The organism is Pseudomonas corrugata, assembly GCF_001269905.1.
Classification (GTDB): Bacteria; Pseudomonadota; Gammaproteobacteria; order Pseudomonadales; family Pseudomonadaceae; genus Aquipseudomonas; species Aquipseudomonas corrugata.
Genome location: NZ_LHVK01000008.1, coordinates 346,030 through 402,212 on the forward strand (window position 1 = coordinate 346,030; position 56,183 = coordinate 402,212).

Genomic DNA, 56,183 nt, shown 5'->3' on the forward strand with positions numbered 1-56,183 from the left:
CGAAGCCTTGCCGCAGGACAACAACACCCAAGTCCTGACCATTTCGATCAAGGCTGACAAGACCTACTACTGGAACCTTGGCAGCGAAGTCGACACCGAAAAGCAGCAGGACCGGGCCATGACCCTGCCCCAGATGACCGATGCGGTGACCAAGATCATTCGTGTCGGCAATGACGCCGGCAAACGTACCCAGGTCTTCATTCGCGGTGACAAGACCGTCGACTACGGTGCCGTGATGGGCGCGATGGGCGGTCTGCAGAAAGCCGGGGTCGGTAATGTTGGCTTGATCACCGAGGCGCCCTGATGCAGCAACAGCGAGAGCCGTCCGCCTCGGAAAGCTACTTCTGGCCCAGCGTCCTGGCAATCGGCCTGCACGTGCTGGTGTTCGGCATGCTGTTCGTCAGTTTTGCCATGACGCCGGAACTGCCGCCGGCCAAGCCGATCGTGCAGGCGACCCTTTACCAGCTCAAGTCGAAGAGCCAAGCCACTACGCAGACCAACCAGAAGCTGGCCGGCGAGGCGAAGAAGTCCGCTGCTCGGCAGACTGAGGTCGAGCAGATGGAGCAGAAGAAGGTTGAGCAGGAAGCGATAAAGGCGGCGGAACAAAAGAAAGAGGAAGCTGCTCAAAAGGCCGAAGAAGCCAAGAAGGCCGACGAGGCGAAAAAAGCTGACGAGGCCAAGAAAGCCGATGAGGCGAAAAAAGCCGAGGCCAAGAAGGCAGAAGAGAAACAATTGGCTGATATAGCCAAGAAGAAAGCCGAAGAGGAAGCCAAGAAAGCCGCTGAGGAAGAGGCCAAGAAAGCGGCCGCCGAAGAGGCCAAGAAGAAGATTGTCGAGGACGCGAAGAAGAAAGCGGCCGAAGACGCCAAGAAGAAAGCTGAAGCTGACGAGGCGAAGAAGAAAGTCGCTGAAGATGCGAAGAAGAAAGCCGCCGCCGATGCCGCCAAGAAAAAGGCCCAGGATGCAGCGCGCAAGTCTGCCGAAGAGAAAAAGGCTCAGGCCTTGGCAGATCTGCTTTCCGACACGCCGCAGCGCCAGCAGGCCTTGGCCGATGAGCAAGGCGATGAAGTCGCCGGTAGCTTCGATGATCTGATTCGTGCCCGGGCGGCAGAGGGCTGGGCTCGTCCGCCATCGGCGCGCCAGGGTATGACGGTTGTATTGCAGATCGGTATGTTGCCTGACGGTACGGTGACCTCGGTCACGGTGTCCAAGTCCAGCGGCGATGGTCCGTTCGACGCTTCGGCAGTCGCGGCGGTCAAGAACATCGGACGATTGACGGAAATGCAAGGAATGAAACCGAGCGATTTTGCTCCCTATCGTTCATTCAAGATGACATTCACACCTGAGGATCTAGCCTTGTGAGAAACCTTCTTCGAGGAATGCTTGTCGTTATCTGCTGCCTGGCAGGGATAGCGGTGGCAGAGGAAAAGAACATTCTGGTCACCAGCGGCAGCGATCGGGCGACTCCGATCGCCGTCGTACCGTTCGGCTGGCAGGGCGGAACCGTACTGCCGGACGACATGGCGGAAATCATCGGCAATGACTTGCGCAACTCGGGTTATTACGCGCCGATTCCGAAGCAGAACATGATCAGCCTGCCCACCCAGGCCAGCGAAGTCATCTACCGTGACTGGAAGGCACTGGGCGCGCAGTACATCATGGTCGGCAGCATCGTTCCGGCCGGCGGCCGCCTGCAGGTGCAATACGCGCTGTTCAACGTCGCCACCGAGCAGCAGGTACTGACCGGCAGTGTGTCGGGCAGCACTGACCAACTGCGTGACATGGCGCACTACATCTCTGACCAGTCGTTCGAGAAACTCACCGGCATCAAGGGTGCATTCTCCACTCGCATGCTCTACGTGACGGCCGAGCGGTTCTCCGAGAAAAACACTCGCTACACCCTGCAGCGCTCCGACTACGATGGCGCCCGGGCGGTCACCCTGCTGCAATCGCGCGAGCCGATCCTGTCGCCGCGTTTCGCTCCCGACGGCAAGCGCATCGCCTACGTGTCGTTCGAGCAGAAGCGTCCGCGCATTTTCGTGCAGCACATCGATACCGGTCGCCGCGAGCAGATCACCAACTTCGAAGGCCTGAACGGCGCGCCAGCCTGGTCGCCGGACGGTAACCGCCTGGCGTTCGTACTGTCCAAGGACGGTAATCCGGACATCTATGTGATGAACCTGGCCTCGCGTTCGATCTCCCGTGTCACCAACGGTCCGGGCATTAACACCGAACCGTTCTGGGGCAAGGATGGCTCGACCATCTACTTCACCTCCGACCGTGGCGGCAAGCCGCAGATCTACAAGACCAGTGCCAGTGGCGGCGGTGCCGAGCGCGTGACCTTCATCGGTAACTACAACGCCAACCCTAAACTGTCGGCGGACGAGAAGACCCTGGTGATGATCCATCGCCAGGACGGTTTCACCAATTTCAAGGTGGCAGCCCAGGATATTCAGCGCGGCAGCGTAAAAATCCTCACTGATAGCACTCTGGACGAGTCACCCACTGTTGCGCCCAACGGCACCATGGTAATCTACGCCACCCGCCAGCAGGGCCGGGGAGTCTTGATGCTCGTGTCCATTAATGGACGCGTGAGGCTCCCGCTTCCTACCGCTCAAGGCGAAGTCAGAGAACCGTCCTGGTCCCCTTACCTGAACTGACGCGGCGCAATACGCTTTACTTAACACACTGGGGTTCATTAGGAGTTTCACGATGGAAATGCTGAAGTTTGGTAAATTTGCTGCGCTGGCTCTCGCCATGGCTGTAGCTGTAGGTTGCTCGTCCAAAGGCGGCGACAACGCCGGTGAAGGCGCTGTTGATCCGAACGCTGGTTACGGCGCCAACACTGGTGCAGTTGACGGCTCCATGAGCGAAGAAGCTGCTCTGCGCGCAATCACCACCTTCTACTTCGAATACGACAGCTCGGACCTGAAGCCAGAAGCCATGCGCGCTCTGGACGTTCACGCCAAAGACCTGAAAGCAAACGGCGCTCGCGTTGTTCTGGAAGGCAACACCGACGAACGTGGTACTCGTGAGTACAACATGGCACTGGGCGAGCGTCGTGCGAAAGCCGTTCAACGCTACCTGGTACTGCAAGGTGTTTCCCCAGCTCAGCTGGAACTGGTTTCCTACGGCGAAGAGCGTCCAGTTGCTACCGGCAACGACGAGCAGTCCTGGGCTCAAAACCGTCGCGTCGAACTGCGTAAGAACTGATTCGTCATGCGAACGTGCCGTCGTGCTGTAACTGTTCTGGCTCTCAGTCTCGCACCGCTTGCGGTGTGGGCTGCGGTTCCTGTGGTCGATAACGACACCGGCTATAACAATAGCGGGAGCAGCTATCCGCCTGCAGGTTACGGTACGAACGGCGCCTATGCCGGGGGAGGGGTTTCGGCCCCTGTCTCGGCACAGGGCGAGCTGTTCAACCAACTGCAGCAAATGCAGGATCAACTGTCACGCCAACAAGGCGCGATTGAAGTTCTGCAAAACGAAGTATCGCGCATGAAGCAGGAAAACCTGGAGCGTTACCAGGATCTTGATCGGCGCATAGGAAGCGGTGCAGCACCTGCCGCGACTCCTGAGAATTCTCCTGCCGGTGGCGACTTGAACGCCCCCGGTGCCGCTGCAGGCGCGGGTGCTCCAGCCCCTGCCGCCGGTGGCGAACCGGCTGATCCGGCGAAGGAAAAGCTCTATTACGATGCTGCCTTCGACCTGATCAAGGCCAAGGATTTCGACAAGGCCAGCCAGGCTTTTGCCGCTTTCCTGCGCAAATACCCCAACAGCCAGTACGCGGGCAATGCCCAATACTGGTTGGGTGAAGTGAACCTGGCCAAGGGTGACCTGCAGGGCGCCGGCCAGGCATTCGCCAAGGTTTCCCAGTTGTATCCCAAGCATGCCAAGGTGCCGGATTCATTGTATAAACTGGCTGACGTGGAGCGCCGCCTTGGTCATACCGACAAGGTCAAGGGCATCCTGCAGCAGGTGGTCTCCCAATATCCGGGCACGTCTGCCGCCCAGTTGGCCCAGCGTGATCTGCAGCGCATGTAAGGCGGTTTGACCCCGTAACGAAGAAACCCGCGCCTGTCGCGGGTTTTTTCGTTAGAATTCACGCCCTTTTTCTGAAATACGCTTTTTGGAGCCTGTGCGATGGCGGGGTTCCTTGAAGTGCCTGACGGAGGCGGACGGCCTGTTTAGCTGTTACGCCCGTGGCGACTATGCAAGACACATTGAGAATCACCGAAGTTTTTTACTCGTTGCAGGGTGAAACGCGAACGGCCGGGCTGCCCACAGTATTTGTGCGCCTCACCGGTTGCCCGTTGCGTTGCCAATACTGCGACAGTGCCTACGCCTTCAGCGGCGGCACCCTGCGAACCCTCGACGACATCCTTGAGCAAGTGGCCAGCTATCGCCCACGCTACGTCTGTGTCACGGGCGGCGAACCGCTGGCACAACCCAACGCCATTCCCTTGCTCAAACAGCTGTGTGATGCCGGTTACGAGGTCTCGCTGGAGACCAGCGGCGCCCTGGATATCTCGGCCGTCGACCCGCGTGTCAGTCGCGTCGTGGACCTGAAAACCCCGGGATCCAAGGAAGCGCATCGTAACCGCTACGAGAACATTGAACTGCTCACGCCCAATGATCAGGTCAAGTTCGTTATTTGTTCACGGGAAGATTATGACTGGGCCGTGTCCAAGCTGATCCAGTATGGACTCGACCAGCGGGCCGGTGAGGTACTGGTGTCGCCAAGTCATCACGACTTGAACGCGCGGGATCTGGCGGACTGGGTAGTGGCGGATAACCTGCCGGTGCGCCTGCAATTGCAGCTGCACAAATATCTTTGGAATGACGAGCCGGGGCGCTGATATGACTGAACAGACGAACACTGCAGAAAAACGAGCGGTCATCCTGTTGTCCGGCGGCCTGGATTCGGCCACGGTCGTGGCCATGGCCCGTGCCGAAGGTTATCGCTGCTACACCATGAGTTTCGATTACGGCCAGCGCCATCGTGCTGAACTGTACGCGGCAGAGCGGGTGGCTCGGGACTTGGGCGTGGTGGAGCACAAGGTGATTGGCCTGAACCTCAATGGCATCGGTGGTTCGGCCCTGACCGACAGCTCTATCGCTGTGCCCGAAGCTCCGAGTGAAGGCATACCGGTGACCTATGTGCCGGCGCGTAACACAGTATTCCTGTCCCTGGCACTGGGTTGGGCCGAAGTGCTGGAAGCCCGTGACATTTTCATCGGCGTCAATGCGGTGGATTATTCCGGCTACCCGGACTGCCGCCCTGAGTTCGTCGAGGCCTTCGAACGCATGGCCAACCTGGCGACCAAGGCCGGCGTGGAAGGGCAAGGTTTCCGCATCCAGGCGCCGCTGCAGAATCTCAGCAAGGCCGATATCGTCAGAGCTGGTGTGAAGCTTGGCGTGAACTATGGACTGACCGTTTCCTGCTATCAGGCTGATGATCAGGGCCGTGCCTGTGGCAAATGCGACAGCTGCCGCCTGCGTGCCGAAGGCTTTGCGGCGGCGGGCGTAAGCGATCCAACCCCTTATTTTTGATTTTTTTCAAATTAGGTGTTGAATAGTCCTTAGAAATCAGTATTATACGCGCCACCACACAGCGGGTCGTTAGCTCAGTTGGTAGAGCAGTTGGCTTTTAACCAATTGGTCGTAGGTTCGAATCCCACACGACCCACCATTTTTGCTGTTTTAAAAGTCTGGAAGGCCCACGAAAGTGAGGATTTCCGGATTTTTTTTTGCCTGTAGAAAACTTCCAGGCCGGCAAGTCCGGGAACCACGCGAGGATGCGAGTGGTCCCCGGGTGACTCAGAGCAAGCCGTCCTCGGCGCAGACCTTCACGATCTGCTCGCGAAACCAGACGTTGGCGTTGTCCTGGCCCGGTTTCTCGCACCACATCATATCCAGCGTAAAGTTCGGCAACCCGGCCGGTGGCTTGCGATGGCTGAACCTGGTCTCGTCACAGGTCAGCGCCTGAATGCGTCGGGGCAGGGTCAGCACGAAGTCGGTCCCGGTGACCATATTGAGCGCTGCCACGTAGCTGTTGGCCCGGGCGACGATCTGCCGGCTATAGCCCTGTCGGGCCAACCAACCGTCGATCATGTTGGTATCGGATGTCCAAGGGGTCGGGAAAACATGCTGGCACGCTACAAATGTCTCTAGGCTGAGTGCCTCGTCCGGCAAGTCGACGTTTCTATCGACTACGCAGACCAATTCATCTTCCAGTAATACTTGCGAGCGCAAGCCTTTGGCGCTGCGATGAAAGTTGGGGCCAAAACAAATTGCCAGATCGAAACGACCATCCGTCAGTTCGTCAACGGGAATATCTTTATGGAATTTGGTTATGTTGATGATGACTGGGAATTGGCTGCCAATAAAACGCTTTACCAATGTTGGCAAAATCAATAATTCAAAATATTCCGGTGCGCAAATATTGAATGTTATTTCTTTCTGTGTGGGGTCGAAGGTTTGAATGCCGGAATGACAGATATTGATGCTTTGAAGAATCTTTACAATATGACTGTACATCGCAGTGGCCTTGTTAGTAGGGCGCATGCCACTGCGGGTGTTAATGAATAATTCATCTTCGAAGCTGGTGCGCAGCTTCTTCAGGCAATAGCTCACGGTGGACTGGCTGACGCAGAGGGCCTCGGAGACCTCGGTGACACTGCTCTGCTCGTACACTGCGACGAACACCATCAAGTCTTGCATGTCCAGCTTTCTAAGCAAATTACTATTGAGCATAAGATCCTTCTTGGCGCAATCCATGGGCTAGCGTCTCTGATTTTTATGACAAAGACGTTTATTTATATATTAGCGGAAGCAATTTATTTTTTAAATGGCTTGTAGGATTTTTCTTAAATATGCTCGCCTCGCTTTTATAGACATCCTGCACAGGGACGGAGGAGGACGAAATGCAAATACGTGTCGCGGAAACTAAATCGCCATTATGGGTACAGGCTACTGAGGTAGTAAAAGACAAGTTTCGCAGTTCTTATGCGGCTTCGGTAGAACCGAATCCACAATACTTTGCGGTCACTCAGGATCAGCAAGATCGCATACTCGCGTGTGCCGGGATTACTTTTGGGGATCACCGCATTCTCTTTTCCGAGCAATACCTGACACAACCGATTGAAGAGATCCTGTCCCAACGTTTCGAGAAAACCATCGAGCGTTCGAACATTGTCGAGATCGGCAATCTGATTTCCCATCACCTAACGGCGGGAATGATTCTCGTTAATATGATTCCGCTGTTGTCCTGGTGCATGGGCGGGCATTACTTGTTGTGCACTGTTACTCCTCGGGTCCGGCAAATGATGGAAAGTTGCCAGATAGATTTCGAGCCGCTGTTGACCGCAGACCCCACTCGTCTGGCTGATGAAGGCGGCAAGAATTGGGGCACCTATTACGCCAAGAAGCCTGTTACCGGTTTCATTCGGGTCGATCCGAAGCGCTCGCGTTTCGCCGCCACGACTCTCAACACCTCGTTCACACAGTTGCCCGGTGAGTCGTTGGCGAGGGCGCAGCCATGAGCGGTAGTTTTATCAACCAGTTGAAACAGGCATTGCAGGTCAATCGCCAGGCGGTCTGCGCGGTTGACTGGGCGTCGGGTACCGAGCCTGTGGCGCTGACCTACGGCGAACTGGAGCACCGGGTGTTTAATCTGGCTGCTGAGCTGCAACAACGTTTTGCCACTCCAGCCCACGGCGATCAAGTGGTGTTGGGGATCGCGACGCGCAACAGCAGCGACTGGCTGGTGGCCGATCTGGCCTGCCTGTTTGCAGGGATTACCGCGCTCCCGTTGCCGCTGGCGTTCAGTCAATCCCAGGCCGAGCATCTGGCCGAGCGTTGCGACGGATTCCTGGTGGATGCCGCAGGGCAGCGAACACTGGCGCAACGCTGGAAGCTGAACTTTCCCGACAGTCGCCTGCGCCGCCTTGGCGAGCCGGTGGTCGAGCAACCCCTGTTGCACACTCCGGACGATGCGGGTGACTGGATCTGCAAGATCATTCACACCTCAGGCACCACCAGCCGGCCGAAAGGCGTGCGCTTGAGCAATCAGGCGGTTGGCGCGGTGCTGACGTCGCTGCGCGAACGCATGCCGGCCAATGCCCATCGTCGGTATCTGTCGCTGGTACCGTTGAGCCTGCTGCTCGAGCAGGTGACCGCCGCGTACCTGCCGCTCCTGGCCGGCGGGACCGTGCATTTCCTGCCACCGAGCGAAGCATTGCTCGGCGAACCCGGGGCTTCGCCGCAACGTCTGGTCGACTGGATCCTGCACGTTCAGCCAACGGCGCTGACGGTACCGCCAGTCATGATCAATCGCTTTCTGGAGCAGTTGAATGAAGGCGGCGAGGCGGGGGAGCGGCTGGCGAGTTACCTGAAGTCCGGCGCTCACATCACCTGCGGCGGCGCGGCGGTGAGTATTGATGCCCTGCATGATCTGGCAGAGCAAGGCATCGAGGTGTACCAGGGCTACGGGCTGTCGGAAAACGCGTCGGTGGTCAGCATGAACACCTTCGAAGAGCAGCGCCTGGGCAGTGTCGGCAAGCCGCTTCCCCATGTGCAGGTGCGGATCGGCGCTGATCAGACCATCGAGGTCAAGAGCAGCTCGCTGTTCAGCGGCTATTCGGGGACGGACCCCAGCGCGTGTTCCATGTCCGGCGACGGCTGGATGGACACCGGCGACCTGGGGATGCTCGACGAGGACGGCTACCTCTACGTGCACGGCCGCAAGAAGAACGTGATCTGCCTGCCCAACGGCCGCAATGTCAGCCCCGAGCAGGTCGAGCTGGAATATCGCAAATACCCGGGCGTGAACGACGCCGCGGTGTTCTTCGATGAGCAGCACGGTCTCGTGGCGTTGCTGTGCGTCGAATCGGCACCGGCCAGCGATGAACTGGTGAGCTGGTCGACCGGCCGCTTCTCCGATATCGAACGACCGAACCGGCTCTGGTTGTTGAGCAAGGATGATCCGTTGATCGAGCAGCTCTACACCGTCACCGGCCGACCGAAACGTGCCGATATCGCCACTGTTTTTTCCACTCTGCAAGGGAACGCATCCAATGAGCACACCTGCCTTTCACTTTGAAAACCCTGACGTCTCCATCGTCGAGTCGCACCACTTCGCCAGTCTGGGCAAGGCCGAGTTGTACGAGCTGCTGGGACACTACGGTGTCGTGCTGTTTCGCAACTGCATCCACAACGCCGAGATGTTCAGCACCTACGTCAAGCAGAACAGTTCCAGGCTGAGCCTGGATCCGGCGCGGGTCATGGTCGGTGGTGCCGCACAGCTGGTAGATGCCGGGCATCAGGCGGTTGGCCTGCATTGCGAGAATGGCAACTCGCCGTTCTGGCCGGACATGACTTGGTTCTATTGCCAGGAAGCGCCGCGCAAGGGTTCGCAAACCACGATCTGCGACGGCGAGAAGGTACTGGCGAGACTGTCCCCGGGCTGCCGCAGCTTTTTCGAAAACAACCCTATTCGCTACAGCCGTACCGTGGCGGGGGAAAAGTGGCGCCGGTTGGTTTGCCATTATTCGCCGACTTTGTCGGATCCGGCGGCCGTGGTCATTGAGGATCTGTTGCAGATCATCGGTGATGACCCGCAGACGCAGATTTCCTTCAACCCGGCTGATGACTCGATGCACTACGCCTTCAGCACGTCGGCGATCCTCACCTCCGCGTTCAGCCAGCGCCCGGCGTTTGCCAACAGCATCCTGGGGCCTTCGTTCAACTACGAGGCGCCAGTGATCGATACGGTGGACGGTCAGGTGATTCCCGCCGAGTTCCTCGCCGAAATCGCCGAAATCTCCGCCCAGTACACCGTTCCGGTGGGTTGGCGTGACCACGATGTGGTGATGATTGATAACCGTAGGGTCATGCACGGTCGTGAAACCATCGTCGATGAGCGTCGACGCATTTTCAATGCCCTGAGCTACCGTTGAGAGGGTTCCATGAAAAGCGATAAATACATTATTGGCGGGCAGTACGAGACCTACCTCGATGGCGATGGCCGGCAGATCATCGACCTGACCGGCGGGTTCGGCTTCCAGGTGCCAGCGGTGATCGACGCGGTCACCCGTCAGGCGCAGATCATGGGGCTGTCCAACCGGGTATTGATGTCCGAGCCGCTGATTGCCTTGTGCCGCCGTCTGGCCGAGCTGTTGCCAGAGCCATTGGTCAGTTCCTATGTGTGCAGTTCCGGCGACGAAGCATTCGAAGGCGCCTTGAAGTTATGCAAGGGGCTCAAGCCGAAGGGCAACACCATCGTGTTTATCCAGGGTGGTGAGTATGGCTCGCTGACCTACGGGCGTTGCCTCAATGCCACGCAAGGCGACCCGGACGTGCAACATTTCTTGGGCTTCAAGCGCGTGGCAGTTCGTCATCTCGCAGACCTGGATTTGGTGGAGTGGAGTGATTGCTTCGCGGTCTGCCATAGCAGTACCCGCGTCGATGCGAACGGTCGATTGCAATTGCTTGAACCGGCCCTGGTCGAGCGCTTGCATGCCCATGCGGCGCAAGCCTCGGTACCGGTGATCGCGGTAGACACCCAGACCTGCCTGGGCAGCCTGGGCTCGCTGTTTGGTTTCCAGCGTTATCGTTGTGTCCCGGACATTGTCGTGCTTGGTGGCGCGCTGGGGGGCAGTGCGATTCCCATCGGCACCTATACCTGCAGCGAGCGCATGGCCTGGCAGGTCTATGGACGCAGCAGCCCGGCCAAGCATGGCAGCACCACGGCCGGTAATCCGATGGCCTGCGTGGCGGCCTTGGCCGCGCTGGATTATGTGCAGGCCAACGACTCGCCCCGCCAATGCCTGGAGAACGGTCAGCGACTGGCGCAGACCCTGGCGTCGTTCGGCGCCGTGGCCGAGGGCGGCTGGGTCGGCCTGCCACTGGCCGATGATCTGCAGCCGAGCGTGCTGTGCGAGGCCCTTTACCGGCAAGGTGTCTACGTCAGTGCGCCCCGTGGTCGCGAACTGCTCCTGCGCTGCCCCATTACCGCCCGCCCCGAACATATCCAACGTGCTGCCAACATCATCAAGGAGACCTTAAGCCATGTCCTTACTCAGGCCGCATGAACAACTGCTGGATGATTGCCAGCGGTACTGGAGCGCCTCGGCGGCCAAGCTCTACCGCTTGGGCAAGACCAGCGTCGAGCAACAGGCCGATGGCATTCACGTTACTGACCACACTGGCAAGCGCTTTATCGACTGTGCGTGCAGCTACGGCGTGTTCATCGTCGGCCACCGCAACCCTATGGTCCGCGAGCAGGTACAGGCGCAACTGAACCAGATGGCCTGGGTACCGGAGGGGCGGCGTCATCCGCTCCAGGACAAATTGACCGAACGTCTGTGCCAACTGGTGCCGGGGGAGTGGGGGGACGTGCAGTACATGGTCTCGGGGGCCGAGGCCATCGAGCAGAGCCTGCGCTATGCGTTGCGCATCCAGCCGCGCCGTCGCGGGATCGTGGTGATGAGCGGTTCCTACCACGGCAAGACTCTGGCGGCGATGAGCATACTGGGGCAACGACAGAATCACCGCAGCTATGGCATTGCCGCACCCGATGTGACCCATGTGCCCTACGGTGATTTTGCTGCCCTGCAACAGGCTGTGGGCGAAGGGGTGTGTGCGGTATATGTCGAACCGATCCTCGGCGGCGCACACTTGCAGGTGCCCCCGGTGGGCTACATGGCCAATTTGCGGGCCTTGTGCGATGCCACCGGCACCCTGTTGGTGGCGGATGAAATCCAGACCGGTTTCGGTCGGTGTGGCAAATGGTTCGCGGTGCAATATGACGACGTAGTGCCCGACATCATGATCCTCTCCAAGGGCCTGACCGGCGGCTACACCTCGTTCGCCTGCGCCATGTACAGCAAGCGCCTGGCGACCCAGTACCCGCTCAGTGACATCGAGCCTGACACGCGGACCAACGGCGGGCACCCGGTGGCGTGCGCCTCCGCGCTTGCGGCCATCGATTACATCGAGCAGAACAACCTGGTGGAGCAGTCACGGATCAATGGCGGTTTGCTGCGCCATGGTCTTCAACGCCTGGCGCTGCGCTATCCGCACATTGTGGAGGACGTCCCCGGGGTGGGTCTGATGACGGGGCTGCGCTTGCGTGGCTCGGTCTATGAAGCCCTGATGAGTATGGAACTGAGCAAGCGCGGCATTCATGCCGGGCACTCGATGAATGAGAAGGCCGAGCGCCCGGTGCTGCGCTTCTATCCGCCGCTGAACATCTCGCCCGATGCGTTGCGCCATATCCTGACGATGATCGAAGAGGCCCTCGAAGCTATCAACCGGCGCCCGGCGCTGGCGGTCAAGGCGTTCTCCCTGGTGGTACGCAACATGTATCAGTTGCCCAATAAATGGTTGCGCAGCAAGGAGGCGTCGTGAGCATGTTCAACCCTGATTCGCTGACCCTGCGGGAAATGGCCGGTCTGTTGCGACGTGGCGTGCTGACCAGCGTCACGTTGCTGGAGTTTTATCTGCAGCGGATCGCCGAGCGTAACCGGCAGATCAATGCACTGATCCAACTGGCGCCTGTGGAGGAGTTGCGGCGCCAGGCCCGCGAAGCTGACGAGATGGCGCGCATCGGTCAGATCAGTGGTCCGCTGCATGGTATTCCCATCACCATCAAGGACGTCCTCCACGTGCAGGGATTCAGGATGTCCCGGGGACTGGAGGAATTGCTGGGCGACGTCAGCCAGCAGGACGCGACGGCCGTCGCCCGGCTTCGCCAGGCCGGGGCGATCATCCTGGGTATCAGCAATGTGCCTGAACTGTGCATGGCCTTCGAGACCGAGAACCTGATCTACGGCCGCACTCTCAACCCCCATGATTTGCAACGCTCCGCCGGCGGCAGCAGTGGCGGTGAAGCGGCCGCGATCGCCGCCGGCTGTTCGCCCGCCGGGCTGGCCTCCGATGCTTGTGGCAGTGTGCGGATACCCGCGCACTTCAATGGCATTTGCGGCTTGAAACTGACCCAGGGCCGGGTGCCGTTGACTGGCCAGTATCCCAACGACCGCTCCGGGCTATTCCATCTGACCTCGGCTTTTGGCGTGATGGGGCGCTATGTCGATGACCTGGCGCTGCTCGGACCGCTGATCAGCGGTGCCGACGAACAGGATCCGGACACCGTCGACGTGCCGTTTGTCGAAAGTGAGCCGTTGGCCAGCCTGCGGGTCGCACTGTTTTCGGAGTCGGACCGCACGCCCGTCAGCGCGGCGGTGAACGAGGTCTTGCAGCAGGTTGAACGATGCCTGAGTCAGGTGGTGGCGCAGGTGAGTCCGGTGGCACCGCCAATGCTTGAGGAGGCCTGTGATGTGCTGTGGCGGGTGTTCATTACCGGGGGCGACGCCGGGCGTGGCTGGCGACAGCTATTCGAGTCAATGAACAAGCGCCGTTTTACCCCGGCCATCGCGAAGTTGCTGGACATGAGCGAAGCCACGGAGTTGACCGTGGATGAAGTCAAGCGTGACTGGATCGCGATCGACACCTTCCGCTATCAGTTGGCGAAGTTCTTCAAGCAACACGACCTGTTCATCTGCCCGGTGTTTCCAGACGTAGCGTTCCATCATGGAGAATCCCTGGAGGATCGCAATCGCTATGCCTTCGTATTCCCGTTCAGTCTCAGCGGGTCACCGGCGGTGGTGATCCGCGCCGGCACCGATGCAGCCACTGGAATGCCCATCGGCATCCAGATTGTCGGGCCACATTGGCAGGAGGAACGATTGCTGGCGGTAGCGGCTTTCCTTGAGCGGGAGCTGGAGCGCTGGAGCCCTGTTTCACCTCGTTCGGCGTCGCACTAGAGGTTGTATACGTGTAGCGCACCGCTTCGTACAAAGCCTGGGATGATTTCAAGCTGTAACAGTTCTGGCGTTACGGCTTGAAATCACCAGCGCCAGCATCCCCACGCCTACCAGTCCGGCACCGATGATTTCGAGCACCATCGGTTGTTGCCTGAGCCAGAACCAGTTGAGCAGCGTCACGAACAGCGTGTTGAGGTATACGTAGGAAATGACCGTGGACGGTGCGATTACCCCGATGGCCCGGTGCAACAGCCAGAACGTTGCGAGGGTACCGAACAGGGCCAGGTACACCAGCCAGCCGATGTCCAGCATCGACAATTGCAGGCCGCTGCGCCAGCCGCCGCTGAACAGGCAGAACACCAAGAGAAACAGCGAACCGAACAGCATGTTCCAGAACGTCATCGCCACCGGATCTCGCCCCTTGAGCGCCTTGGCCTTGAACCGTTGACTAAGGGGTGAGTACAAGGCCATCGCCACGCAACCGGCACCGAAGACCATCACCGGATAGAGCGCAGGCATCTGCCCCGGAGTTGTACCCTTGAGCGTCAGCAACACGGCGCCGGCCGCCGCGATCAGCATGGGCAGCAAGCGGGTCTTGAGGTTTGGACTGGGCAGCAGGAACACCTCGAAGAACAAGGTCATCAATGGCACCAGTGTGTACAGCGTTGCGGTATTGACCGCCGAGGTGTAGCGCAACGCCTCGAACAGCGAACCAAAGTAGGTCGCCAGCAACAGGCCAAGCACTGCGTGGGCCAGCAACCCTTTGGCGGTGATGGGCGAGGTGTTTTTCAGCAGTAACAGCGGCAAGAACAACAAGGCCGAAAACAGCAGCCGCAAGCCCGTGAGCAGAATCGGATCGATCGATTGGCTGACCTGAGCCGCTGCGAAGAACGACGAGGTGATCAGCATTGCCCAGATAAGCATGCCCCAGTGAGCGGCTGCAAAACCGACGTGTTTCATCAAGGTCTTATTCCTGTGTTCGAGAACTGGAACGTCATGATGGGCAAATCCGTCGGCCGTCATGGATGGGGGGATAAAGACAGGGCCGCTTTCATTGCGGCCCTTTTTTCAGCGACGCGACTGGTTCCGCTAGCTGATGTGCCGCGCGTACTGCTTGGGATTGAAGCGCAACACCATCAGGATCATCAGTGCCATGACCGCAGTGAGCGACCACCAGGCCCATTCGAAGCTGCCCAATTGATCGCGGATCATCCCGGCGATCAAGGGTGAAAGCCCAGCGATCAGATAGCCGATGCCTTGCACGAACGCCGTCAGGCCACCGGCCCGGCGTGGGTTGTCCAGGTGGTCGAGGGATACGATCAGGCTCATCGGGAACAGGCCGCCGATACCCAGCCCCAGCAGGCAGGGCCACAGCAGGCTGAAGCGGTCCGGGCTCAAGATCAGGCCGCAGAAACCCGCTATGATCAGGGCCAGCAGGACAGCCAGCACCAGGCGCTTGTCCTGGCTGCGGTTGGCAATGGCCGGGGTGACGAGCCCGGACAGTACTTCCATCGCCGTCAGGAACCCCAGCAACAGGCCCGCGTGCTGCTCGCTCCAGCCTTTTTCCACGTAGTACGGCGCCAGCCAGGCCAACACACAGGTGTAAGACGCCGTGCCAAGGCCGAAGAAAATCGCCAGTAGCCAGGCCCGGCCATTGGCGAAGAACGATTCCTTGTTCCGGCTCGGGGCGTCGGGCAACGGTGTAACGGCCGCGCGCTGGGCATACCAGCAACCGAGGGCAACCAACGCCAGCACCGCCCAGATCGCCAGGCCGATACGCCAGCTGCCGGTCTGTGTCAGGACGAAGGGTGAAAATGACGCCGCCAGTGCTGCTCCACCCATGATCGAGGTGACATACAGCCCCATGAATAGCGAAACGTTGTCGCTGAACCGCGATTTGATCAGCGCCGGCATCACCGCCTGAATCAGCGCGATCCCGACCCCGGCCACCACGGCACTGATAATCAGCTCGGCGGCGCTGTCCAGATACAGGCGCGACGCCGTGGCGATGCCGATGATCAACAGCGAGAGCACGATGGTGCGGTGTTCACCGATGCGCAGGGCAATGCGCATGCCCAGGAACATCGCCAGCCCCATCGCCATGACCGGCAGCATGGTCAACAATGACGCGGTGCTGAAACTCAACGGCACCTCGCCACGGATGGCTGACAACAGCGGTCCGACCGCCGCCATCGAAGGTCGCAGGTTCAGCGCCACCAACACCACACTGACCATCAGCCAGACGGCGTGGGTGCTTGAAGTTCGAACGTTTTCCATAACGAAGCCTTGGCTTATAAAAATGCCATTTAGGCCGGGAAGCGAGGGTAGAGGCAAACTGAAAACTGGGCAGCGATATTGAAAGATTAAATGCCCATCAACCTTGTGGGAGCGAGCCTGCTCGCGATGGCGGCGGTAAAGCCAAGATTGCCGCAAGCTGACCCACCGCTATCGCGAGCAGGCTCGCTCCCACATTGGATTCGGGGCGTACGCAGCATTTGCAGCGCCACCTGCTCCTGTGGGAGCCGGGCTTGCCCGCGAAGACGGCGGCACAGTCAACATCGCCGCAAGCTGACCCACCGCTATCGCGAGCAGGCTCGCTCCCACATGGATTCCGGGTGTATGCAGCATTTGCCTACGCCAGCAGACCCCGTGGGAGCCGGGCTTGTCCGCGAAGACGGCGGCACAGTCAACATCGCCGCAAGCTGACCCACCGCTATCGCGAGCAGGCTTGCTCCCACATCGGATTCGGGGCGTACGCAGAATTCGCATACTCCCACACCTGCTATTCCATGGCCGGACTCAACGTACCCAACCAGGCCACCAAAGCCAGGATGACCGCCGCTACAGAGAACTCAAGGATCATGCTGCGCCGCAACGCTCTCACGGCCACACTGTGTTCGCCGGTTCGCCTGGCCTGTTCCAGCTGCGGGCTCAGGTGAAAACGGTTCAGTGCGGCAAACACCAGCATGGCTCCAAACAGGACGAGTTTAAGTGTCAGCAACTGACCGTAGGTGCTGTCGAACAGCCCGTCGATGCTCGGACCGACAATGAACAGGTAGTTCATCACGCCGGTCACGCTGATGATCAGCACGATCACGGCCCCGGCGTTTTCAAAGCCGATCAGGGTCCGGGACAGCACCGACAATCGGTGTTCGGCCTTGCCAAGCAGCAGTACAAACGCCGCCAGGGCGCCGACCCAGGCACCCGCTGCCCACAGGTGCAAAAAGTCAGCAATGAAGTGCCAGTTCCGCCGTTCGCCTTCGTCCATTGCCCCATGGCCAGCCCAGGCCAGTGTCGCAAGGGCCACGCCTGCGGCCAGCGTACCCAGCCACAGGCTGGCGCTCGGCCAGCGCCTGCTTTGCGTCGCGGTGACAATGATCAGCATCAATGCCAGGATCCGCAGGCTCCAGCTCGAGCCCATGTCAGTCTCCAACACCATCATTTCAACGTGTGGCTGTAACTCGGCCCAGTCCGTAACGCCGCTCATGGCCCAGACCATGCACAGCATGCCGGCGATGGACAGCAGCACGCCGATGATGGCCGTGCTCGCCAGGAGTCTTGCGAAAGGCAGCACCTCACCCGATTTTCGTTCCTCGTCTCTCAGACCATAAAGGCCGAAAGCCGCGAGTCCGAACAACAGCATCAGGTCCAGATACAGGGCCAGGCGTAGAGCAATATTGATCAGATCCATGTCGACCGAGTCGCTCAACTCACTTCACCTTGAACGTGACGTTGCCGGTGATCGGGTGAGTATCGGACGACACCGCGCGCCATTGGACCTGATAGGTGCCCGGCGTGAGCGGGGTACTCGGAATGATGACCATGGTCTTGGGATCTTCGCTGCCCGACACCTTGGCCGGCATGGCCATTGGCGAATGGGCTGACATGCCGGGCATTTCGGTCATCAGCAGCTTGGCGCCGGAGAACTTGGTCATCAGGCTCTCGGAAAAGTGCAGCTCGATTTTCGCCGGTGCCGGTCCCTGCATACCCTCGGCCGGGGTGGAGGACAGCAGCTTGGGGTGTGCCTGGACCAGGCTGCTGCTCAGCAGCCCGGTGGATAACGCGACGGTGATCACGGCGTTTTTGATGAATGACATGCAAGGACTCCTACAACGGTTTTCTAGTTTTTAGAGGGATGGAAAGGGGGACGCAATCGTCAGAACCACATACGAACACCCAGGACCAGGCGTGCTTCGCTAAGGTCATCGCCTTCTTCACGGGCGTAGTCTGCGGTATTGCCATAGACGCGGTTCCAGGTGACACCGATGTAGGGGGCGAATTCGCGACGGATTTCATAACGCAGCCGCAAGCCCAACTCGGTGTTCGTTAACCCTGAACCTACCGCGCGGGCCGGATCGTTCTTGCCATGGAAGTTGGCTTCGGCGGTGGGCTGCAGGACCAGGCGGTTGGTCAACAGGATGTCGTAGTCGCCTTCCAGGCGTACAGCGCTCTGGCCGTTCTCACCGAGGTAGGCTGTGGCCTGGGTTTCGAAGTTGTACAGCGCCATGCCTTGGATGCCCAAGGCAGCCCAGGTTTGCGGTTCGTCCGGCTTGAAGTCCTGGCGCACGCCGGCCACCACGTCCCACCAAGGGCTGATGGCATGGCCCCAAAGGGCCTGGAACTCGGCTTCTTCGGTCTTGCCGTTGGTACGTTCGCCTTCGGTGCGCAGCCACAACCGGTCGATGTCGCCGCCGATCCAGCCGGAGGCGTCCCAACTCAGGGCGCTGCCATCATCGGCGTCCTGCCACTCCAACTGATTGATCAGAAAGAATGAATTGAGAGCGCTGTCCTGCATCATATGACCGCCGTGGTCCTCATAGACCGCCGCGCGATCGGCGGCGGTCAGTTCGGGGATCGGCGTGCGGCTGGTGGTCGTGGGTGGCTCCATCGACTGCATGTCCTGCATCGAATCCATTCCTTGCATCTGGCCCTGCTCCATGCCCTGCATCTGGCTGTGATCCATGCCTGGCATAGCGTTGCCGGCTGCCCAGGCAGGCGTGGCCATGCCTTGTGCCAGGCCGGCCATGATCATCATCGACAGGAGGGGAGAGTGAATGTAGCGGGTCATGGTCGGGCTCCTCATTCCTGTACCCGGATTTCACGAAACATGCCCATTTCCATGTGGAAGAGCAGGTGACAGTGATACGCCCAGCGTCCGAGGGCATCGGCGGTGACCCGGTAGCTGCGCCTGGAGCCGGGCGGCACGTCGAGGGTGTGCTTGCGAACCATGAACTGACCGTTTTCGTCCTCCAGATCGCTCCACATGCCATGCAGATGGATGGGGTGAGACATCATGGTGTCGTTGATCAGCACGATGCGCAGCCGTTCGCCGTACTTGAACAGCAGCGGCTCGGCGTCGGAGAACTTCACGCCATTGAATGACCAGACGAATTTCTCCATGTGTCCGGTCAGGTGCAATTCAATGGTGCGACCCGGTTCGCGGCCGTCCGGGTCGGGGAAGGTGCTGCGCAGGTCCGAGTAGGTCAGCACCTTGCGACCATTGTTGCGCAGGCCCATGCCGGGGTCGTCGAGCTTGGGCTTGACGCTCATGGCTTGCATGTCCACCAGTGGGTTGTCTTGCTCCGACGGCGGATGGGACGGCATGTTGCCCATACCTGGCATGGCGCCGTGGTCCATCATCGGCATGTCACCCTGATCCATGGTCGACATTTCGCTTTGATCCATGTCTTGCATCGATCCATGGTCCATGCCGCCCATGCCCATATCGTCCATGGTCACCAGCGGTCGCGGATCAAGCGGTGGGACCGGGGCCGAGAGTCCGGCTCGGGTCGCCAGGGTGCCGCGGGCATACCCGGTGCGGTCCATCGACTGGGCAAACAGGGTATAGGCCTGCTCGGTCGGCTCGATGATGACGTCATAGGTTTCGGCCACTGCGATACGGAACTCATCCACTGACACCGGATTGACGTACTGGCCATCGGAGGCGACGACCGTCATTTTCAGGCCGGGGATGCGCACATCGAAGTAGGTCATGGACGAGCCGTTGATGAAGCGCAGGCGAATCCGCTCGCCGGGCTTGAACAGGCCGGTCCAGTTCATGTCTGGCGCCTGGCCGTTCATCAGGTAGGTGTAGGTCGCGCCGCTGACGTCCGCCAGGTCGGTGGGGTTCATTTTCATCTCGGCCCACATCTTGCGATCGGCCACGGTGGCTCCCCAGCCCTTGCTGGCGACATCGTCGATGAAGTCGCCGACGGTGCGTTTGTTGTAGTTGTAGTAATCCGACTGTTTCTTGAGTTTGCGGATGACGTCGGCGGGGTCTTCGTCGGTCCAATCGGTGAGCATCACCACGTAGTCCCGTTCGTACTGGAAGGGTTCGGGTTCCCGGGCGTCGATGACCAGCGGGCCATACACCCCGGATTGCTCCTGGAGCCCGGAATGGCTGTGGTACCAGTACGTGCCATTCTGGCGGACCTTGAATTGGTAGACGTACTGGCCGTCGGGTTCGATGCCTTTGAAGCTCAACCCTGGCACGCCGTCCATGTTGGCCGGCAGGAGGATGCCGTGCCAGTGGATGGACGTGGTGTCCTTCAAGCGATTGCGTACCCGCAGGGTCACGGTGTCGCCTTCACGCCAGCGCAGCAGCGGGCCGGGAATGCCGCCGTTGATGGTCTGGGCGATACGGGGATGACCGGTGAAGTTGACCGGGCTTTCGCCAATGAACAGGTCGAAATCGGTGCCGCTCAACACGGTGGGCTGGCCTGGGCCGGTCAGCGCCCAGACGGGGGCGCGCCACAGGCCCAGACCTCCCAGGATGCCGCCAGCGGTGAGGCCCTTTACGAAGGTGCGTCGGGAAGTTTTTGTTTGCATCGATAAAAGTCCATCCGTCGAATCACGACATGCACAGGGGCGGTCCCCTTGCAGGTGTGAAGCAAAGATGACACAGGCAAGCGGGGCAGGTGATTACATTTCAGTCAGCTTGGTTTGGGTATCCGCTTCCCCGCGACGCTGTGTTTGAATGGCACTGGAGCGTACCGGACAGGCACCGATCAGAATGATCTTTTGCATCGGCGGGATATTCTGTAGCCTTGCCGGCTTCACACTATCCCGTGCCTGATTGATACCCACTTTCCCGGCGGTACCCGAGTGGTCCGGAGCCGGGGTGTATACTCGACTTTCGCGCTAAACGCGCCTGCAGGTCTTGCGAACATGACGCAAATTTCCGAACGTCTCCTGGTCCAGGCTCACCTCGACGCCAAGCAGCCCAAGCCGCTGAGTGCCGAGCAAGAGGCCTGGTACTGCGCCGCCATCGCCGCCGAGCTCAAGGCTCAGGACGCGGTACTGGTCGCGCACTTCTACTGCGACCCGATCATCCAGGCACTGGCCGAAGAGACCGGGGGCTGTGTGTCCGACTCCCTGGAAATGGCCCGCTTCGGCAACGCTCATCCGGCCAAGACCGTGGTGGTGGCCGGGGTCCGGTTCATGGGCGAAACTGCCAAGATCCTCAATCCTGAAAAACGCGTGCTGATGCCGACCCTGGAAGCCACCTGCTCCCTGGACCTCGGTTGCCCGGTGGACGAGTTCTCGGCGTTCTGCGATCAGCACCCGGAGCGCACCGTGGTGGTGTATGCCAACACATCGGCGGCGGTCAAGGCCCGGGCCGACTGGGTGGTAACGTCCAGCTGTGCGCTGGAAATCGTCGAGAGTCTGATGGACAACGGCGAGACGATCATATGGGGTCCGGACAAGCACCTGGGCACTTATATCCAGCGCAAGACCGGCGCCGACATGCTGCTCTGGGACGGCGCCTGCATCGTCCACGAGGAGTTCAAGTCCAAGCAACTGGAGGACATGAAGGCCCTGTACCCGGACGCCGCGATCCTGGTGCACCCGGAGTCACCGACCTCGGTGATTGAACTGGCGGACGCCGTGGGCTCCACCAGCCAACTGATCGCTGCGGCCCAGAGCCTGCCGAACAAGACGCTGATCGTTGCCACCGACCGCGGTATTTTCTACAAAATGCAGCAGCTGTGCCCGGACAAAGTCTTCATCGAAGCTCCTACCGCCGGCAACGGCGCAGCTTGCCGCAGCTGCGCCCACTGCCCGTGGATGGCGATGAATACCCTGGAACGCACCCTCAAGAGCTTGCAGGAGGGCACCAATGAGATCTTCGTCGACCCGGCGTTGATCCCTCAGGCCATTCGCCCGCTCAAGCGCATGCTGGACTTCACCCAGGCGGCGCGGATGAAGCTGGCGGGTAACGCCTGAGTCCTGATGTTCGCTCCCACGCTCCGCGTGGGAATGTCTCTACGGACGTTCCGCGTTCGGCTCTGGGAGGCAGAGCGTCCTTGGCTGCATTCCCACGCAGAGCGTGGGAATGAGACGTGTGAATCACTTGGTCTTCTTGGGAACCCGTACCAACTGCGTGTCCGAGTAGATGTCATGCCAGCTGCGCTTGCGTTTGTCGAACAGCGACCAGAGAAAGCCCAGCCCCACCGGCAGCCATGAGGCAATCGACACCACGAACCGCAACAGCGCCTGCCACAGGCTGATGGCCGAGCCATCGGCGTTCTGCACGCGGATGCTCCACACCTGCATGCCCAGGGTCTGGCCATTGTGGGTCCAGAACTTGGCGAAGAAACCGAACAGCACGAACAGCAGCACGGTGGACAGCAAGGGGTCGCCATCCAGTGCGCCGGCTTCGGTGAGGGTGCGCATTTTCTCTTCACCGATGATCCCCATCTGGATCATCTTGTAGACGCCGCTGGTGACGATCAGCAACGCCGTGCACAGCAGAAAGTCATAGAACATCGCCGCCAGGCGACGACCCAGGCCGACGGGAGGGAAGTCGCCCTGAGGGGTGAGCAGGTGTTTCGGCATGACGGCCTCGGAGCAAAAAGAAGCCCATTCTACGGATTTACGCTCATAAAAAAGCCCCTGATATCAATCAGGGGCTTTTGGGGTTGCGAAAGCTTAGGCCTCGGCAACAACCTCGTCAGCCTGCATGCCTTTCTGGCCCTGCACGGCAACGAAGGTGACTTTCTGGCCTTCTTTCAGGCTCTTGAAGCCGTTGCCCTGGATGGCACGGAAATGTACGAACAGATCCGGACCGCTTTCAGGAGTGATAAAACCAAAACCCTTTTCGTCGTTGAACCACTTGACGGTACCGCTCTGACGCTCAGCCATTTTCTTATTTCCTTTGACGCTTAAATTGATGACAGCCTCTTTCACTTGAAAGAGTACTGGGGCTGGGTTGCAGGAAAGTAAGAGACGTCGAACGGGATGTAGCGAACTTCATAGGCTACTGCCCAGGTCACGATTCCAAGCGACCCATGCAAACACAGTGACCAAACTCTACGCCAACTACGAATGAAAAAACAACCCCCTCTGAAGGGCCCGGTTTTCCTCAGCTCTGCGCCATTTACGCGTTTCGCTGGCCTGGGCTTAATCGATAGGCTAGTTCAATTGTTTGGCAGCGCTATAAACAGCATTCAATAGGAAGTAAATGCACCTTTTTATGGCGGTTGCGTTACACATTAGTGCACGTATAACGCAATCGCGTTACTTATAGAAACAGTCAATCAACCGCGGTAGTAGCGTTGTGCAACGAATGGCATTTTGCTTACAAGCAAAGGCACCTTTTTCCCACGAACAATGGCCCAGACGGGGGTTTCCAGGGCGATATAGGCGGTGTCCAGATAACCCATCGCCAAAGGACCGCCCAGGGTCGGACCGAAGCCGCCGCTGCACACCGTACCGATGATCTCGCCTGCCTCGTTGACGATTTCCGCACCTTCGCGCACCGGGGTGCGCTCCTGAGGCAGCAGGCCGACGCGTTTACGGCTCACGCCATTCTGTTGCTGGGCGAACACGGTTTCGGCGCCCGGGAAGCCGCCTGCGCGGGCACCGTCGGCGCGGCGGACCTTGGAAATGGCCCACAGCAAGCTGGCTTCGATCGGAGTGGTGTCGGTGTTCATGTCGTGGCCGTAGAGGCACAGACCGGCTTCCAGGCGCAGGGAGTCACGGGCGCCGAGGCCGATGGCGGCCACTTCCGGTTCCGCCAGCAGGGCGCGGGCGAGTTTTTCCGCGTCGGCTGCGGGCACGGAGATCTCGAAACCGTCTTCACCAGTGTAGCCCGAACGGCTGACAAAGCAGTCCACACCCAGCAGCGTGACGCGCTGGAACTGCATGAAGGTCATTTTCGCCACGTCCGGTGCCAGGCGAGCCAGCACGGTGACGGCGGCCGGCCCTTGCAGGGCGAGCAGGGCGCGGGCCTCGAACAGCGGCTCGATGTCGCACTGGCCCCCGATGCGGGCGCGCAGATGGGCCAGATCCTGGTCCTTGCACGCTGCGTTGACCACCAGGAACAACTCGTCGTTGCCCAGGTTGGCCACCATCAGGTCGTCGAGAATGCCGCCATTGTCATTGGTGAACATGGCGTAGCGTTGCATGCCCACCGGCAGGTCGATGATGTCCACCGGCACCAGGGTTTCCAAGGCCTGGGCGGCACTTGCACCGGTCAGGCGGATCTGACCCATGTGGGACACGTCGAACAGCCCGGCCTGGTCGCGGGTGTGCTGATGCTCTTTCATGACCCCCAATGGGTACTGCACCGGCATGTCGTAGCCGGCGAACGGCACCATGCGGGCGCCGAGTTCTAGGTGCAGGGCATGCAGCGGGGTCTTCAGCAGTTGTTCGGTGGACATATCAGCTCCTGGAAAATTGAAGAGAGACGCGTATCAGCATTCGATGATGTTGACCGCCAGACCGCCGCGGGCGGTCTCCTTGTATTTGCTTTTCATGTCGGCGCCGGTCTGGCGCATGGTGCGGATGACTTTATCGAGGGAGACGAAATGATGCCCGTCGCCGCGCATGGCCATGCGCACCGCGTTGATGGCTTTCACCGAGCCCATGGCGTTGCGTTCGATGCAGGGCACCTGCACCAGGCCGCCGATCGGGTCGCAGGTCAGGCCGAGGTTGTGTTCCATGCCGATTTCAGCGGCGTTTTCCACTTGCTGCACCGTGCCGCCCAGGACTTCGCACAAGGCACCGGCGGCCATGGAGCAGGCGACGCCGACTTCACCCTGGCAACCGACCTCGGCACCGGAAATGGAGGCATTTTCCTTGTACAGGATGCCAATGGCGGCGGCGGTCAGCAGGAACCGCACCACGCCGTCCTCGTTGGCCCCGGGAATGAAGCGCATGTAGTAATGCAGCACGGCCGGGATGATCCCCGCCGCGCCGTTGGTGGGCGCGGTGACGACACGCCCGCCAAAGGCGTTTTCCTCGTTGACGGCCAGGGCATACAGGTTGACCCAGTCCAGCACCGACAACGGGTCGCGCAACGCCGCTTCGGGGTTTTTGCACAATTGACGGTGCAGTGCCGCTGCCCGTCGCTTGACCTTCAGCCCGCCCGGCAGGATCCCTTCGTTGCGGCACCCGGCTGCCACGCAATCTTGCATCACCTGCCAGATCTTCAGCAGGCCGGCGCGGGTTTCAGCTTCGGGGCGCCAGGCGCTTTCATTGGTCAGCATCACCTGGCTGATGGACAGACCATAGGTGCTGCAATGGCCCAGCAGATCCTTGGCGCTTTTGAATGGAAAGGTCAGGACCGTGGCGTCTTCGACGATACGGTCGGCCCCGGCGGCGTCTTCATCGACGACGAAGCCACCACCCACCGAATAGTACTCGCGACTGCGCACTTGCAGGCCGGCACCGTCGAAGGCGCGGAAGATCATGCCATTGGGATGGAAGGGCAGCGGTTTGCGAATCATCGCCAAGTGCAGTTTTTCATTGAATTCGATGGGGTGTTGGCCCAGCAGGTTCAAGCGACCGTTACTGCGAATCTCCTGCAGACGGGCGTTCACCGTTTCGGTGTCCACGGTATCCGGGTGTTCGCCCTCCAGGCCCAGCAGCACGGCTTTGTCACTGCCATGGCCCTTGCCCGTGGCGCCGAGAGAGCCGTACAGCTCGACCCTGACACTGGCAACGGTCTCAAGCAGGTCATCACGACGCAGCCCTTCGACGAAACGGGCAGCGGCACGCATCGGGCCGACCGTGTGGGAACTGGAAGGGCCGATACCGATCTTGAACAGGTCGAACACGCTTAACGACATGGTGTTTCTCCGGTTTCTTTTTATGGAGATCGAAAGATTGAGAGTGATCCCTGTGGGAGCGAGCCTGCTCGCGATGACGGAGTGTCAGTCAACATCTGCATTGGCTGTCACACCGCCATCGCGAGCAGGCTCGCTCCCACAAGGGGGGATGCGGCAGTTGAGGGGGACGGGCGAGCCCGCCCCCCCTACAAGTCAAGCGTAGCTTTCGATCGACGGGCAGGCGCAGACCAGGTTGCGGTCGCCGAACACGTTGTCGACCCGGCCCACTGGTGGCCAGTATTTGCTTTCGATCAACGACGCGACCGGGTACACCGCTTGTTCGCGGCTGTAAGGGTGGGTCCACTCACCGACGATTTCCGCCGCGGTGTGCGGGGCGTTTTTCAGCGGGTTGTCGTCCTTGTCCAGGCTGCCGTTTTCCACCGCGCGGATTTCTTCGCGGATGCAGATCATGGCGTCGCAGAAGCGATCCAGTTCTTCCCTGGATTCGCTTTCGGTCGGCTCGATCATCAACGTGCCGGCTACCGGGAACGACATGGTCGGGGCGTGGAAGCCGAAGTCGATCAGGCGCTTGGCCACGTCGTCGACACTGATGCCGCTGCTGTCCTTGAGTGGGCGCAGGTCGAGGATGCACTCGTGGGCCACCAGGCCGTTGCTGCCGGTGTAGAGCACCGGGTAGTGCTCTTCCAGGCGACGGGCGATGTAGTTGGCATTCAGGATCGCCAATTGCGAGGCGCGCTTGAGGCCTGCGCCACCCATCATGCGGATGTACATCCAGGTGATCGGCAGGATGCTGGCGCTGCCGAATGGCGCCGCACACACTGCGCCTTCCTTGCGCGTCATGTTGGCGTGGCCCGGCAGGAAAGGCGCCAGGTGCGACTTGACGCCAATCGGGCCGACGCCCGGGCCGCCACCGCCGTGGGGGATGCAGAACGTCTTGTGCAGGTTCAGGTGCGACACGTCACCGCCGAATTTGCCCGGCGCACAGAGGCCGACCATGGCGTTCATGTTGGCGCCGTCGATGTACACCTGGCCGCCGTTGTCATGGACGATGCCGCAGATTTCGCGGATGCCTTCCTCGAACACGCCGTGGGTCGACGGGTAGGTGATCATCAGCGCGGCGAGGTGTTCGCGGTGCTCGATGGCCTTGGCCCGCAGGTCTTCGATGTCGACGTTGCCACGGACATCGCATGCGGTGACCACCACGCGCATGCCGGCCATGTTGGCGGTGGCCGGGTTGGTGCCGTGGGCCGACGAAGGGATCAGGCAGATGTCGCGACGGTCTTCGCCACGGCTCTGGTGATAGGCACGGATCGCCAGCAGGCCGGCGTACTCTCCCTGGGAACCGGCGTTGGGTTGCAGCGACACCGCGTCGTAACCGGTGGCGGCGCAAAGCATGGCTTCCAGTTCGTCGGTCAGTTGCTGGTAACCGGCGCTCTGTTCGGCCGGGGCGAATGGGTGCAGGGCACCGAATTCGGCCCAGGTCACCGGGATCATTTCACTGGCGGCGTTGAGTTTCATGGTGCAGGAACCCAGCGGGATCATGGTGCGATCCAGGGCCAGGTCCTTGTCGGCGAGCTTGCGCAGGTAGCGCATCAGCTCGGTTTCGGAGTGGTAGCGGTTGAACACCGGGTGGCTGAGCACCGGCGACTGGCGCACCAGCTCAGCGGGGATGCGGCTCTGCACGCTGGCGGCCAGGGCGGCGAAGTCCGGCAGGGGCTTGTCGCTGGCCAGAAGCGCCCACAGGGTTTCGATATCGGCCTGGCAGGTGGTTTCGTCCAGGGACAGGCCCAGGCGTTCAGTGTCCACCACGCGCAGGTTGATGCGCTGGGCGCGGGCCTGGTCGTGCAGGGCTGCGGTTTGCGCGCCGGTGTGCAGGGTCAGGGTGTCGAAGAAACTGTCCTGTTCGACGCTCACGCCCAACGCGCCCAGGCCCTTGGCGAGAATCGCGGTCAAGTGATGGATGCGGTTGGCGATTTGCACCAGGCCCCTGGGACCGTGGTACACGGCGTACATGCTGGCGATGTTCGCCAGCAGCACCTGGGCGGTGCAGATGTTGCTCGTGGCTTTCTCGCGGCGGATGTGTTGCTCGCGGGTCTGCATCGCCAGGCGCAGGGCCGGCTTGCCGAAACGGTCCACGGACACCCCGACCAGGCGGCCTGGCATGTCGCGCTTGAAGGCATCCTTAGTGGAGAAATACGCTGCGTGCGGGCCGCCGAAACCCAGCGGTACGCCGAAGCGTTGGGCACTGCCGATGGCGACATCGGCGCCGAATTCGCCCGGCGGGGTCAGCAGGGTCAGGGCCAGCAGATCAGCCGCGACCGCCACCAGGGCGTTGGCCCCGTGGAAGCGCTCGGTCAGTTCGCGGTAGTCGAACAGGTCGCCGTTGCTGGCCGGGTATTGCAGCAGCGCTCCGAAGAACGGGCTGGCATCGGTCAGCTCGCGTTCGTCGCCGACCACCACGTCGATGCCCAGGGGCTCTGCACGGGTGCGCAGCACGTCGAGGGTCTGTGGGTGGCAGTGGCGCGAGGCGAAGAAGGCATTGCTGCCCTTGTTCTTGCTCAGGCGCTTGCAGAAGGTCATGGCCTCGGCGGCGGCGGTGGCTTCGTCCAGCAACGAGGCGTTGGCGATCGGCAGGCCGGTAAGGTCGCTGATCAGGGTCTGGAAATTCAGCAGTGCTTCGAGACGGCCTTGGGAGATTTCCGGCTGGTATGGGGTGTAGGCGGTGTACCAGGCCGGATTTTCCAACAGGTTGCGCAGGATCGGTGCCGGCGTGTGGCAGTTGTAGTAACCCTGGCCGATGTAGGTCTTGAACAGTTGGTTCTTGGCGGCAATGGCCTTGATCGAGGCCAGGGCGTCTGCTTCGCTCTGGCCGTCGCCCATCTCCAGCACGCTGGTCCCCTTGATGCTTTCAGGGATGACGCTGGCGCTCAGGGCTTCCAGGGAGTCGTAGCCCAGGCGTTCGAGCATGGCTTGCTCGTCGCTGGCCCGCGGGCCGATATGACGGGCGATGAATTCGTTGGCGGTGCCCAGATTAACGGTCATGTGGCGCTCCTCAGGCTTCGGCGTTGGCTTTGATCAGACGGTCATAGGCGTCCTGATCCAGCAGTTGGCCAACTTCAGCGGCATTGGCTGGCTTGAAACGGAAAAACCAGCCTTCGCCCAGCGGATCTTCGTTGACCAGTTCAGGATTGCTTTCCAAGGCCGGGTTGACCTCCAGCACTTCACCGTCCAGCGGCATGTAGACACCGCTGGCGGCCTTCACCGATTCCACGGTAGAGGCTTCGTCACCCTTGGCATAGGTTTGCAGTTCCGGTAACTGAACATAGACCACATCGCCTAAAGCGTTCTGCGCAAAGGCGGTGATGCCGACCGTGACGCTGCCATCGGCTTCGGCGCGCAGCCATTCGTGATCTTCAGTGAAACGCAACTCGCTCATGGGAACTCCTGGGGCCAGATCGTCTGGTGGACGTAGAAAGGCGCGGGACGGTGCCCGGCCATATGGTTAATACCCATAGCAAGAATGCGGCCAATATCAATAAGTGCTTATGGATCAATGATTTGAGGGGATTCGGCACGACTTGGGCGACTGCCTCTGTAGCGAAATCGCTACAGCTCCGTGCTTGGAAAAAATGATTGTGGGATCAAAGCCTTATCCGGCGCAGCTTACCGCTACCTGTAGCGATATCGTTCCACTGTAGCGCTTTCAGTACAGATAGAGGTCGTTTTTGAGCTGATTATTGGTCGAGGCAGGCCCTGTGGGAGCGAGCCTGCTCGCGATGGCGGAGTATCAGCCAATATTTCTGTAGCTGGCACGCCGCTATCGCGAGCAGGCTCGCTCCCACAGAGGTCCTTCCAGAGCCCCTATGGCTTGTTGGGAATCCCGTACTTGCGCAACCGGTGGGCGATCGCCGTATGGGACGTTTGCAGGCGGCTGGCGAGTTGGCGTGTGGACGGGTAGTTGACGTAGAGGCTTTCGAGCAGGTGTTTCTCGAAGGCTTCCACGGCTTGCTCCAGGCTTTCGACGTCCACATCGCCTTGTCGCGCGACAGAGGTGCCGGCGATGTCGAGGTCGCCGATGTCCACCAGGCTGCTCTCGCAGATGGCGGCGGCGCGGAAGATCACGTTTTGCAGTTGTCGCACGTTGCCGGGCCAGCGGTTGCCCAGCAGCGCCGGATAGGTGCCGGGGGCCAGGCGACAGACCGGGCGCTGAATCTGCGCGCAGGCCTGCTGCATGAAATGCCGGGCCAGCAGCAGGATGTCCTGGCCGCGCTCACGCAATGGCGGGACCTCGACGTTGAGCACGTTCAGGCGATAGAACAAGTCTTCGCGGAACGAACCTTCGTTGACCATTTTCTCCAGGTTGCGATGGGTCGCGCTGAGGATCCGCACGTTGACCTTGATTTCCCGGTCGCCGCCGACCCGGCGGAAGCTGCCGTCATTGAGGAAACGCAGCAGCTTGGCTTGCAGATACGGCGACATCTCACCGATTTCGTCCAGGAACACCGTGCCCTGGTTCGCCAGTTCCATCAGTCCTGGTTTACCCCCCCGTTGTGCGCCGGTAAAGGCGCCGGGGGCGTAGCCGAACAGTTCGCTTTCGGCCAGGTTCTCCGGTAGCGCGGCGCAGTTCAGAGCCAGGAACGGTGCGCCATAGCGCGCGCTGATGGCATGGCAGGCCCGCGCCACCAGCTCCTTGCCGGTGCCGGTTTCGCCCTGGATCAGCAGTGGTGCATCCAGCGCCGCAACCCGTTGCGCCCGAGCCTTGAGGGTGCGGATCGCCGGGGAGTCGCCGAGCAGCGCATCAAAACCTTCGGCATGGTCGTGGTGCAGCGCCGATAAACGTTCGCCAATGCGGTTCGGCTGATACAGCGTGAGCAGCGCACCGGCGTCGGTGATGGGCGTGGCGTCCAGCAGCCAGGTCTGGCCATTGAGGGTGATTTCCCGCAGCGGCAAGCGAAAGCCGTTCTCCAGCAAGGTGCCCAGCAGCGCCTCGTCCCCGAACAGCTCGGCCACGCTTTCGCCGGCCGGTTCCCGACCGTACAGGGCGATCAGCGCAGGGTTGGCGAGCAACACGTTGCCGGCGCTGTCGAGGGCCAGCACTGGATCGGTCATGGCCGCCAGGAGGGCATCGAGCTGCAGGTGCCGACGCTGGCCCGGCAGGATGTCCACCACGGTGACCGCTTGCACTCCCCGCACGCTGAACAGCGCCTCACGCAGCTCGCCCAGCACCTGCGGGCTGAGGGTCGGGGCGTCGATGTAGACGTTGGGCGGCACCATCTCCACCGCATCCAGATTGAGATTGCGCCCACCCAGCAGCGCCAGGACTTCCTGGGTGATGCCGACGCGGTCGATGAAACTGACGTGGATACGCATGGGGCGGTTTCGGATTCTGGAATGCGGAGGGTGGCAAGTATGCCTTGGGGCGGGCTGTTGGTGGAATCCAGGTGCACGACTTGAGAGGCGTATTGCCCCAGTGAGGAGCGAGCCTGCTCGCGATGGCGATGTGTCAGTTGCGCAAATGTTGACTGATACTCCGCCATCGCGAGCAGGCTCGCTCCCACAGGGACAGTGGTGAGGAAGTATTTTTTACAACCCCACATCCCACTCCGGCGTCTCGGGAAACCTCTCCACCAGGAAATCCACCAGGCTGCGCAGCGCTGAAGGCATGTGCCGACGTGATGCGTACACCGCGTACATGTTCATCTGCCGGGGTTCGGCGTGGGCCAGCAGGCGGGTCAGTTCGCCGCTCTTGATATGGGCGCCGGCCTGGTAGCTGGGCAGCATCGCCACGCCGGCACCGGCCATGGTCGCCCGTAGCAAGGTGCTGGCGTCGTTGCCGCTGATATTACCCTGCACCGGCACCGAGACCTGCTCGCCGTCCTGCTCGAAATGCCAGAGGCTCTTGCCCACGTAGGAGTGGGTCAGGCAATTGTGCAGGCTCAGATCCTCGACCCGTTGCGGTGCCGGGTATTCGCGCAGGTAACCGGGCGAGGCACAGATCACCGAGCGGCAGACGGTGAGGCGCCGGGCGATCAGGCTGGGGTCCAGGTCGTTGCTCATGCGGATCGCCAGGTCGATACGCTCGTCCACCAGGTTCACGGTGCGATCCAGCATTTGCAGGTCGACGCTCACCCCCGGATACCGGCTGACATACTCGGCGATCGCCGCTGCCAGTTGGGCCTGGCCGAACGAGGTGCTGGCGCTGATGCGCAATATGCCCCGCGGGGCGTCGTCTGGCGCGCTGACAGCCGCCTGCATGTCGCTGGACAGCTCAAGCATCTGTCGGCAGCGCGGCAGTGTCTCTATGCCTGCGGCCGTCAGGCTCAGTTTGCGGGTGGTGCGATGCATCAGCCGGGCACCGACCCAATCCTCCAGCTCCGCCAGATACCGCGAGACCACCGGCCGCGACAGGTCCAGATACTCGGCCGCTGCCGACTGGCTGCCCAGGTCCACCACGGCGACAAACACCCGCATTGCTTGTAGACGATCCATGATTTGCCCGCTTTCAGAAACAAACTATGTCGTAGCATCGCATTTTTTGGAACGAACCGGATGACTAAGCTTCGTTCCATTGCCCTCGGGCCCATGGACAACGGAGCACAGCATGACCGCAATCACCCCATTCAAGCGCCTGTTGCTGGCAACCGCCGGCCTGGTCTTCACCGTCCACACCTGGGCCGCCGACCTTACGTTGGACGTCTACAATCCTGGCGAGGCGGCGGTTTTCCCGGTGACCTCGGTGCTGGTCAGCGGCGCAAAGGAGGCGATTCTGGTGGATGCCCAGTTCGGCAAGTCCCAGGCTGAACAGGTGGTGCAGAAAATCCGCGCCAGCGGCAAACAATTGACCGCGATTTATATCAGCCATGGCGACCCGGACTACTATTTCGGCCTGGAAACCCTGACCGCTGCGTTCCCTGAAGCCAAGGTGCTGGCGTCTGCCCCGACCGTCGAGCACATCAAGCAGACCGTCGACGGCAAGCTTAAATACTGGGGGCCGATCCTGAAGGCCGACGCGCCGGCCAAGGCTGTCGTGCCCCAAGTGCTCAAGGGCGACAGCCTGATGCTGGAAGGCCAGCGCTTGCAGATCGTCGGCCTCGACGGTCCACAACCGGACCGCAGTTTCCTGTGGATTCCTTCGATCAAGGCGGTGGTCGGCGGTGTGGTGGTGGCCGAGAACATTCACGTCTGGATGGCCGACACCCAGACGCCGCAATCCCATAAGGATTGGCTGGCGACCCTGGCCGGTATTGAGAGGTTGCAACCGAGCACCGTGATCCCGGGGCATTACCTGGGCGAGAGTGCCCGCTCCCTGGCCGCGGTCACCTTCACCGCCGGGTACATCAAGGCGTTCGACGAAGAGACCGCTCGCGCCAAGGATTCCGCTGCGCTGATCGCGGCCATTAAACAACGTTATCCCAACCTGGGTGAAGACAGCTCCCTGGCGCTCAGTGCCAAGGTGGCGAAGGGGGAGATGAAGTGGTGAGGGACTCGTTCTTGTTATGCAGGAGCAAGGTCTGTGGGAGCAAGGCTTGCCCGCGATGAATTTGATACGGTCTTTCTGAAAATCGCGGCGTCTGTATCGCGAGCAAGCTTTGCTCCCACAGGCTTTGTATTCACAACAGCATTTTCAAACATCGTTAATCACAGGAGAACACCATGAGCAAAATCGCAATCATCGGTGCTACCGGTCGTGCCGGCAGCCAACTGTTGGAAGAGGCCCTGCGTCGCGGTCACAGTGTGACGGCCATCGCCCGTAATACCGCGAAAATCGGGGAAAGGACCGGGGTGACCTGCAAGCAACTGGACGTACTGGACAGCGAGGCGTTGACTGCCGCAGTCGACGGTCACGATGTCGTGATCAGCGCTGCCCACTTTGCCACCGTATCGGCCGACAAGATTGTCGCTCCGCTGAAGGCCGCCGGGGTCAAGCGGTTACTGGTGGTGGGCGGCGCAGGCTCGCTGCTGTTGCCGGACAATAGCCGGGTGATCGACAGCGATGGTTTTCCAGAGGAATACCTTGCCGAAGCCACTGCCGGTGCTTTGTTCCTGGACGTGCTGCGCAAGGAGCAGGACCTGGACTGGACCTTCCTCTCGCCCTCGGCGGAGTTCGTGGAAACCGCACGCACCGGCCAGTTTCGGCTCGGCAAGGATCATCTGATGTTTGACGCCGCCGGGCGCAGCTGGATCAGCTTTGCCGACTACGCCATTGCGATGATCGATGAAGTGGAAGCACCGCAGTTCTCAGGCACGCGGTTCACTGTCGGCTACTGATCCGGCGCGATCGCGAGCAAGCTCGCTCCCACAGGGTGCCGTCAACATTCAGCCGTGCACCCTCACCCAGACACTGACCAGCACCGTTGCCGCCATCAGCCAGGCCACGGCCGCCACGGCCAGCGAAGCCTCGAGGCGCATGCGGTCGACCATGATGTACAACGTCGCCAGATAAACGAAGTAGGGAATGATCGACCACATGCCAAATACGATGGTGGTCTTCAGGTCATCTACCGAGCGGCCCTTGCCGACGATGTAATGGGCGATCAGGGCGAAGGTGGGAAACAACGGCACCAGACCGGCGATGTAGTAGTTTCGAGTCTTGGCGAGCATCGCCAGGATCACCACCACGGCCGCGCCAAGTGCCGCCTTGAAAATCAGGTCCACAGTTTCATCGTCCCCGATTAATGGCTCAGGCCGTATTTTTTGACTTTGTCGAACAGCGTGGTCTTGGCCATCCCCAGCTCCAGGCTGGCCTGGGTCAGGTTGCCACCGCTGCGTTGCAGGGCGTCGACCAGCAGGTTGCGCTCGAAGGCTTCCACCGCTTCGGCGAAGGCCAGGCCCTGGCTGCCGCCGCTGGCCCCGGATTTCTTGAAGGCCGGCAGGCCGAGGGCGAAGCGTTCGGCGACGTTGCGCAGCTCCCGCACGTTGCCTGGCCAGTCGTGGCTCATCAGATTGGACAGGGTCTGGTTGTCCAGCTCCGGCGCCGTACGGTCGAAGCGCAGGGACGATTGCTGAAGAAAATGCTCGAACAGCTGCAGGATGTCTTCCCGCCGTTCGCGCAGTGGTGGCAGTTCCAGGGTCACCACGTTGAGACGGTAATACAGGTCGCTGCGAAACTGTCCGGTCCGACCCAGTTCATCCAGGTCGGACTTGGTGGCGGCGATTACCCGGCAATCCACGGCCACGCTCTGGTTCGAGCCCAGCCGTTCGAGGGTGCGTTCCTGCAGCACGCGCAACAACTTGATCTGCAAGGACAGGGGCATGCTTTCCACTTCATCGAGAAACAGCGTGCCGCCGTCGGCATGCTCGATCTTGCCGATCCGCCGCTTGCCGGCACCAGTGAAGGCATTGGCCTCATGGCCGAAAATCTCGCTTTCGAACAGGTTCTCTGGCAAGCCGCCGCAGTTAAGCGCGACGAACTGTTTGTCATGACGTCGGCTGAAATCATGCAGGCAACGGGCGACCAGTTCCTTGCCGGTACCGGTTTCGCCTTCGATCAGCACGTTGGCCGATGTGTCAGCGACATTGGCGATCAACTCCCGCAAATGCTGCATGGCCGGCGAGCGACCGATGATCCTGCCCTCCAGGGAGTCGCGTTGGGCCAGTTGCCGGCGCAGCGAAGTCACCTCTCGGGCCAGACTGCGTTTTTCCAGGGCACGGCGGGCGACGTCCACCAGGCGCTCGGGGGAGAAGGGTTTCTCCATGAAGTCGTAGGCGCCTTTCTGCATCGCGTCCACCGCCATGGAGATGTCGCCGTGACCGGTGATCAGCACCACCGGCAGACTGCGGTCCCGTGCCTTGAGGCGGGTCAGCAGCTCCAGTCCATCGATGCCCGGCAGACGGATGTCGCTGATGACGATGCCGGCAAAGTCATCGCCGACCCGCTCCAGGGCTTCTTCGGCGCTGCCCACGCCGACGCAGGGAATGTCTTCCAGGGCCAGGGCCTGCTGGCAGCCCAGCAGGACATGGGGATCGTCTTCGACGATCAGTACGCTCAGGTCGTTGTTCATAGCGGCTCGGCAGATAAAGGGCTTACCAACGGTAAACTGAGGACAAAGGTGCTGCCACCGCCATCCGGGTGCTCGACATCCAGGTGCCCGCCAGCGGCGGCGGCCAGGCTCGCCGAGAGCGTCAGGCCCAGGCCCAGGCCTTGTTCGCCGGGCTTGGTGGTGAAGAAAGGCTCGAACAGATGCTTGCGCGTTTCCGGGTCGATGCCGTGGCCATTGTCCCGAACCCGCAGGCGATATTTTCCATCCTGGGCCTGGCCTTCGAGCCACAGCCGTGGCTCGGGTCGATTCTGCATGGCGTCCAGGGCATTACCGATCAGGTTCACCAGGATCTGCTCCAGGCGTGTCTGGTCGATCTGCACCTGGATGTCATCGAAGCCGGCATGCACCTGGATACCCTGGCTTTCAAGGCGACCGGCCAGCAGTTGCAGGGCGGCCTCGACGGCCTTGCCGAGGCTGGCCCGGCCCTTGTCGTCCCCGCGCCGGGCGAAGGAACGCAGGCTGGCGGTGATCCGACCCATGCGATCGATCAGTTCGTTGATGGTCTTGAGGTTGGCGCTGGCGGTATCCAGCTGGCCGCGTTCCAGGAAGCGCACGGTGTTGCCGGACAAGGTGCGCAGCGCGGCCAGCGGCTGGTTTAGCTCGTGGGCGATGCTGGTGGACATCTGCCCGATGGCTGCCAGTTTGCCGGCCTGTACCAGTTCGTCCTGGGCCCGGCGCAACGTTTCTTCGGCCTGCCGGCGTTCGCGGATCTGGCTCTTGAGCCGATCGTTGCTGGCCCGCAGGTCGGTGGTGCGTTCGGTAATCCGACGCTCGAGCTGGCTGTTGGCTTCCTGCAAGGCTTCGCGTGCGGCGAGGCGGGTGGCGATGACCTTGCGCCGTTCGTTCCAGGCGATCAGCAGGAACGCCACCAGGGCGAAGGCCACGGCCACCAGAATGCCTTGGTTGATCGACTGGCGTCGCAGGTCTTCCAGAGGGGTCAGCAGGGTGAAGTTCCACGGCGTGTCGTTCAGGGGCCGGGTCTGCGAGAGGTAACTGATGGCCTGTTTTTCGGCGGCCACTTCGGTGTTGGCCGGGAAGGTCAGTTTTTCCATGCCTTCGCTCAACCGCTCCCGGGCCAGGGGGATCAGTTCGTTCAGCGGGAACCAATAATACTGCAGGCTGCGGGCCAGGCGTTCCTTGGTGTCATCACTCAACGGACGCACGGACTTGAGTCGTCGTGCCGGGTCGCTGGAGAGGATGATGATGCCATTCTCGTCACTGACGAAAGCCTCCAGGCGCGCCCGCTGCCAACGCTCCTCCATGGCTTCGAGCCTTACCTTGACCACAGCCACGCCGATGATCTTGCCCTGTTGTTCGAGACCATGGGCCAGGTAATAGCCCGGCTCGCCGTTGGTACTGCCGATGCCGTAGAAGCGTCCCGGTTGGCCGCGTACGGCATTCTGGAAGTAGGCGCGGAAGGACAAGTCTTCGCCCAGGTAGCTGTCGACGTCGCGCCAGTTGCTGGTGGCCATGACCCGGCCGGTGGTGTCCATTATGTAGATGGCCCGGCTGCGGCTGCGGCGGTTCAGGCCTTCGAGGTATTCGTTGACGGTTTTGCGATGTTCCGGTGTCGGATCGTCGAGCAGTTGCGAGACGCTGGATTCAAGCTCCAGCAGGCTGGGCAGGTAGGTGTACTTGCTGATCTCGCTTTCCACCGCGCGGGCGTGCAGCTCCAACTGGCGCTCGCCATTCTCGGCGAGGCTGCGAATGCCGTAGTGCTCGCTGATCCAGAAACCAAGGTAACCCAGGCCGATCATCAGCGCGATGATCAACGGCGGCAGGAACAGATGGCGGATCAGGCGGGGTTTCACGGCAAGTGATGGCGGCGTCGCGCGATAGAGGGTGGGGTCGCATTTCATCACAGAAGCCTTGGGTCAACCACAACACAAATCTACAAACCAACACCCGGCTCCTTGTGGGAGCGAGTCTGCTCGCGATGAGGCCGGTACAATCAACGTCGATGTTGAATGTCAGTCCGTTTTCGCGAGCAGGCTCGCTCCCACAGGAGAGTGGGCTGAGCTGTCAGTGCTGCAGGATTTTCTCAAGGAAGTGCTGCGCACGTTCGGAGCGGGCGCTGATGTCGCCGAAGAACTCCTCCTTCGGGCAGTCTTCGATGATCTGGCCCTGATCCATGAAGATCACCCGGTTCGCTACCTTGCGGGCGAAGCCCATTTCGTGGGTCACGCACATCATGGTCATGCCTTCGTGGGCCAGTTGCACCATCACGTCCAGCACTTCGTTGACCATTTCCGGGTCGAGGGCCGAGGTCGGTTCGTCGAACAGCATCACCACCGGGTCCATCGCCAGTGCGCGGGCAATCGCCACGCGCTGCTGCTGGCCGCCGGAGAGCTGGCCCGGATGCTTGTGGGCATGGGCCGAGAGACCGACCCGATCGAGCAATTGCAGACCTTTTTTGGTGGCTTCTTCCTTGCTGCGGCCCAGCACCTTGATCTGCGCGATGGTCAGGTTCTCGGTGATGGTCAGGTGCGGGAACAGTTCGAAGTGCTGGAACACCATGCCCACCCGCGAACGCAGTTTCGGCAGGTTGGTCTTCGGGTCGGCGATGGAGGTGCCGTCGACCACGATGTCGCCTTTCTGGAACGGCTCCAGGGCGTTCACGCACTTGATCAGGGTGGACTTGCCCGAACCCGACGGACCGCACACCACCACCACTTCACCTTTGCTGACCTCGGTGCTGCAATTGGTCAGTACCTGGAAGTCCCCATACCACTTGTTGATGTTCTTGATAGAGATCATACGGCGAACCTTTTTTGCAGACGCTTGACCAGCAGCGAGGCGGCAAAGCTGATTGTGAAGTACACGAGACCTGCGACGATCAGGAACTCATTGGAGCGGCCGATGATGTCGCCATTGGCTCGCGAAGCATTGAGGAAGTCCACCAGGCCGACGGTGTAGACCAGCGAGGTGTCCTGAAACAGGATGATGCTCTGCTGCAGCAGCAGCGGGGTCATCTTGCGAAACGCCTGGGGCAGGATGATCAGGCGCATGGTCTGGCCATAATTCATGCCCAGCGCCTGGGCGGCGCCCATCTGGCCTTTGGGGATCGACTGCACGCCGGCCCGCACGATTTCGCAGAAGTACGCCGCTTCGAACATCATGAACGCCACGACGCAGGAGCCGAACGCGCCGATTGGCGTGTCTTCGCCGGTGATCCAGCGCAGCACGAACGGCACCGCCAGGTAGAACCAGGTGATCACCAGTAGCAGCGGGATCGAGCGAAAGTAGTTGACGTAGGCGCCGGCAATGTTGGACAGCAACTTGTTATGGGACAGGCGCATCAACGCCAGGATCGTGCCCAGGACGATCCCGCCAATCACGCCCAGGACCATCAGCTTGAGGGTCATCACCATGCCGTTCCACAGGCCGGGAATCGCCGGAACGACGCCACTGAAATCGAATTCCATTATTTACCCCCCACGGAAATGAGGCCGGGCACCGCGACTTTTTTCTCGATCATGCGCATGAGCAACATCAGGCTCATGTTCAGGGTGAAATAGATCAGTGTCGCCAAGGTGAAGGCTTCGAACAGGTTGGCCGAGAACTCGGCGGTCTGCTTGGTCTGCGCGAGCAGTTCCATCAGGCCGATCAGCGAGGCTACGGAGGAGTTCTTGAAGACGTTGAGGAATTCCGAGGTGAGTGGCGGAATGATGATCCGGTAGGCCTGGGGCAGCAGCACATTCCAGTAGATTTGTGGCAGCTTGAAGCCCATGGCCCGGGCGGCAGACTCCTGGCCACGTGGCAGTGCCTGGATACCGGTGCGCACCTGTTCGCAGACACGGGCGGCGGTGAACAGGCCCAGGCACACGACGACGCTCAGGTAGGCCGAGGTGGTCGGGTTCAGGTCCTGCTTGTACCACTCCTGCAGGTTCTCCGGCAGCAGGTCGGGCACCAGGAAGTACCAGATAAATAGCTGCACCAATAACGGCACGTTACGGAAAAGCTCGACGTAGCAGGTGGCGATACCCGACACCAGCCGGTTCGGTACGGTGCGCATCACGCCCAGGATCGAGCCCAGCAGCAGGGCGATGATCCAGGCCACGACGGCGATGGCGATGGTCCAGCCCAGGCCGGCGATGTACCAGTCGAGATAAGTCTCGCTGCCCACGCCGGTGGACTTGAAGAACACGCCCCAGTCCCAGTTGTAATTCATTAGGGTCTCCCCTCGGATCGTTCGATGTACAGATGCCCGTCTGGGGAAGCTCCGTTCCCGCCCGACCTTGAAGGCCAGGCACACCCGTCCGGCTCGACAGCCACCGGTTCGAGTGTTTCCTTATTGTCAGCTGGGAGTGACCATCCCCTGAAAGGGCCGGGCCCCTTCAGGAGATAAGGTTAGTCAGAAAAATCAGGACTTCTTGTCGTCAGCCGCTTTGTCGGTCGGGTTGGCGATCAGTGCCTTGAGCTCGTCGCTCATCGGGAAGTTCAGGTTCAGGTTTTTTGGTGGGATCGGCTGGGTGAACCATTTGTCGTAGATCTTGTTGATCTCGCCCGACGCATAGGTGGCCTTGATGGCGTCATCCACTGCCTTTTTGAACGGCTCGTCGCCTTTGCGCATCATGCAGCCGTAGATTTCGTAGGACTGTGGCGTACCGGTCACTTCCCAGTCGGAGGCCTTCTTGGCCTTGGCCGCTTCGCCGGCCAGCAGGGCGTCGTCCATCATGAACGCGACGGCACGACCCGATTCCAGCATCTGGAAGGACTCGCCGTGGTCCTTGGCGGAAATCACGTTCATGCCCATCTGCTTGTCGGCGTTCATCGACTTGAGGATGCGCTCGGAGGTGGTGCCTGCGGTGGTCACGACGTTCTTGCCTTTCAGATCGCCGAAATCCTTGTACTTGGAATCTTTCTTGGCGAGCAGGCGTGTGCCGATCTCGAAGATGCCAACGGAGAAGTCAACCTGCTGCTGACGCTCGACGTTGTTGGTGGTGGATCCGCATTCCAGGTCCACGGTGCCGTTCTGTACCAGCGGGATACGGGTTTGCGAAGTGACCAGGTTGTACTTGACCTGCAGGTCGGGCATGTCCAGGTCTTTTTTCAGGGCTTCGACGACTTTCAACTGGATGTCGTGGGAATAGCCGACCGGTTTGCCGGAAGCGTCCGCGATGTAGGAGAACGGAATGGAAGCGTCGCGATGCCCGAGCGTGATGACGCCGGACTCTTTGATCTTTTTCAGCGTGCCGGTCAGTTCGGCGGCGAAAGCTGGGGTGCTGATCAGAGCGACAGCAACGGCTGCGCCCAGGAGATGGGGAACGATACGCATCGATGTTTCCTCGACATTGTTTTTTTTATTTCAGCCGGTTCGGCCCTGAGTACTTCGAATGCCTGTCTGCTCCTGCTGTGTTGGCGTCCAGACATTCGTCTCGACGAGTGTAGAGCATGACCCGTGCCAGGCCAGTCGATCAGTGGTAACTTATTGTTTTATAAGTACATTAACGTTTTATTTCAGGTTTTTTATGAGCGAATTATCCGGTTAACCGAATCGACTGCAGGGTCGCGTTCGGAAAACCGAATGCCTTGAGTCCACATCGACCCCTGTGGGAGCGAGCCTGCTCGCGATAGCGATGGCACATCTAGCCTCTGTTGATTCAGACACACCGCTATCGCGAGCAGACTCGCACAGGGCCGGTGGCGAGATTTCAGACAGTAAAAAGCCCCTGAATCGGAGGATTCAGGGGCTTCGGTCGGGCAGGCTATCGATCAGGCCGCTTCGATCTTGCGGCGGTTGTGTGCGACTTTGTCCAGGTATTGCTGCAGCTTTTCCTGTTCGGCAGGGGTGGTGAACAGACCCAGCTTGCTGCGGCGCCACAGGATGTCCCGGGCATCGACGGCCCATTCGTCGCTGCACAGGTAGTCGACTTCCCGGGTATAGAGGCCGGCACCGATGAGCTCGCCCAGGTCGCTCAGGTTGTGCACGCCTTCGAGCATGCGCCAGGTACGGCTGCCGTAGGTGGTGGCCCAACGGCGCGCGAGGTCGGTGGGTACCCAGTCGTACTTGTCGCGGATCGCCGAGCAGAGTGCCTGCGGGGTGGTCATGTTTTCGCCACCGGGCAACGGGGCGTCGGCGGTCCAGCTCGGCCGCATCTGGGGGAAGTAGGGGGCCAGTTGCGCCATGGCCGATTCAGCCAGTTTGCGGTAGGTGGTCAGCTTGCCGCCGAACACCGACAGCAAGGGCGCCTCTTTGCCGCTACCGGAAAGCGCCAGGGTGTAGTCACGGGTCACGGCCGATGGGTTGTCGGACTCGTCATTGCACAGCGGACGCACACCGGAATAACTGTGCAGGATGTCGTCACGGCTGATCTGTTTCTTGAAGTGAGCATTGACCACATTCAACAGATAATCGGTTTCGCCGTCGGTAATCGCCACCTTGGCCGGATCACCGGTGTATTCGCGGTCGGTCGTGCCGATCAGGGTGAACTGGTTCAGGTAAGGAATGGTGAACACGATGCGCTGGTCTTCATTCTGAAGGATGTGCGCGTGTTCGCCCTCGTAGAGTTTCGGCACGATCACATGACTGCCCTGGATCAGGCGAATGCCGTAGGGCGATTCCATCTTCAGGTCATCGCGAATGAACTTGGCGACCCATGGGCCGGCCGCATTCACCAGTGCCTTGGCACGGATCGAAAACAGGCTGCCGTCGGCGCGTTCCAGGTGCAAATGCCACAGCCCGTTGCTGCGGCGGGCGTTCACGCAACGGGTCCGGGTGTGGACGTGCGCGCCTTTTTCCCGCGCCGTCATGGCGTTGAGCACCACCAGCCGTGCATCGTCGACCCAGCAATCGGAGTATTCGAAGCCCTTGGTGATCTCGCTTTTCAGCGCGCTGTCGGTACCGAATTTCAAGCTCTTGGAGCCGGCGAGTTGTTCGCGCTTGCCCAGGTGATCGTAGAGGAACAGGCCGGCACGGATCATCCAGGCCGGGCGCAGATGCGGGCGGTGGGGCAGTACGAAGCGCATCTGCTTGACGATGTGCGGGGCCTTGGCCAGCAGCACCTCGCGCTCGGCCAATGCTTCACGCACCAGGCGGAACTCGTAATGTTCGAGGTAGCGCAGCCCACCGTGGATCAGCTTGCTGCTGGCCGAGGAGGTATGGCTGGCCAAGTCGTCCTTTTCGCAAAGGAATACCGAAAGACCGCGACCGGCAGCGTCCGCGGCAATCCCTACGCCATTGATACCGCCACCAATGACGGCGATGTCGTAGATTTCGGCGATCGGGGGCGTAGGCAACGTGGAGGTGGGCATCGGCTGGCCTCGGGCTCTTTTCGTAACATTTGAATTCGAACATTAATGTTCATTTGCGAAAATACTAGCCCATTAACACGGCAACAGCTAGTCGACTTCGATTGAAAAAACTCATCGAGAATGGCCGAAAGGAAAATTTTCGAACATAAAAAGATCGCAGGCTTCGCCAGATCCTACGGGATGGTGTAGGAGCTGGCGAAGCCTGCGATCTCTTGAAGCTGAAAGCTTGTAGCTTGAAGCTGCCTCTAAACCACTTCCAAGCGAATCTTGTGCTGGCTCAGCAACTGCACCAAGGCCGGCACCGGTTGCTGGTCGGTTACCAGACAGTCAATCAGGGTGATGGGTCCCAGGCGGACCATGGCATTGCGCCCGAACTTGCTGGAGTCCGCCGCCAGCAGCACTTGCCGGGCGTTGGCGATGATCGCCTGGGAGACGCGCACTTCCTGGTAATCGAAGTCCAGCAGGCTGCCGTCTTCGTCGATCCCGCTGATACCCACCAGGGCGAAATCGACCTTGAACTGGTTGATGAAATCGACGCTGGCCTGGCCAACCACGCCGCCGTCGCGGCGCACGTTGCCACCGGCGATCAACACTTCGAAGTCGTCCTTGGCGCTGAGGATCGAAGCCACGTGCAGGTTGTTGGTGATGATTTTCAGCTGGTTGTGGTTGAGCAGCGCCCGGGCGATGGATTCGGTGGTGGTGCCGATGTTGATGAACAGCGACGCATGATCGGGGATCTGGGCGGCGATGGCTTCGGCAATGCGTTGTTTCTCATCACGCATCTGATCGGCGCGCATGGCATAGGCGGTGTTTTCAACGCTCGAATCATAGGCGGCGCCACCGTGGTAGCGACGCAGCAGATTCACCTCGGCCAGCTGATTGATATCACGGCGGATGGTTTGCGGGGTGACAACGAACAACTGAGCCATTTCCTCGATGCTGACATAGCCACGTTCACGGACCAGTTCGAGGATTTGCTGCTGACGGGGAGGCAGATTCATGGGGCTTCCTTTGGGCTGCCATGCAAAATTTGCCCATGATGCCGCAGGAATCCACTCCCGACCAGTTTCACTCCTTCTTCATGCCGGTTTCAGGCTATTCGGCGTCTTCGTGAGATTCCCAATCGCGGGTGCGGCTGATGGCTTTTTTCCAGCCGGCGTAAAGTTTTTCCTTCGCCTGTTCGTCCAGTTGCGGCTCGAACCGGCGCTCGATCACCGCTTTGCCGCGCAGTTCTTCCAGGCTGCCCCAGAAGCCGCACGCCAGGCCCGCCAGGTAGGCGGCGCCCAAGGCCGTGGTCTCGCGCATTTTCGGGCGCTCGACCTGGGTGCCGAGGATGTCGGCCTGGAACTGCATCAGGAAGTTGTTCGCCACCGCGCCGCCGTCAACGCGCAAGGCCTTGAGGCGCTCCCCTGAATCCTGTTGCATGGCGTCGAGCACGTCGCGAGTCTGATAGGCAATCGACTCCAGCGCCGCGCGAATGATGTGATCGACCCGTACGCCGCGCGTCAGGCCGAACAGTGCGCCACGGGCATAGGGGTCCCAGTACGGCGCGCCGAGGCCGGTGAAGGCGGGCACGAGGTACACGCCGTTGCTGTCCTTGACCTTGTTGGCGAAGTACTCGGTATCGAGGGCGTCGTTGACGATTTTCAGCTCGTCGCGCAGCCATTGCACCGTGGAGCCACCATTGAATACGGCACCTTCCAGGGCATAGGCCACTTCTCCGCGGGGGCCGCAGGCGATGGTGGTGAGCATGCCGTGATTGGATTTGACTGCCTTGTCCCCGGTATTCATCAGCAGGAAGCAACCGGTGCCGTAGGTGTTTTTCGCCTGGCCGGGCTCCACGCACATCTGGCCGAAGAGGGCGGCCTGCTGGTCGCCGGCGATACCGCCGATGGCGATGCCGCTCTTGGTGCGGCCGTAGATTTCCGAGGATGACTTCACTTCCGGCAACATTTCCCGGGGGATGTCGAGAATGTCGAGCATCTTCGCGTCCCACTCCAGGGAGTGGATGTTGAAAAGCATGGTGCGCGAGGCGTTGGTGTAGTCGGTGACGTGGACCTTGCCGCCGGTAAATTTCCAGATCAGCCAGCTATCGACGGTGCCGAATAGCAGTTCACCGTTGCGCGCCCGCTCACGACTGCCTTCTACGGTGTCCAGGATCCACTTGAGCTTGGTGCCGGAGAAGTACGGGTCGGTAACCAGGCCGGTGGTCTCGCTGATGTAGGGTTCGTGGCCGTCGCGCTTGAGCTGTTCGCAGATTTCGGTGCTGCGCCGACATTGCCAGACGATGGCGTTATAGATCGGACGGCCGGTGGTCTTGTCCCAGACAACCGTGGTTTCACGCTGGTTGGTGATACCGATGGCGGCAACCTGATCATGATGCAGGCCGGCCTGGGCCAGGGCTTCGACCATGACCGCGCTCTGGGTGGCGAAGATTTCCATCGGGTCATGCTCGACCCACCCGGCCTGGGGATAATGCTGGGCGAATTCGCGTTGGGCGGTGCAGACCACATTGGCGTCACGGTCGAAGATGATCGCGCGCGAGCTGGTCGTGCCCTGGTCGAGGGCAATGATGTAGTTCTTGTTCTGAATGTCGGTCATATCGATTGCCTTGGGACGTAATTCTGGTCTCGGATGGTACTCGAGACATGCGTTCTGGCTTTCACTTTCGAAAAAATATAGACAAGAAACGCTGCTGTCAAAGATTGAAAGTGAACCTCTGGTCATATTTTCAACTATTCGTGAAGTATGACTTAGAATCCCGGCCCACTCTTTTCTGATTTCTTCAGGAGCGGTCATGACCCCCGCATTGGATCTGCTTAAAAAAGTGCGCGCCGAGCATCGTATCCACAGTTACGACCACGATCCCAAGGCCGCCTCCTATGGCCTGGAGGCGGCGGAAAAGCTGGGGTTGAATCCAGCACAGGTGTTCAAGACATTGCTGGCCGCCAGTGAGAAAGGTGAATTGCTGGTGGCGGTGGTGCCCGTTGCGGGCAGCCTGGATCTGAAAGCGCTGGCCCATGCCGCCGGTGTGAAAAAAGTCGAGATGGCCGACCCGGCGGCTGCGCAACGCTCCACGGGTTATCTGTTGGGCGGTATCAGTCCGTTGGGACAGAAGAAGCGCTTGCGCACCTTCATCGACAATTCCGCTCAGCCATTCGCCAGCATCTATGTCAGCGCAGGGCGGCGGGGGTTGGAGGTGGAGCTGGCGCCCGGGGTGTTGGCGGAGCATACCGGGGCGGCGTTCGCCGATATCGGTCGCGCCTGATCCTCTGGCTAATGGCTTGTCTGGCTGAATTGCGCACTCAAGTTAGCCGCACAGGCCATTAGCAGATATTGCCCTACGCTGTAGGGTGAAAATTCACTTGATCTGTCACTGGCGCGACGGTGTCAAGGCGCCTCATGCTCAAGCTTCAACAAGGATCCTTACAAGGAGAAGGCCATGCAGCTCGCGTTTCATCAAGTCGATGCGTTCAGCGACCGACCGTTTGGCGGTAATCCGGCGATAGTCTATCGGCTTGATGCCTGGCTGGCCGATGACTTGATGCAGAAGATTGCAGCCGAACATAACCTGGCTGAAACCGCTTTCCTGGTGCGCGAAGGTCAGTATTGGCACATCCGTTGGTTCACCCCCACCACCGAAGTCCCGTTGTGCGGACACGCCACGCTGGCAAGCGCTCATGTGCTGTTCGAGGTCTATCATGAGACTGCCCAGCGGCTGGACTTCATCTGCAAATCCGGCCCCTTGAGCGTCAGTCGCGAAGGTAACCGGTTGTGGCTGGATTTTCCGGCCATGGTACCCAGCGAACTGGGCGCCTCCCTGGCCGTGCAGAGTGCCCTGGGTGTCGAGGCGGTGGACGTTCTGGCATCCAGTGTGCTGCTGGTGGTGCTGGAGTCGGAGCAAGCAGTGCTCGATTGCAAGCCGGACATGGCGGCCCTGGCCAAACTGCCGTGGCCCGGCGCTATCGTGACCGCGCCGGGTAGCCGGCATGACTTTGTCTCGCGTTACTTTGCGCCAGCGATTGGTATCAACGAGGATCCGGTGACCGGATCGACCCATTGCAGCCTGGTTCCGTACTGGTCCAAACGCCTGAGCAAGCTGGGGTTGACGGCTTATCAGTGCTCGACCAGGGGAGGGGCACTGTTCTGTCGGCTGGAGGGGGAGCGGGTGAAGATTGGTGGGGATGCGATGTTGGTGGCCAGTGGGACGTTGTTGCTGGGCTGATCTGGATTGAGTACAGCCGGGAGAGCCTGGCCGGCTGTCAGGCCGCTATCGCGAGCAGGCTCGCTCCCACAATCAAGAACCAGAGCGCAATGGGGGGAAATATTTTGCCCCAAGGCTCAATGAGCCGCGCTGTACCGCCGCACTCCGCTTTCCACCGGGGGTATGTGCGCGGCCGTGCTTCCCGAGGCCTGGAACAGCACCAGGTGTTCAGCCGAAACGCGGATACCGACAGTGGCGCCGACCTGATGATCGGCATGGCTCGGGAAGATCGACTCCAGCTGCGCCCCCGTTGGCAATTGAAGGCGGTACAAGGTCGAAGCACCCAGGAACGTTTTGCCGACAATTTGAGCGGTGAGAGGGCTGTCCGGTGCGTAGACGATATCGTCAGGCCGCAACAGCACATCCACCGCGCCGCCGACGGGCCAGGTATAAGCCCGGTTGCCGCGCAGGATTCCCAGCTCGGTCTGCACCGACTCCGGGCTTTCGAGCCGGCCACGGATGAAATAGCCCTGGCCGATGAAACTGGCGACGAAGGGCGTCAGCGGTTCGTGGTACAGGTTGTAGGGTGTGTCCCACTGTTCCAGCCGACCGTCCTTGAACACGCCGACATGGTCGCTCACGGCGAAGGCTTCTTCCTGGTCATGGGTGACCAGAATTGCACTGGTGCCGCGCGCCTTGAGGATGTCCCGCACCTCATGACTGAGCTTGCGACGCAGCTCTCCGTCGAGGTTGGAGAACGGTTCGTCGAGCAACAGCAGTTGGGGCTCCGGTGCCAGTGCACGGGCCAGTGCCACACGCTGTTGCTGGCCGCCGGACAGTTCGTGGGGAAAGCGTTTGCCCAGGTTCTTCAGGTTGACCAGCTCCAGCATTTCCTCCACCACGCGATCCTTGTCCGGATGCTTGCGGATGCCGAAGGCGATGTTCTCGGCCACACTCAGGTGGGGAAACAGCGCGTAGTCCTGGAATACCATGCCGATACGGCGTTTTTCCGGGGCCAAGGTGAAGCCGGCGCGGGAAAGGGTTTCCCCGGCCAGCTGGATTTCACCTTCGTATACCGGCTCGAAGCCGGCAATGGCCCGCAGTGTCGTGGTTTTGCCGCACCCGGATGAGCCGAGCAGGCAGCCGATATCGCCGGCATTGAGGTGCAGGTTGAGATTCTGCACCACCCGCTGGTCCAAGTAACCACAAGCCAGGTTGTGCAGACTCAACAGCAGGGAATGACTCATGCGTGGTGATACGCCGGCTCGACAAGGAACTCGAGCAGGGCCTTCTGCGCATGGAGACGATTCTCGGCCTGATCCCAGGCGACCGAGCGCGGGTCGTCCAGCAGGTCGAAGCTGATCTCCTCGCCACGGTGGGCCGGCAGGCAATGCATGAACAGCACGTCGGCATCCGCCAGGTCGAGCAGGGCCCGGTTGACCTGAAGCGGTGCGAACAGCTTGAGGCGCTTGGCCGTTTCCTCTTCCTGGCCCATGGAGGTCCAGACGTCCGTGCTCACCAGATGCGCGCCGGCCACGGCCAGCTTCGGATCGCGGACGATGGCCACCCGGTCTCCGGCCTTGGCGACCAGTTCGGCGTTGGGGTCGTAGCCCTCGGGGCAGGCGATGCGCAACTGGAAGTCGAATTGCATCGCAGCTTCTATATAGCTGTTGCACATGTTGTTGCCGTCGCCGATCCAGGCCACGGTCTTGCCCTGTATCGAGCCACGGTGTTCAAGGAACGTCTGCATGTCGGCCAGCAACTGGCAGGGGTGCAGGTCATCGGACAGGCCATTGATCACCGGCACACGGGAGTGGGCGGCGAATTCGGTCAGGGTGCTGTGGGCAAAGGTACGGATCATCATCACGTCGAGCATGCTTGACATGACGATGGCGCAGTCAGCGATTGGTTCGCCTCGGCCCAGCTGGGTGTCGCGGGGCGATAGGAAGATCGCCTGGCCGCCGAGCTGGATCATGCCGGCTTCGAACGAAATACGGGTACGGGTCGATGATTTCTCGAAAATCATTCCCAGTACGCGGTTCTTCAGGGGCTCGAACAGTACGCCGCGGTTACGCAGGTCTTTGAGCTCCACGCCTCGACGGATCACGCCGAGCAACTCATCGGGCGTGAGATCCATCAGGGAGAGAAAGTGCCTTGCGCTCATGATTGACTACCTTTTTGTAACGGACCGCAGATGCTCAAAGCCTTGTTTAAGGAAAAACGGGCGAGACCTGCGGCAAAAGCCGCACGGGGCGACGAAAATAGGGGAAGGCGCGATATTGACATTAAATGTCGCGTCTTACCAATAGGGCTACGGTGTTTGGGGATTTCAGCGGGGTCATCACTAGCGGTCTGAACTTGAATCAGCCACGCAGGCCACTAGGCTGGATGACATGTTTGAAGCCGGTTTCCTGACAGCAGCGACCCATTTGTACACTGGCGTTGCGCAGCTTGGCAACCAGCCAGGACGGGCCTGGCATTGCAGTGGTCGGTTTGTAACTTGTCATTTCATGATTCGCCTGTCTGTTGACGAGTGTGAAGCATTTCCTAATGCAAGGGGCTGGGTTATAAATGAATCCCTAGACGCAGGAGCCTCGAAATGGATTCGAAAGAGCAACAACTGATGGAGCTGCTGGGGCTGACGGCACGCTCCCTGACTCACCTCACCGCTTCGGTGACGTCCATGTCATTCGAGTTGTTGCGCAGCGACGATGAAGTCATCAAGGCGGCCGGTCGCCGAATGATCGATCGCATGGCCACCATCAGCGGCGGGCTCGATGAGCATTGGCGATTGATCGGTGAATTGACGGGCACGCCCATCGCTCAGGAACAGGTGCAAACCGTCGAAGAGATCCAGCTGTTGGCGCCCCCTCCCGAGCAGTGATGCCACTTCATCGGTACGCCTGATGCCCGGCAATTCACAGGACGAACCTCGCTGGCAAAGACGTGGATCACACGCCATAGTTTTGTTCCCGCGGCCGAAAGTGCCCGCCACGAATAAAACAGAGACTGGCCATGACCAAGACTCTTCATCACCGTGCGTGCCATCTGTGTGAAGCCATCTGTGGCTTGACCCTGGAAACCACCGAAACCGAAGGCCAGGGCCTGGCGATCACCTCGATCAAGGGCGATCCGTTGGACAGCTTCAGCCGTGGCCACATCTGCCCCAAGGCGGTGGCCCTGCAGGATATCCAGAACGACCCGGATCGCTTGCGTCAACCCATGCAGCGAATTGGCAGCGAATGGCAGCCCATCGCCTGGGATGAAGCGTTCGCATTGGTCGCTGAACGCCTGGCGGCCATTCAGGAGCGCCACGGCCAGAATGCGGTGGCGGTCTATCAGGGCAACCCCAGCGTGCATAACTATGGGCTGACGACCCACAGCAACTATTTCCTGGGCTTGCTGAAGACCCGTAGCCGTTTCTCGGCGACGTCGGTGGACCAGTTGCCCCATCACCTGACCAGCCACCTGATGTACGGCCACGGCTTGCTGTTGCCGATACCGGACATCGACCACACCGACTTCATGTTGATCCTGGGCGGCAACCCGTTGGCGTCCAATGGCAGCATCATGACCGTGCCGGACGTCGAAAAGCGCCTCAAGGCGATACAGGCCCGCGGCGGCAAAGTAGTGGTGGTCGATCCGCGTCGCAGCGAAACGGCGGCCATGGCAAGCCAGCATCTCTTCGTGCGTCCCGGTGGTGACGCCGCGCTGCTGTTCGGCCTGCTCAACACGTTGTTCAGTGAAGGCCTGACCCGTGACAGTCACCTGCCGGTGGATGGCCTTGAGGACGTGCGCCAGGCTGTCGCAACCTTCACCGCCGAGGCGATGAGCCCGCTCTGTGGGGTGCCTGCCTTGCAGATTCGTCAGTTGGCGCGGGACTTCGCGGCCGCATCGTCGGCAGTCTGCTATGGACGGATGGGGGTATCGACCCAGGCTTTCGGCACGCTGTGCCATTGGCTGATCCAAGTAATCAACCTCATGACCGGCAACCTGGACCGGGTTGGCGGGGCGTTGTGCACCGAACCGGCGGTGGATCTGGTCGCCAGTACCTCGGGCGGGCATTTCAACCGCTGGCAAAGCCGTGTATCCGGGCGGCCCGAGTACGCCGGCGAACTGCCGGTGTCGACCCTGGCCGAGGAAATGCTCACCGAGGGCGAAGGCCAGATCCGGGCATTGGTCACCGTGGCCGGCAATCCGGTGCTGTCGACGCCCAACGGACGGCAATTGGAGCAGGCACTGGATGGGCTGGAGTTCATGGTCAGCGTCGATCTGTATATCAATGAAACCACACGCTACGCCGACCTGATCCTGCCCTCGACCTCCGCCCTGGAAAATGACCATTACGACACCACGTTCAACCTGTTCGCGGTGCGCAACGTAACCCGTTTCAACCGGGCCATCCTGCCCAAGCCCGAGGGCGCACTGCACGATTGGGAGATTTTCGTCGGCCTGGCCAAGGCCTTCGCCGCGAGGACCGGCAAGGAGCTCAAGCCGACCATGCCACCTGCGCAGATGATCGACGTTGGCTTGCGGGCGGGCGCTTACGGGGATGCCTCGCCGCACAAGCTGTCCCTGGCGACGCTGTTTGACCATCCCCATGGCCTCGACCTGGGAGCGCTCAAGCCTAACCTGGCACCGCGGCTGAAGACCGAAAACCAAAGGATACAAGCCGCCCCCGCGGTGATTCTCGCCGACATCGGGCGTTTCTCCACGTCGCCTGCACCCAAGTCGGATGAGCTGCTGATGATTGGCCGTCGGCATGTGCGCAGTAACAATTCCTGGATGCATAACTTCCATCGACTGGTGAAGGGCAAGCCGCGTCACCAATTGCTGATGCACCCGGATGACCTGGCCAGTCGTGGCCTGAGCGATGGGCAACGAGTAAAGGTCAGTTCACGGGTGGGGGTGATCGAAGTCGAAGTGCAGGGCAGCCCGGACATGATGAAAGGCGTGGTCAGCCTGCCCCACGGTTGGGGGCATGCCCGGCCGGGTGTGCAGATGGGCATTGCCAGCGAACAGCCGGGCTCCAGCGCCAATGACCTGACCGATGAGCGGCAGCTGGACGAGTTGTCCGGCAATGCGGCGCTCAATGGCGTGCCGGTGACGGTGGCGGCTGCGTGAATTTGTCTCTGGAGGAGACCGAGCACCTTGCTCGGCTTTCCGTTACAATGCGCCACCGTGTCGACGACTTGAGTCGCGAAGTTTAAGCCGAGGTGCTCCATGGATATCATCGAAACGATCAAAGACCAGATTGCCAACAACACCGTCCTGCTCTACATGAAAGGCTCGCCGAATGCGCCGCAGTGCGGTTTCTCGGCCAAGGCCGCTCAGGCGGTGATGGCATGTGGCGAGAAGTTCGCCTACGTGGACATCCTGCAGAACCCGGAAATCCGTGCCAACCTGCCGAAGTACGCCAACTGGCCAACCTTCCCGCAACTGTGGGTGGGTGGTGAGCTGATCGGTGGTAGCGACATCATGACCGAGATGGCCGCTGACGGCTCGCTGCAAACCACGATCAAGAATGCCGTCGTAAAAGCGGCAGAGAGCAAGACCGAAGCCTGATCCTCATGTTCGCCACACACGCTGTGGTTGAACAGGGATCTTGTGGGAGCGAGCCTGCTCGCGATTGCGGCGGGTCAGATACAGTGATGGCGGCTGATACACCGCAATCGCGAGCAGGCTCGCTCCCACAGTAGATATTCGGTGCTGCCTGGGTCGCCAGGCAATAAAAAGCCCCGCCTCTCGTCAGAGGGCGGGGCTTTTTAGTGGCTCCTCTTCGGCGAAATTATTCTTCGCCCATCTGCGATTGCAGGTAGTTCTCGAGACCGACTTTGTCGATCAGGCCCAGTTGGGTTTCCAGCCAGTCGATGTGCTCTTCCTCGGACTCGAGGATGTCTTCCAGCAGTTCACGGCTGCCGAAGTCGCCAACGCTTTCGCAGTGGGCAATGGCGGCCTTCAGATCGGTGTGGCCGGTGCGTTCGATACGCAGGTCGCACTCGAGCATTTCCCGGGTGTGTTCGCCGATGTGCAGTTTGCCCAGGTCCTGGACGTTCGGCAGGCCTTCGAGGAACAGGATGCGCTTGATCAGTTTATCCGCGTGTTTCATCTCGTCGATGGACTCGTGGTACTCGTGCTTGCCCAGCTTGTTCAGGCCCCAGTCTTCGTACATGCGTGCGTGCAGGAAGTACTGGTTGATTGCGACCAGTTCATTGGCGAGGATCTTGTTGAGATGCTGGATGACTGTAACGTCGCCTTTCATGGTGAGGCCTGCCCTGTAGTAGCTGTATATGGGGCAGAGTTTGAGCCGCGTACTGACGGGTGTCAAACCTAAGTTATTGAATAATAAATGAAAATTAATCGGAATAAGAATGTTTGTGTTCCGCGTCTTGAAGCTAAGCAATTGATTTACAGGCATAAAAAAACCGGACACTGAGTCCGGTTCTTTTGAAAAGCTGGTTATTAAGCGGCGCTGAATTCCACGGGGAAGGGGATCGACGCCTGGGCCGTTTGCGCTTTGGCGAGGGTTTCACGCACCACTTCCTTGGCCAGGCAGGCGCATTTGCCGCATTGGCTGGCTACGCCGGTAGCCTGGCGGACTTCACGATAGCTGCAGCAACCTTCATAGATCGCTTCGCGGATTTGCCCGTCAGTGACGCCAGTGCAGAGGCATACATACATAAGTGAGAACCGTCGCTGGTTGTGACTCAATTGAGACAGATCTTAATGTTAACGAGAATGATTGTCAAAGTGGTTTCTGAAGTGTCTGGGCTGGAGCAGCCTCGGGCTGACGAACGGTTTTTTAGTGGCACTCTGGCGATTTTTCGATAACGCCAAAAAACCGTTGAGGACAGCCCAAATGCCCGGTGTATGATGGTCGGTCCTTGCGAAGCGGGTTCGTGTCACAGGGTTGTCGCCGGAGGGTGACAGGCTGACGCGAATCTTAGTTTTTCACGTTATTACACCAGGAGATATCCAATGAGCGTACTCGTAGGCAAGCAAGCCCCTGACTTCACCGTTCCTGCCGTTCTTGGCAACGGCGAAATCGTCGACAGCTTCACCCTGTCCTCGGCCATCAAAGGCAAATACGGCCTGGTGTTCTTCTATCCGCTGGACTTCACCTTCGTCTGCCCGTCCGAGCTGATCGCTCTGGACCACCGCATGGACGACTTCAAGGCTCGTAACGTTGAAGTGGTTGCCGTTTCCATCGACTCCCACTTCACCCACAACGCCTGGCGCAACACGCCGATCAACAATGGCGGTATCGGCCAGGTGAAATACACCATGGCTGCCGACATGAAGCACGAAATCGCCAAAGCCTATGACGTCGAGTCCGAAGGCGGCGTGGCATTCCGTGGTGCATTCCTGATCGACGACAAAGGCGTGGTCCGTTCGCAGATCGTCAACGACCTGCCACTGGGTCGTAACATGGAAGAGCTGATCCGCCTGGTCGACGCCCTGCAATTCCACGAAGAGCACGGCGAAGTCTGCCCTGCCAACTGGAAAAAAGGCGACAAGGGTATGACCGCCTCGCCTGAAGGCGTTGCCGCTTACCTGGGCGAGCACAGCGACAAACTGTAAGCGAACTAGGCATAAAAAAACCGGCTCTCGATGGGCCGGTTTTTTTATGGGCGTTTCAAACTGAAACGCAGTACTTGTGGTGAGGGGATAAATCCCCTCGCCACAGATACATCCCTCGCCACAGGGGCCTATTTCAATCGTCGAAATCCTGCCAGCCACCCATCTCCTTCCAGCGATTGACGATCCCGCAAAACAGCTCGGCGGTCTTCTCGGTGTCGTAGCGGGCCGAGTGGGCTTCGCGGCCGTCGAAGTCGATGTCGGCAGCCTGGCAGGCCTTGGCCAGCACGGTCTGGCCATACGCAAGGCCGGCCAGGGTTGCGGTATCGAAGCTGGAGAACGGGTGGAACGGGTTGCGCTTCATGTCCAGGCGCGCGACGGCCGCGTTGAGGAAACCGAGGTCGAAGCTGCTGTTATGGCCGACCAGGATTGCGCGTTTGCAACCGTTGGCCTTCAGCGCCTTGCGCACGCCGCGGAAGATATCGGTCAGAGCCGTTTCTTCGCTGACGGCCATGCGCAATGGGTGATCGAGTTTGATCCCGGTAAATTCCAGGGCCGCGGCTTCGATGTTGGCGCCTTCGAAGGGTTCTACGCGAAAGAAATAGGTGTGGTCGGGGAACACAAAGCCTTTTTCGTCCATGCCGATGGTGGTCGCGGCAATTTCCAGCAACGCATCGGTGGCAGAGTTGAAACCGCCAGTCTCTACGTCGACCACGACCGGCAGGTAACCGCGGAACCGCGCAGCCATGGGGTGGCGAGGGCCGCTTGAACCGCCGTTGCCGTCCAGTTCGTCATCGAAATGTTCTTCACTCACGCGCTTTCCTCCAGCAGGCGCCAGCGCAGTTTTTCACCGGCGCGCAGCGGGATGACAGTCTGCTCGCCGAAGGGCAGGCTGGCGGGGGCGGTCCATTCGTCGCGGACCAGGGTAATACGATCGGTGTTCACCGGCAGGCCATAGAAGCGTGGGCCATGGAGGCTGGCGAAGCCTTCGAGCTTGTCCAGCGCATTGCGTTGTTCGAATGCCTCGGCGTACATCTCGATGGCGGCATAGGCGGTATAGCAACCGGCGCAACCGCAGGCTACTTCCTTGGCATGGCGGGCGTGGGGCGCCGAGTCCGTGCCGAGGAAAAACTTGGCGCTGCCGCTGGTGGCGGCGTCGAGCAGGGCTTCCTGGTGTGTGTTGCGCTTGAGGATCGGCAGGCAATAG

54 protein-coding genes and 1 tRNA gene (2 of these 55 only partly in view) are annotated in these 56,183 nt (G+C 60.5%); 23 read left to right on the plus strand and 32 right to left on the minus strand.

What is annotated here, in order from left to right; all coding sequences use genetic code 11:
- The 8 genes from tolR to AD665_RS12750 all read left to right on the plus strand — a co-directional run.
- Positions 1–304 carry the 3' portion of a protein TolR gene (tolR, locus tag AD665_RS12715; protein WP_161796096.1) on the plus strand. Its footprint begins 149 nt before the window's first position, so only the last 304 of its 453 coding nucleotides appear in the window; the start codon falls outside the window, past its left edge; the stop codon is at positions 302–304.
- Positions 304–1,362, plus strand: a complete 1,059-nt coding sequence (gene tolA, locus AD665_RS12720) for a cell envelope integrity protein TolA (protein WP_024779458.1) — start codon at positions 304–306, stop codon at positions 1,360–1,362. The genes tolR and tolA overlap by 1 nt, the downstream gene beginning before the upstream one ends.
- Positions 1,359–2,660, plus strand: a complete 1,302-nt coding sequence (gene tolB, locus AD665_RS12725; protein WP_080686254.1) for a Tol-Pal system beta propeller repeat protein TolB — start codon at positions 1,359–1,361, stop codon at positions 2,658–2,660. The genes tolA and tolB overlap by 4 nt, the downstream gene beginning before the upstream one ends.
- Positions 2,661–2,712: 52 nt before the next feature.
- Complete coding sequence (pal, locus tag AD665_RS12730; protein WP_024779460.1) at positions 2,713–3,213, plus strand: peptidoglycan-associated lipoprotein Pal; 501 nt, start codon at positions 2,713–2,715, stop codon at positions 3,211–3,213.
- Between the two features lie 6 nt (positions 3,214–3,219).
- Positions 3,220–4,044, plus strand: coding sequence for a tol-pal system protein YbgF (gene ybgF, locus AD665_RS12735; RefSeq protein ID WP_024779461.1), 825 nt, complete (start codon positions 3,220–3,222; stop codon positions 4,042–4,044).
- 167 nt (positions 4,045–4,211) lie between these two features.
- Positions 4,212–4,859 carry a 7-carboxy-7-deazaguanine synthase QueE gene (gene queE, locus AD665_RS12740; protein WP_053192333.1) on the plus strand — a complete coding sequence of 216 codons (648 nt, stop codon included), beginning with the start codon at positions 4,212–4,214 and terminating at the stop codon, positions 4,857–4,859.
- Between the two features lies 1 nt (position 4,860).
- Positions 4,861–5,553, plus strand: coding sequence for a 7-cyano-7-deazaguanine synthase QueC (gene queC / locus AD665_RS12745; RefSeq protein WP_024779463.1), 693 nt, complete (start codon positions 4,861–4,863; stop codon positions 5,551–5,553).
- Positions 5,554–5,616: 63 nt separating this feature from the next.
- A tRNA-Lys gene (locus tag AD665_RS12750) sits at positions 5,617–5,692 on the plus strand.
- 128 nt (positions 5,693–5,820) lie between these two features.
- Here the strand turns inward: AD665_RS12750 and AD665_RS12755 are convergent.
- Positions 5,821–6,756: a LysR family transcriptional regulator gene (locus AD665_RS12755; RefSeq protein WP_033034671.1), complete on the minus strand. Its 936-nt coding sequence runs from the start codon at positions 6,754–6,756 to the stop codon at positions 5,821–5,823.
- 170 nt (positions 6,757–6,926) lie between these two features.
- Between AD665_RS12755 and AD665_RS12760 the strand changes: the two genes are divergently transcribed.
- From AD665_RS12760 to AD665_RS12785, 6 genes are read left to right on the plus strand one after another with little or no spacing between them, the layout of a single operon-like run.
- The gene (locus tag AD665_RS12760; protein ID WP_053192335.1) at positions 6,927–7,544 is read left to right on the plus strand and encodes a thermostable hemolysin; all 618 of its coding nucleotides are present in this window, start codon (positions 6,927–6,929) and stop codon (positions 7,542–7,544) included.
- On the plus strand, positions 7,541–9,103 hold the full coding sequence (locus tag AD665_RS12765) for an AMP-binding protein (RefSeq protein ID WP_053192337.1): 1,563 nt from the start codon (positions 7,541–7,543) through the stop codon (positions 9,101–9,103). Before AD665_RS12760 ends, AD665_RS12765 begins: the two co-directional genes overlap by 4 nt.
- Entirely contained in the window at positions 9,078–9,959 is an 882-nt protein-coding gene (locus AD665_RS12770) for a TauD/TfdA family dioxygenase (protein ID WP_024779467.1), read from the plus strand. Before AD665_RS12765 ends, AD665_RS12770 begins: the two co-directional genes overlap by 26 nt.
- A gap of 9 nt (positions 9,960–9,968) precedes the next feature.
- Positions 9,969–11,093, plus strand: coding sequence for an aminotransferase class III-fold pyridoxal phosphate-dependent enzyme (locus AD665_RS12775; protein ID WP_053192339.1), 1,125 nt, complete (start codon positions 9,969–9,971; stop codon positions 11,091–11,093).
- Positions 11,071–12,411: an aspartate aminotransferase family protein gene (locus tag AD665_RS12780; protein ID WP_024779469.1), complete on the plus strand. Its 1,341-nt coding sequence runs from the start codon at positions 11,071–11,073 to the stop codon at positions 12,409–12,411. Before AD665_RS12775 ends, AD665_RS12780 begins: the two co-directional genes overlap by 23 nt.
- A 2-nt stretch (positions 12,412–12,413) precedes the next feature.
- On the plus strand, positions 12,414–13,826 hold the full coding sequence (locus AD665_RS12785; protein WP_053192341.1) for an amidase: 1,413 nt from the start codon (positions 12,414–12,416) through the stop codon (positions 13,824–13,826).
- Positions 13,827–13,874: 48 nt separating this feature from the next.
- Here the strand turns inward: AD665_RS12785 and AD665_RS12790 are convergent, their stop codons facing one another.
- The 6 genes from AD665_RS12790 to AD665_RS12815 form a co-directional block, all read right to left on the minus strand.
- A complete protein-coding gene (locus tag AD665_RS12790) occupies positions 13,875–14,786 on the minus strand; it encodes a DMT family transporter (protein WP_024779471.1) in 912 nt (303 codons plus the stop codon).
- 129 nt (positions 14,787–14,915) lie between these two features.
- Positions 14,916–16,103 carry a cyanate transporter gene (locus AD665_RS12795; protein ID WP_053192343.1) on the minus strand — a complete coding sequence of 396 codons (1,188 nt, stop codon included), beginning with the start codon at positions 16,101–16,103 and terminating at the stop codon, positions 14,916–14,918.
- 505 nt (positions 16,104–16,608) lie between these two features.
- Positions 16,609–17,517: a copper homeostasis membrane protein CopD gene (gene copD / locus AD665_RS12800; protein ID WP_122319422.1), complete on the minus strand. Its 909-nt coding sequence runs from the start codon at positions 17,515–17,517 to the stop codon at positions 16,609–16,611.
- Between the two features lie 19 nt (positions 17,518–17,536).
- On the minus strand, positions 17,537–17,923 hold the full coding sequence (gene copC / locus AD665_RS12805; RefSeq protein WP_024779474.1) for a copper homeostasis periplasmic binding protein CopC: 387 nt from the start codon (positions 17,921–17,923) through the stop codon (positions 17,537–17,539).
- 59 nt (positions 17,924–17,982) lie between these two features.
- The gene (locus tag AD665_RS12810) at positions 17,983–18,894 is read right to left on the minus strand and encodes a copper resistance protein B (RefSeq protein WP_053192347.1); all 912 of its coding nucleotides are present in this window, start codon (positions 18,892–18,894) and stop codon (positions 17,983–17,985) included.
- 11 nt (positions 18,895–18,905) lie between these two features.
- Complete coding sequence (locus AD665_RS12815; protein ID WP_024779476.1) at positions 18,906–20,654, minus strand: copper resistance system multicopper oxidase; 1,749 nt, start codon at positions 20,652–20,654, stop codon at positions 18,906–18,908.
- A gap of 339 nt (positions 20,655–20,993) precedes the next feature.
- Between AD665_RS12815 and nadA the strand changes: the two genes are divergently transcribed.
- On the plus strand, positions 20,994–22,052 hold the full coding sequence (gene nadA / locus AD665_RS12820) for a quinolinate synthase NadA (RefSeq protein ID WP_053192349.1): 1,059 nt from the start codon (positions 20,994–20,996) through the stop codon (positions 22,050–22,052).
- 123 nt (positions 22,053–22,175) lie between these two features.
- Here the strand turns inward: nadA and AD665_RS12825 are convergent, their stop codons facing one another.
- The 8 genes from AD665_RS12825 to AD665_RS12860 all read right to left on the minus strand — a co-directional run bounded on the left by AD665_RS12825 (position 22,176) and on the right by AD665_RS12860 (position 32,389).
- Positions 22,176–22,664: an RDD family protein gene (locus tag AD665_RS12825; protein ID WP_053192350.1), complete on the minus strand. Its 489-nt coding sequence runs from the start codon at positions 22,662–22,664 to the stop codon at positions 22,176–22,178.
- 93 nt (positions 22,665–22,757) lie between these two features.
- Complete coding sequence (locus tag AD665_RS12830) at positions 22,758–22,970, minus strand: cold-shock protein (RefSeq protein WP_024779479.1); 213 nt, start codon at positions 22,968–22,970, stop codon at positions 22,758–22,760.
- Positions 22,971–23,365: 395 nt separating this feature from the next.
- The gene (gene gcvT / locus AD665_RS12835; RefSeq protein ID WP_024779480.1) at positions 23,366–24,490 is read right to left on the minus strand and encodes a glycine cleavage system aminomethyltransferase GcvT; all 1,125 of its coding nucleotides are present in this window, start codon (positions 24,488–24,490) and stop codon (positions 23,366–23,368) included.
- A 33-nt stretch (positions 24,491–24,523) separates the two neighbouring features.
- The gene (locus AD665_RS12840; protein WP_053192352.1) at positions 24,524–25,900 is read right to left on the minus strand and encodes an L-serine ammonia-lyase; all 1,377 of its coding nucleotides are present in this window, start codon (positions 25,898–25,900) and stop codon (positions 24,524–24,526) included.
- A gap of 192 nt (positions 25,901–26,092) precedes the next feature.
- Positions 26,093–28,942, minus strand: a complete 2,850-nt coding sequence (gcvP, locus tag AD665_RS12845) for an aminomethyl-transferring glycine dehydrogenase (RefSeq protein ID WP_024779482.1) — start codon at positions 28,940–28,942, stop codon at positions 26,093–26,095.
- A 10-nt stretch (positions 28,943–28,952) separates the two neighbouring features.
- Complete coding sequence (gcvH, locus tag AD665_RS12850; RefSeq protein WP_024779483.1) at positions 28,953–29,336, minus strand: glycine cleavage system protein GcvH; 384 nt, start codon at positions 29,334–29,336, stop codon at positions 28,953–28,955.
- A gap of 425 nt (positions 29,337–29,761) precedes the next feature.
- The gene (locus AD665_RS12855; RefSeq protein WP_053192354.1) at positions 29,762–31,270 is read right to left on the minus strand and encodes a sigma-54-dependent transcriptional regulator; all 1,509 of its coding nucleotides are present in this window, start codon (positions 31,268–31,270) and stop codon (positions 29,762–29,764) included.
- A gap of 213 nt (positions 31,271–31,483) precedes the next feature.
- Positions 31,484–32,389, minus strand: a complete 906-nt coding sequence (locus tag AD665_RS12860; protein ID WP_033034675.1) for a LysR family transcriptional regulator — start codon at positions 32,387–32,389, stop codon at positions 31,484–31,486.
- A 112-nt stretch (positions 32,390–32,501) separates the two neighbouring features.
- On the opposite strand from AD665_RS12860, the gene AD665_RS12865 reads away from it, so the two are divergent.
- Together AD665_RS12865 and AD665_RS12870 are read left to right on the plus strand one after the other, a co-directional pair.
- Positions 32,502–33,380 carry an MBL fold metallo-hydrolase gene (locus AD665_RS12865; RefSeq protein ID WP_053192356.1) on the plus strand — a complete coding sequence of 293 codons (879 nt, stop codon included), beginning with the start codon at positions 32,502–32,504 and terminating at the stop codon, positions 33,378–33,380.
- Positions 33,381–33,553: 173 nt separating this feature from the next.
- Entirely contained in the window at positions 33,554–34,168 is a 615-nt protein-coding gene (locus AD665_RS12870) for an NAD(P)-dependent oxidoreductase (RefSeq protein ID WP_024779487.1), read from the plus strand.
- Between the two features lie 48 nt (positions 34,169–34,216).
- Here the strand turns inward: AD665_RS12870 and AD665_RS12875 are convergent, their stop codons facing one another.
- From AD665_RS12875 to glpK, 10 genes are all read right to left on the minus strand, one after another.
- Positions 34,217–34,546, minus strand: a complete 330-nt coding sequence (locus tag AD665_RS12875) for a GlpM family protein (RefSeq protein ID WP_170167956.1) — start codon at positions 34,544–34,546, stop codon at positions 34,217–34,219.
- A 26-nt stretch (positions 34,547–34,572) separates the two neighbouring features.
- Positions 34,573–35,901 carry a two-component response regulator AauR gene (gene aauR, locus AD665_RS12880; protein WP_024779489.1) on the minus strand — a complete coding sequence of 443 codons (1,329 nt, stop codon included), beginning with the start codon at positions 35,899–35,901 and terminating at the stop codon, positions 34,573–34,575.
- Positions 35,898–37,799: a two-component sensor histidine kinase AauS gene (gene aauS / locus AD665_RS12885; protein ID WP_024779490.1), complete on the minus strand. Its 1,902-nt coding sequence runs from the start codon at positions 37,797–37,799 to the stop codon at positions 35,898–35,900. Before aauS ends, aauR begins: the two co-directional genes overlap by 4 nt.
- A gap of 163 nt (positions 37,800–37,962) precedes the next feature.
- Positions 37,963–38,697 carry an amino acid ABC transporter ATP-binding protein gene (locus AD665_RS12890; RefSeq protein WP_024779491.1) on the minus strand — a complete coding sequence of 245 codons (735 nt, stop codon included), beginning with the start codon at positions 38,695–38,697 and terminating at the stop codon, positions 37,963–37,965.
- Positions 38,694–39,365: an amino acid ABC transporter permease gene (locus AD665_RS12895; protein WP_024779492.1), complete on the minus strand. Its 672-nt coding sequence runs from the start codon at positions 39,363–39,365 to the stop codon at positions 38,694–38,696. Before AD665_RS12895 ends, AD665_RS12890 begins: the two co-directional genes overlap by 4 nt.
- Entirely contained in the window at positions 39,365–40,111 is a 747-nt protein-coding gene (locus tag AD665_RS12900; RefSeq protein ID WP_024779493.1) for an amino acid ABC transporter permease, read from the minus strand. The genes AD665_RS12895 and AD665_RS12900 overlap by 1 nt, the downstream gene beginning before the upstream one ends.
- A 192-nt stretch (positions 40,112–40,303) precedes the next feature.
- A complete protein-coding gene (locus tag AD665_RS12905) occupies positions 40,304–41,218 on the minus strand; it encodes a glutamate/aspartate ABC transporter substrate-binding protein (protein WP_024779494.1) in 915 nt (304 codons plus the stop codon).
- 437 nt (positions 41,219–41,655) lie between these two features.
- Positions 41,656–43,194 (minus strand): glycerol-3-phosphate dehydrogenase, encoded by a 1,539-nt coding sequence (gene glpD, locus AD665_RS12910; protein WP_024779495.1) that lies wholly within the window; start codon positions 43,192–43,194, stop codon positions 41,656–41,658.
- A 245-nt stretch (positions 43,195–43,439) separates the two neighbouring features.
- Positions 43,440–44,195 (minus strand): DeoR/GlpR family transcriptional regulator, encoded by a 756-nt coding sequence (locus AD665_RS12915; protein WP_053192357.1) that lies wholly within the window; start codon positions 44,193–44,195, stop codon positions 43,440–43,442.
- A 94-nt stretch (positions 44,196–44,289) separates the two neighbouring features.
- Positions 44,290–45,795: a glycerol kinase GlpK gene (gene glpK / locus AD665_RS12920; protein ID WP_024779497.1), complete on the minus strand. Its 1,506-nt coding sequence runs from the start codon at positions 45,793–45,795 to the stop codon at positions 44,290–44,292.
- 196 nt (positions 45,796–45,991) lie between these two features.
- Between glpK and ybaK the strand changes: the two genes are divergently transcribed.
- Complete coding sequence (gene ybaK, locus AD665_RS12925) at positions 45,992–46,462, plus strand: Cys-tRNA(Pro) deacylase (RefSeq protein ID WP_053192359.1); 471 nt, start codon at positions 45,992–45,994, stop codon at positions 46,460–46,462.
- 174 nt (positions 46,463–46,636) lie between these two features.
- On the plus strand, positions 46,637–47,419 hold the full coding sequence (locus AD665_RS12930; RefSeq protein WP_024779499.1) for a PhzF family phenazine biosynthesis protein: 783 nt from the start codon (positions 46,637–46,639) through the stop codon (positions 47,417–47,419).
- Between the two features lie 116 nt (positions 47,420–47,535).
- On the opposite strand, the gene AD665_RS12935 is transcribed toward AD665_RS12930, so the two are convergent.
- From AD665_RS12935 to AD665_RS27385, 3 genes are all read right to left on the minus strand, one after another.
- Positions 47,536–48,645 (minus strand): ABC transporter ATP-binding protein, encoded by a 1,110-nt coding sequence (locus tag AD665_RS12935; RefSeq protein ID WP_024779500.1) that lies wholly within the window; start codon positions 48,643–48,645, stop codon positions 47,536–47,538.
- The gene (argF, locus tag AD665_RS12940) at positions 48,642–49,562 is read right to left on the minus strand and encodes an ornithine carbamoyltransferase (protein ID WP_024779501.1); all 921 of its coding nucleotides are present in this window, start codon (positions 49,560–49,562) and stop codon (positions 48,642–48,644) included. Before argF ends, AD665_RS12935 begins: the two co-directional genes overlap by 4 nt.
- A 199-nt stretch (positions 49,563–49,761) precedes the next feature.
- Complete coding sequence (locus AD665_RS27385; protein ID WP_155254752.1) at positions 49,762–49,905, minus strand: hypothetical protein; 144 nt, start codon at positions 49,903–49,905, stop codon at positions 49,762–49,764.
- Between the two features lie 92 nt (positions 49,906–49,997).
- Between AD665_RS27385 and AD665_RS12945 the strand changes: the two genes are divergently transcribed.
- From AD665_RS12945 to grxD, 3 genes are all read left to right on the plus strand, one after another.
- Complete coding sequence (locus AD665_RS12945; protein ID WP_024779502.1) at positions 49,998–50,282, plus strand: hypothetical protein; 285 nt, start codon at positions 49,998–50,000, stop codon at positions 50,280–50,282.
- Between the two features lie 131 nt (positions 50,283–50,413).
- Positions 50,414–52,522 (plus strand): molybdopterin oxidoreductase family protein, encoded by a 2,109-nt coding sequence (locus AD665_RS12950; RefSeq protein ID WP_053192361.1) that lies wholly within the window; start codon positions 50,414–50,416, stop codon positions 52,520–52,522.
- A gap of 99 nt (positions 52,523–52,621) precedes the next feature.
- Positions 52,622–52,963, plus strand: a complete 342-nt coding sequence (grxD, locus tag AD665_RS12955) for a Grx4 family monothiol glutaredoxin (RefSeq protein ID WP_024779504.1) — start codon at positions 52,622–52,624, stop codon at positions 52,961–52,963.
- Positions 52,964–53,186: 223 nt separating this feature from the next.
- Here the strand turns inward: grxD and bfr are convergent, their stop codons facing one another.
- Positions 53,187–53,660, minus strand: a complete 474-nt coding sequence (bfr, locus tag AD665_RS12960) for a bacterioferritin (RefSeq protein ID WP_024779505.1) — start codon at positions 53,658–53,660, stop codon at positions 53,187–53,189.
- Positions 53,661–53,860: 200 nt separating this feature from the next.
- Complete coding sequence (locus tag AD665_RS12965) at positions 53,861–54,079, minus strand: bacterioferritin-associated ferredoxin (protein WP_024779506.1); 219 nt, start codon at positions 54,077–54,079, stop codon at positions 53,861–53,863.
- A 297-nt stretch (positions 54,080–54,376) separates the two neighbouring features.
- On the opposite strand from AD665_RS12965, the gene AD665_RS12970 reads away from it, so the two are divergent.
- Positions 54,377–54,979, plus strand: a complete 603-nt coding sequence (locus AD665_RS12970) for a peroxiredoxin (RefSeq protein ID WP_024779507.1) — start codon at positions 54,377–54,379, stop codon at positions 54,977–54,979.
- A gap of 133 nt (positions 54,980–55,112) precedes the next feature.
- On the opposite strand, the gene rnt is transcribed toward AD665_RS12970, so the two are convergent.
- Both rnt and pyrC read right to left on the minus strand, forming a co-directional pair.
- Positions 55,113–55,790, minus strand: a complete 678-nt coding sequence (rnt, locus tag AD665_RS12975) for a ribonuclease T (protein ID WP_024779508.1) — start codon at positions 55,788–55,790, stop codon at positions 55,113–55,115.
- On the minus strand, positions 55,787–56,183 hold the 3' end of the coding sequence (gene pyrC, locus AD665_RS12980) for a dihydroorotase (protein WP_024779509.1). 650 nt of this gene lie beyond the right edge of the window; only the last 397 of its 1,047 coding nucleotides appear in the window; its start codon lies beyond the right edge, outside the window — the gene reads right to left on this strand; it ends in the stop codon at positions 55,787–55,789. The genes rnt and pyrC overlap by 4 nt, the downstream gene beginning before the upstream one ends.

Excerpts from the sequence above, each read along its gene's own strand:
- tolA (WP_024779458.1), top strand. The coding sequence starts at position 304 with ATGCAGCAACAGCGAGAGCCGTCCGCCTCGGAAAGCTACTTCTGGCCC.
- pal (WP_024779460.1), top strand. The coding sequence starts at position 2,713 with ATGGAAATGCTGAAGTTTGGTAAATTTGCTGCGCTGGCTCTCGCCATG.
- ybgF (WP_024779461.1), top strand. The coding sequence starts at position 3,220 with ATGCGAACGTGCCGTCGTGCTGTAACTGTTCTGGCTCTCAGTCTCGCA.
- queE (WP_053192333.1), top strand. The coding sequence starts at position 4,212 with ATGCAAGACACATTGAGAATCACCGAAGTTTTTTACTCGTTGCAGGGT.
- queC (WP_024779463.1), top strand. The coding sequence starts at position 4,861 with ATGACTGAACAGACGAACACTGCAGAAAAACGAGCGGTCATCCTGTTG.
- AD665_RS12755 (WP_033034671.1), bottom strand. The coding sequence starts at position 6,756 with ATGCTCAATAGTAATTTGCTTAGAAAGCTGGACATGCAAGACTTGATG.
- AD665_RS12760 (WP_053192335.1), top strand. The coding sequence starts at position 6,927 with ATGCAAATACGTGTCGCGGAAACTAAATCGCCATTATGGGTACAGGCT.
- AD665_RS12765 (WP_053192337.1), top strand. The coding sequence starts at position 7,541 with ATGAGCGGTAGTTTTATCAACCAGTTGAAACAGGCATTGCAGGTCAAT.
- AD665_RS12770 (WP_024779467.1), top strand. The coding sequence starts at position 9,078 with ATGAGCACACCTGCCTTTCACTTTGAAAACCCTGACGTCTCCATCGTC.
- AD665_RS12775 (WP_053192339.1), top strand. The coding sequence starts at position 9,969 with ATGAAAAGCGATAAATACATTATTGGCGGGCAGTACGAGACCTACCTC.
- AD665_RS12780 (WP_024779469.1), top strand. The coding sequence starts at position 11,071 with ATGTCCTTACTCAGGCCGCATGAACAACTGCTGGATGATTGCCAGCGG.
- AD665_RS12785 (WP_053192341.1), top strand. The coding sequence starts at position 12,414 with ATGTTCAACCCTGATTCGCTGACCCTGCGGGAAATGGCCGGTCTGTTG.
- AD665_RS12790 (WP_024779471.1), bottom strand. The coding sequence starts at position 14,786 with ATGAAACACGTCGGTTTTGCAGCCGCTCACTGGGGCATGCTTATCTGG.
- AD665_RS12795 (WP_053192343.1), bottom strand. The coding sequence starts at position 16,103 with ATGGAAAACGTTCGAACTTCAAGCACCCACGCCGTCTGGCTGATGGTC.
- copD (WP_122319422.1), bottom strand. The coding sequence starts at position 17,517 with ATGGATCTGATCAATATTGCTCTACGCCTGGCCCTGTATCTGGACCTG.
- copC (WP_024779474.1), bottom strand. The coding sequence starts at position 17,923 with ATGTCATTCATCAAAAACGCCGTGATCACCGTCGCGTTATCCACCGGG.
- AD665_RS12810 (WP_053192347.1), bottom strand. The coding sequence starts at position 18,894 with ATGACCCGCTACATTCACTCTCCCCTCCTGTCGATGATGATCATGGCC.
- AD665_RS12815 (WP_024779476.1), bottom strand. The coding sequence starts at position 20,654 with ATGCAAACAAAAACTTCCCGACGCACCTTCGTAAAGGGCCTCACCGCT.
- nadA (WP_053192349.1), top strand. The coding sequence starts at position 20,994 with ATGACGCAAATTTCCGAACGTCTCCTGGTCCAGGCTCACCTCGACGCC.
- AD665_RS12825 (WP_053192350.1), bottom strand. The coding sequence starts at position 22,664 with ATGCCGAAACACCTGCTCACCCCTCAGGGCGACTTCCCTCCCGTCGGC.
- AD665_RS12830 (WP_024779479.1), bottom strand. The coding sequence starts at position 22,970 with ATGGCTGAGCGTCAGAGCGGTACCGTCAAGTGGTTCAACGACGAAAAG.
- gcvT (WP_024779480.1), bottom strand. The coding sequence starts at position 24,490 with ATGTCCACCGAACAACTGCTGAAGACCCCGCTGCATGCCCTGCACCTA.
- AD665_RS12840 (WP_053192352.1), bottom strand. The coding sequence starts at position 25,900 with ATGTCGTTAAGCGTGTTCGACCTGTTCAAGATCGGTATCGGCCCTTCC.
- gcvP (WP_024779482.1), bottom strand. The coding sequence starts at position 28,942 with ATGACCGTTAATCTGGGCACCGCCAACGAATTCATCGCCCGTCATATC.
- gcvH (WP_024779483.1), bottom strand. The coding sequence starts at position 29,336 with ATGAGCGAGTTGCGTTTCACTGAAGATCACGAATGGCTGCGCGCCGAA.
- AD665_RS12855 (WP_053192354.1), bottom strand. The coding sequence starts at position 31,270 with ATGCGTATCCACGTCAGTTTCATCGACCGCGTCGGCATCACCCAGGAA.
- AD665_RS12860 (WP_033034675.1), bottom strand. The coding sequence starts at position 32,389 with ATGGATCGTCTACAAGCAATGCGGGTGTTTGTCGCCGTGGTGGACCTG.
- AD665_RS12865 (WP_053192356.1), top strand. The coding sequence starts at position 32,502 with ATGACCGCAATCACCCCATTCAAGCGCCTGTTGCTGGCAACCGCCGGC.
- AD665_RS12870 (WP_024779487.1), top strand. The coding sequence starts at position 33,554 with ATGAGCAAAATCGCAATCATCGGTGCTACCGGTCGTGCCGGCAGCCAA.
- aauR (WP_024779489.1), bottom strand. The coding sequence starts at position 35,901 with ATGAACAACGACCTGAGCGTACTGATCGTCGAAGACGATCCCCATGTC.
- aauS (WP_024779490.1), bottom strand. The coding sequence starts at position 37,799 with ATGAAATGCGACCCCACCCTCTATCGCGCGACGCCGCCATCACTTGCC.
- AD665_RS12890 (WP_024779491.1), bottom strand. The coding sequence starts at position 38,697 with ATGATCTCTATCAAGAACATCAACAAGTGGTATGGGGACTTCCAGGTA.
- AD665_RS12895 (WP_024779492.1), bottom strand. The coding sequence starts at position 39,365 with ATGGAATTCGATTTCAGTGGCGTCGTTCCGGCGATTCCCGGCCTGTGG.
- AD665_RS12900 (WP_024779493.1), bottom strand. The coding sequence starts at position 40,111 with ATGAATTACAACTGGGACTGGGGCGTGTTCTTCAAGTCCACCGGCGTG.
- AD665_RS12905 (WP_024779494.1), bottom strand. The coding sequence starts at position 41,218 with ATGCGTATCGTTCCCCATCTCCTGGGCGCAGCCGTTGCTGTCGCTCTG.
- glpD (WP_024779495.1), bottom strand. The coding sequence starts at position 43,194 with ATGCCCACCTCCACGTTGCCTACGCCCCCGATCGCCGAAATCTACGAC.
- AD665_RS12915 (WP_053192357.1), bottom strand. The coding sequence starts at position 44,195 with ATGAATCTGCCTCCCCGTCAGCAGCAAATCCTCGAACTGGTCCGTGAA.
- glpK (WP_024779497.1), bottom strand. The coding sequence starts at position 45,795 with ATGACCGACATTCAGAACAAGAACTACATCATTGCCCTCGACCAGGGC.
- ybaK (WP_053192359.1), top strand. The coding sequence starts at position 45,992 with ATGACCCCCGCATTGGATCTGCTTAAAAAAGTGCGCGCCGAGCATCGT.
- AD665_RS12930 (WP_024779499.1), top strand. The coding sequence starts at position 46,637 with ATGCAGCTCGCGTTTCATCAAGTCGATGCGTTCAGCGACCGACCGTTT.
- AD665_RS12935 (WP_024779500.1), bottom strand. The coding sequence starts at position 48,645 with ATGAGTCATTCCCTGCTGTTGAGTCTGCACAACCTGGCTTGTGGTTAC.
- argF (WP_024779501.1), bottom strand. The coding sequence starts at position 49,562 with ATGAGCGCAAGGCACTTTCTCTCCCTGATGGATCTCACGCCCGATGAG.
- AD665_RS27385 (WP_155254752.1), bottom strand. The coding sequence starts at position 49,905 with ATGACAAGTTACAAACCGACCACTGCAATGCCAGGCCCGTCCTGGCTG.
- AD665_RS12945 (WP_024779502.1), top strand. The coding sequence starts at position 49,998 with ATGGATTCGAAAGAGCAACAACTGATGGAGCTGCTGGGGCTGACGGCA.
- AD665_RS12950 (WP_053192361.1), top strand. The coding sequence starts at position 50,414 with ATGACCAAGACTCTTCATCACCGTGCGTGCCATCTGTGTGAAGCCATC.
- grxD (WP_024779504.1), top strand. The coding sequence starts at position 52,622 with ATGGATATCATCGAAACGATCAAAGACCAGATTGCCAACAACACCGTC.
- bfr (WP_024779505.1), bottom strand. The coding sequence starts at position 53,660 with ATGAAAGGCGACGTTACAGTCATCCAGCATCTCAACAAGATCCTCGCC.
- AD665_RS12965 (WP_024779506.1), bottom strand. The coding sequence starts at position 54,079 with ATGTATGTATGCCTCTGCACTGGCGTCACTGACGGGCAAATCCGCGAA.
- AD665_RS12970 (WP_024779507.1), top strand. The coding sequence starts at position 54,377 with ATGAGCGTACTCGTAGGCAAGCAAGCCCCTGACTTCACCGTTCCTGCC.